Raw genomic sequence first — 57,671 nt, 5'->3', positions numbered from 1 at the left:
TTACGTATCAATAGCGCATCTGATGATGCTGCGGGGTTGCAAATTGCAAACCGCATGAGCGCTAACGTAAAAGGTATGGAAACAGCATCACGCAATATTTCTGATGCGACCTCTATGCTGCAAACCGCTGATGGTGCGTTAGAAGAATTAACGACCATTGCCAATCGCCAGAAAGAATTGGCTACTCAAGCATCAAACGGTGTTAACTCAACTGATGATTTGAAAGCATTGAATGATGAGTTTAAAGAGCTAAATGATGAGATCGAGCGTATTGCTACCAAAACGACTTATGCAGGTAATGACCTTTTTACCAAGCTTACAGATGTAACTTTCCAGATCGGTGCAGGTAAAGATGAAATTCTGAACGTTAAACTTACAGCGCTTACGGCAGACATTACGGCTCTTAAAGCTGGCGATTTAGAAGGCACCCCGAATGATGCAATTAAGTTAGTGGATGATTTTATTTCTGCAGTTGGCACTAAACGTTCAACCTTAGGCGCCAACATTAACCGTCTTGGCCATACTGCGGCTAACCTTGCCAGCGTAACTGAAAATACCAAAGCCGCTGCCGGCCGTATTATGGATGCCGATTTCGCGGTTGAATCTGCCAATATGACGCGCAACCAATTATTAGTTCAGGCGGGTACAACAGTACTTTCTTCAGCTAACCAAAATACTGGCTTAGTGATGGGTCTATTGCGTTAATGTTATTGGGTAAGTGATGTCATTGGTCACAGCTAAAATGCCAGTTAGTTGCGCTGACTGGCATTTTTATTTTAGCCACGGTTTATGTATTGGTCGGTAGTCGCTAAACCCGAGATTGAAACCTATAAGGTTCATATTTTAGTGGGGAATTTTCGATAACACAAAGTGGAAGATAGTTTTCCTGTTTAAGTGTTTATGCGGAAGTTTTTAGCTGTGTTCGGGCCAGTTAATTATTTAAATATCTTTAAAAACAGCAGCTTGTTTTTGGCATGCGTTTTGCTCTAGAACGAGTGGAGGTAGTCATGATTTCAGGTATGAATGCAGCACAATTTGCTCAGCAACTGATTGGCGCAGACCGCGCAGGTAAAGATACACTTTACAAAGGCAAGCTAACTGCCAGTAAAACACAGTTAGATGCCTATACGTTGCTTGAAAATAATATGAAGAAAATGGCCACTAAGCTCAGTGAAATCGGTGGTGATGCGGCGAAAGGGAAAATTGCTACAGTTACGGGCGAGAATGCGACCGCGACAGTTAAATCTGATGCGCCAAAGGGCAATTATGATTTGAGTGTGCATAAACTTGCGCAAGCGCATCAGCTTACTAAGACCTATACATCTGAAAACGAACTGTTACCCGCGTCAGGCGTAATAAGCATTCAAGTCGGTAGCGATCCGACTAAGCGCATGGAAATTGATTTGGCAACGGTTAATGGCGGTGCGCCTATTTCTGTGTCTCAGTTACGCGATGTGATCAATAAACAAGTGGGCAATCCAGGGGTACAGGCGTCATTAGTACGCACAGGTAACCAAATCGAATTTATGCTGTCTTCAAAGGAATCGGGTGTCGCGAATCAAGTGAAGGTGGAGTTTAATGGCGCTGATTGGGGCATGACAGAACGTCGTGCAGCACAAGATGCGGAACTCACATTAAACGGTATCGATATTACCAGCAGTAGTAACTATCTAGAGAATGTTGTTGATGGTGTCAGCCTTGAATTAGTCAAGGTGCATGCGGCTGGTGAAAGCAGCATGATTAAAGTAACAGACGATTTTGAAGCGAACAAGAAAGCGGTTAAGGATTTTGTCGATTCATTTAATTCTATAATGACGCAAATTAATCAATTAACCCGTTCAATGGGCGTTAAAACCTCTGACTCAAGCTCTTCGGATAAAGATAAAGAAGACAAAACTACCGCTGTGAGTGAAGCACAAATTGGTGTGTTGAAGGGGGATACTTCTATTCGCCTACTCCAGTCTAAATTACGTGATTCTGTATTTGTAACCGCCGCCAATGGTATGCGTTTGTCTGATATTGGGATTGAGATTGGTCGAGACGGAAAGCTAAAAATTGATGATGCTAAGCTGACCGATAGCTTTAAAAGTGATCCAGAAAAAGTACAAGCCATGTTTACTGGCCCTGATAGCTATGTCAAAAGCATCGAAAATACCCTAAAACCATTTACACAGTTTAATGGTTATATCGATCAAAAGCAGGAAGCGATTAATAAACAGATCAAAAGCGTGAATGACAGCATGGCACGTCATGATTATCAAATGAATCAAAAGTATCAGATTTATTTAACGCAATTTACTGCAATGGAAGCGACGATTAATCAATTTAGCGCTGCAAGTGGGCTATTTAGCTAGGAAATTATAACCAATGTTAAACGAGTACGATCCATTTAATGCCTACAAGCAAACCGCGTTAGACGCACAAGTAGCGGCAGCCACAACCCATGATATGGTGCGTATGCTACTTGATGGTTTATTGGAAGAACTAGAGCGGACCGCTGGCCATATGGAATACCAAAGGTATGAGGCGAAAGGCATGAGTATCCACAAGTGCCTTAATATAGTGCACGGCTTGGACTCTATGCTTGACCTTGAAAATGGTGGTGAAGTTGCCGTGAGTTTACATCGTCTCTATGACTTCTGTAGCCGTCAGCTTGTCAGTGCCAGTGTCGAAAACAGTGCAGAAGCTCTGGTTCCAATTACTCAGGTGATTACCAATGTCAGAGAAGGATGGGCAAATCTCAATTAAGCAATGGGCGCGTTTTGCGAGTGCTCTACGCCAATATGCAGATGCCCGGGATTGGGAAAATGTCCGAAAAGTGAATATCGCTTTGATTAAGGCGCTGCAACAGGCAGGTAAGGCTCATGATATTGAACAGAAAACTGCCCGTGCGGAATTAAAGCGGGTTCATTCTCAAGTGCTCCAAGAATTAATCTTGGCTCGTGATGAATTAGCCGTTGAAATGGGCCGATTTAAGTTGCAACAACCAGGTTTAGCCGCCTATCAATTAACTCAAGTGAGTGGAGCTGTGGATGATCTCTGATCTTCTTTCAATTCGTCCAGTGGGCACAAGTACCAGCTTGACGACTAAGGTGGTCAGTGCAGTTGATCAAGATAAATCTGAGCCATTTACCTTGTTGGCGTTACCTATAGGATTGCCTGTGGAATCTCTTCCTCTAGGTGAGGTGCGGTTGACTGCGAGTACTGAACAAGCTCAAGACAGTGATGCTGATACCTTTTTAAATCAATATATTAATAGTGATTTTTCTGGCTCAGTGCCTTTTGTACCCGTTGCTGCTCCTGTTGCATCAGTTGCTGCTCCTGCTGCTCCTGCTGTACCTGGAGTGCCTCCGTCACTGTTAAATACTGAGGTTAACTCAGCGCCTATTAGTCAAGACGGTTTAGCCGCTACGCCTCAGAACAGTCTCGTTTCACCGACTGCTGTTGCGCCGTTTGTTCCTGTTATTTTGCCTGCTGAAACTGTTAAAGCGGATCCGGTAGGTCGAACTCCTGCATCTTTAATTGGGCTCTCAGCCACAGATCAAAGAGGAAGCCTATTTAGCTCAGGGATGACCTCATCTATGGCTCTTGCAGGAAGTAGCACTCAGCCTACGAGTATGAGTGGTGAACCCTTGAAAATGAGCGGCGCATTTATGCAGGATTCAACGCTGGCACCTTTCTCTGGGAATTTTGACCATTTGAAATCTGACTCGTCAGTGTTTCAGCGTGTGTTAGCTGAGCTCAGGGGGCATGAAGCTAAAGATATTAATGCGATTGGAGCTCAGCAAGTTGCGGGCTCGCAGGCTGCCAGTGCCACTCAATGGGGACCCGTATCACTCACTCCAATGGCTTCTTTAGCGCAGCAATCTCAAGAGATCCTCACTCCCTTAAGAGAGCACCTTCGTTTCCAAGTCGATCAACATATTAAGAAAGCCGAATTGAGGTTAGATCCGCCGGAGCTGGGCAAGATCGAGCTTAATATTCGTTTAGAGGGCGATCGTTTACAGGTGCAAATGCATGCAGTGAATCCGGCAATTCGAGATGCATTGCTCAATGGTTTAGATCGTTTGAGAGTGGATTTGGCAATGGATCATGGCGGTCAAATTGATGTCGATATTGGTCAAGGTGGATCGTCACAGCACCAGCAGGAAACGGCATTATTTTCCTCGACAATAACGGCTGACGCTGCGACGGATAATGCTGTCGATGTTATGGCGAGAGAAAAATCTCAATTAGATTTATTGGCTTAAGTGCCGGAGTCGTTTAATGGCAATTTTAAAATCTCGTTTAGTAAAGATTATTTTAGCGTTACTTGTGCTCATTAGTTCGACCGCAGGTGCATTTTGGATTGGAACAAGTAGTGGAGATTGGAAGCTAGCAGAGCTTTTTGCATCGGAACCCGAAGTCAAACCTGTACCTGTGGCAAAGTTCTATCCATTAGAAAAGTTTGTTATATCGATTCCAGGGGATAAATACCCCCATTACATGCTGCTTGAAATGTCATTAAAAAGCCGTAATCCCAATATGAAAACGGTTTTGCTAGAGTCTGACCCACTCATACGTAACGCTATGATGAAGATGTTTTCACGTAAAACATTTGAGCAGTTGAATCATTTAGACCAGCTCGACAGCTTACAGTCAGAGGCGCTGATATTGATGGTAAAAGTGCTGTCTGATAATCAATTACCGTCGGATATTGATGAAGTGCTCTTTACTCGCATGGTGATCCAGTAAGAGGCCCTATCATGACAACAGCGGGCCAACTCGCATATCAACAAACCTGTGACTATCCGGTCGAAGAGCGCCAATCTGAACAGCAGATTATTCGGCAATATCTGCCATTAATTAAACGTATCGTGTCGCAGATGCGCAGTCACTGCGGCGTGATGTTATCCCTCGAGGATATGGAGCAAATTGGCATGATGGCCTTGCTTGAGTCATCACGTCGGTATCCTGGTGAGTTGGATAATGGATTTATTTCCTTCGCGGGGCAACGCATTCGCGGTGCCATACTCGACGAGCTGAGGCGTCAAGATTGGCGCCCTAGACCTGTTCGGCAGCAGGCCCATGAGCTTAATGACGTGGTTAGGCGCTTGAGTCGAGAGATGGGGCGTGAACCAAGCGATCTCGAAGTGGCCAGTGCGCTTGGGCTGAGCGCAGAAGATTATCGGGAACGCTTATATTCAACACAAGCGGAGTCGATGAAGAGCTTAGACGAATTGCTATTAGGAGGGGAGCAACCAGTAGACAGAAGCAATGATGTCGAGCGATTGATGCTGAAGCAAACCTTGATCAAAGTTATTTCAAAATTAAATGAAAGAGAACAGCTAATTCTGTCGCTTTACTATCATCATGAGCTGAATTTAAAAGAGATAGCTTTGGCATTGGGATTGACTGAAACGCGTATTTGCCAGCTGCATAAATCAGCTATTTCACAGTTAAAAACAATATTGCAGCGCTAAAGTTTAAAAGTGAGAAGATCGTAATGAGTAAACTAGTTGGGCTGTTAATCATTTTAGCCTCTGTATTTGGCGGTTATGTTTGGGCGGGTGGCGCTTTGTCTGCATTGTGGCAACCTGCTGAAATTTTGATCATTATGGGGGCGGGAATAGGGGCGCTTATTATTGCTAACCCGCAATCAGTATTAAAAGAGATGTTTGAACAGTTAAAAGAGTTATTTAATAAGGGAAAAGAAGATCCTGAATTATATCCTCAGTTATTTCCCTTAATGGGCACTTTAATGGCTCAGATCCAATCACAAGGCTTAAAAGTACTCGATGAGCATTTAGAAAATCCTCAGCAAAGTTCTATTTTTCTAATGTATCCAGCCGTACTTAATCATCCAAATGTTTTACAGTTCTTAATCGATAATTTACGCGTTCAGTCTATTGGGAAGATATCTCCCCATGACTTAGAACACATTTTAGAAGAAGAGATTCATCGAATAGAGGAGGATAGATTACGGCCATCGGAAGCCTTTAGTAAGGTAGGCGAGGCTATGCCAGGCTTTGGTATTTTAGCTGCGGTTCTCGGTATTATTATTACTATGTCAAATATTGACGGGCCAATTACTATGATTGGTGTCAAAGTTGCTGCAGCATTAGTGGGTACATTTATCGGTATTTTTGCGTGTTATTGTTTCTTCGATCCTATGTCTAAAGCATTAGAGCATCTGGTTGATCGTAAATCGGCACAGCTTCGGTGCATCGCCGCTATTTTAGTGACCTTTTCAAAAGGTAAGCCACCAATGATGGCTATTGATGCGGGACGGAAACAAATTCAAAGTGAAAATCGCCCTTCATTTATAGAATTAGAACGTTGGATGGAAGGGCAGAGAAGCTAATGCTCCATAAAAATGAGCCGATTATTATCAAGCGGCGAAAGCGAGGAAAGCGTAATCATGGGCACGGAGGGGCTTGGAAAGTCGCTTTTGCCGATTTCACGCTTGCTATGATGGCGCTCTTTATGGTGCTGTGGATCATGCAAATCGCAGATCAAAAAGAGCGAACCATGATAGTGCAGTACTTACGTGGAGATATGAATCCAACCGGCCCAATTAATCCATTTGAGTTAAGTCAGTCATCTTCGATTATTGATTTAGAAGGCAATATGTCTATTGCACCTCCAATCATACCGTCTAGTTCAATGCCCAGAGGCGGGGAGTCGGAAGGTTTGGAGGAAGGCACATTGATCCCTGGGCAATTTGATACACAAGCACAGTTAACGGTATTGGCTAGGGAATTGAATCGAGTCGTGCAAAACTCGAGCATGGCTGAAAATATTGCCGTGACTATTGTGCCTCAAGGCATACGCATCTTAATTCACGATAATGTGAATCAATTTATGTTCACGCGAGGCAGTGCGCAGATGCAACCCTATTTTGAAGAGTTGCTCTTATCTTTAGGGCCGATTTTAAAAAATGTCACCAACAGCATGGTCATTTCGGGTCATACAGATTCAACACCTTACGCTGGCAATTTATTTACCAATTGGGAATTATCTAGCGAGAGGGCACTTTTGGCGCGTAGAGTTTTAGAGCGTGGCGGCGTTAAACGTGACCAAGTTATCCAAGTTACTGGGATGGCAGATCAGATCCCTTATATCGCGACTGACACTGCTGCAGCGGCTAATCGTCGTATAGAGGCCTTAATATTAACGTCCTCTGCTGAGCAGTTATTAAGAGGCATGATTGGTGCTCCTAGCGATACTGTACCAAACGGCATGACTATCAACGAAATTAAGCACCAAGCAATCACTCACTAGTGTTAATACCTGCTCTCATTTGTTAGGGATGACTATGAATCTGTATGAAGAGTTTGTACATTCTGAGGATGACGTTGAAGCGACCCCTGATTATCAGATTATTGAATTTGATAATCGTCGAACTCATCAAAGATTTAGCCTGAGACGAAATAAAAGAGCGCCACTCGCATTTGCGTGCGACGGTCTGACAGTAAATTTATCGACAACTCGTTGGTTTGTTATTACGCCAATGGGTACAGCCAACATAAAAGACATTAGCATTAGTGGCGTTGGAATTCTGTGTAATGAACCACTGTCGATAGGGATGAGATTCTATATTGAACTTGAGCAAACACGTGTCTTATGTGAAGTCACTCGAGAACACACGATTAAAGGTCGATTGAAGTTCTTAGGAGCGCGCTGGATTTATCGTGACAAGGATGAAGTTCAGAATTTGATCGACGCAATTAGATTGCGGGCGAAAATATAGGATATGCAATGGCTGCATCTTTTAATCGTAACGGCTCAGATAAACTGCAGAAGGTCTTTCTTTATCTCATCCTGCTGAATTGGCTATTGCTTATTATTGTTGCGTTTAATATGAATACATTACGCTTTAGTCATGGCGTTATGATTTCAGTTATGATTTTTATCTATAATTATTTTCTTGCTCATTTATGCTTTATTCGTGCAGCCAGAGCGCAAGATGCTTACCTCATTTATCCTGTTGTGATTGGTGCTCTCAGCTCCTTTTTCCTCGTGGTTTATTTCTTCTTTTTACTCTAAATTTCCTGCTTATAAAAAATGAGTTGCGACTTATTATAGGCTTTTGTTAAGCATCTTTGTATTTAGCTCACATGCTTTTTGGCTCGCTCGCTTGGGATCGATAACTTCGCCTTGTTTAGCGTATTCGTACAACTGGGCAGGCTTTGCCCGCGGTAATTGCGACAGGCCCAAAAGGGGCCGAATTGACCATCCTTCAACAGCATATCGCCGCCGCAGAGGTTACAAAGCGGTGATATATGTCCACAAGCCTCATTTAGACACGCCTTAAAGCCTGCAAAACGGTTACGCGTCATTGGGCTAGCGCAGAGTTCGCAGCCTTGCTCCTTGTGATCGCACAAGGGAAAGTGTGAGCAAGAATAAAAGGATTTAAAATTCCCCGTTCTAGGCTTAAGCGTTCCCGTGCTACAACGCACGCATTTTACTTCTTTAAATAACCTTTGTACTAAAGAGGTGCTGAACTCATCTTGTTCAATTGGGTAGTTTTTTGTAAGCAGTTCAGTGACGAAAGGGCTCACATCTGTCATATCGGCAATCACATAGACACGGTGTTTTGCCCGCGTTAATGCGACATAAAATAGTCGGCGTTCTTCTGCAAATTCAAACGCTTCAGTTTTAGGTAAAAAAGCATCCAGTATCGGCGGCGTAATTTTCATCGACGGAAAGCCATGCATTCCCGTCTTCATCCCCATGATCACCACATAATCGGCTTCTTTCCCTTTCGAAGCGTGAAAAGATTGGCACTCAATCTTCACGTTGGGATATTTAGCTTTAAGTTGGTTAACTTGGGTTTTATCGGGTAACTGAAACCAAAAACGTGCCAGCAAATTGACGCTTGGTAAGCTGCTAAGTTTGTCACTTCCGGCGTTTATCCTTGCACTTATCGCCGTTAATGCTTGTTCCAATGCATTTGGGCTTGGCTCATCTTTACTGGGCGGTTCGTTTTCTCCGCGGCGTAATATTGAAACCGCGGGGGAGGCGACCTGCGTGAGGGAGCGAATATCCTTGCTCATTTGTGTGGTATTTTGGGTGACAAACTGGGTGGCGACTTCCCCAATACTGCTGTTAAACCTAAAAGTCAGATCTAAGTCGCTTTGGGCGGTTGGGCCAAAATAGTGAGTAAAATGCGTAGTTAAACTCACATCTGCGCCGCTAAAGCGATAAATCGCCTGCCAGTCATCCCCGACACAAAATAAAGACGCCTGTGTTTTAGAATGGGGCGCACAGGAATCCCTCAAGGCACGCACTAAGCGGGCTCGTGGTTCTGAAATATCTTGGAACTCATCCACCATAATGAAACGCCACGGGCTAATAAATTGCCCGCGTTGTAGATACGTCAGCGCTTTGCCAATCATGTCCTCAAAATCAATGTCGCCATTTATTGCTAAATGTTGCTCATAGCGCGTGATTATGGGCTCAAGCAGTTCGAATGCCTTACGGGTCTGCTGAGCATCGGCGGCGCGGGCAAATACCCCCTCAAGGCCATGTTCATCAAGGCAAGCTGCTTTATATAGCCCAATCAGCTGACTAAACATTTTTGCCAATTCAGTCACGCGGCCTAGTTCATGCAGGGTTGCGAGTATGGCTTCATCGGGTAAAGGGGCGTATTGCACTTTAAAGACCTGTAAAGCTTGCTTAAGCTTACCGATTAACGACCCGTTTTTATGTTGGTAATAAAATAGTTCAACACACTTAGTACCATGTTGTTTATGTAGCTGACGTTTCCATGCCATCGATTCCAAGTACTTATGGTTATCGATATAAGGGGCGGTATGCTGGTGTTCATCAATACCATAGTATTCAAGATAAACTTGGTATTCAGGCAGATAGAAATCGGGTTGATACTGACGAAAATCAATACTGCGCACATCATGCTCATACTTAGCTTCATAAACATATTCAATGCCATTGCTAAATAGCCAGTTGGCAATGTAGAGCTCACCAAAGCTTTTGACTCGCTCACCTTTAAGGGTGCGAATATCGTTATCATTCAAGTATTGAAAATACTCACCTTCCACCTCGAACTCGAATGGGCTTTTTTCAACATAATAGAAGCGGCTGAAGTACTCGAAAAGCTGCTTACGGTAAGCCTCATTTTCAATCAAAGTCTCAAGGGTATTGTGCACCCACAGCTCTTTGGCTTTGTCATCCTCTGCCCAAGGGGACAAACTGGGTTTAGCGCGCTCAACGTCGGCGATAATTTTTAAGCCTAAACTGTGGAAAGTGCTCGCCTTGATATCCTCCGTGCCAAGCTTGTTTTTAATCCGTTCATCCATCTCGTCAGCTGCTTTACGGCCATAGGCTAATAGCAAGATGTCATCGGCTTTTGCTTGACCACTCTTCAGCAAATATCCGGCTCGCCCGACCATCACACTGGTTTTGCCCGTGCCAGCACCTGCCAATAACAAGTTATTGTTATCATCGATAATACAAGCTCGACGCTGTTTTTCGGTTAAGGGATTAGATTCTACATGCTCAAAATAGTCAGCAAATTTAACGAGCTGAGACTGAATGTAATCTTCACGCAACTGCTTTATATCGGCGCGGGTCCAGCGGTGGATTTGCTTAAGCCTCGCTAACACAGTGTGTAGATTTGCCGCCAAGGGCAGGTTTTCACACCAAGGGAACCAACGCGGATATTCGCGCGCGACTCTGGCTTGTATCATTTCTAAACGTGATTCACGTAAATAAGTGTGTGCCAGTATTTTATCCACTTTCGCCACTAACTCAGCAATGCGCGTCCCATTGGCATTCGCCCAAAGCAGTGCGATTTCGTTGCCAAATTGATGCTGCGCAAAATAGCTTAGAAACGGCAGTTGATAGGCTTTGCCAGATACAGTGAAACCGAGCAAGTATCCGAGCGGACTTAAGGTAAAAACCGGCGGGGAGTCGAGCTGCTGCCAAGTAAAATGTTCGTCAGCTGCTACTTTATTAGCGCTGCGAGAGTGAGCAAAAAAGCCGCCTTTAGTGCGATTAATGCTAATACCACTGGCGCTGAGTTTTACCGCATCAGCTTTGCCAATAAAGAAATGGCCAAACCAACTGTGCTTGATATCTTGTTCAGAGTGAGTCAATGACAATGTAAAACCTACGGCTAAAAAGTTTTAGAATTAACAGGCTGATTTTTAAATGCATTATAACTTAAAACCCGATAGCTCGTGTCAAGGTTATGCTATAGCTCTGTATGGATTGTCTATTGATTTTGTTCATCAAACGCAGCCAAGCTTATAGTGTTGGTGAATGATGTCTTAGTTGGCGTGAACCAAGCATTATGTTGGCTGTGTAACTATATGCATAAGAAGGGCGCGCATTAGAAAGGTGTACATTAGAAAATTGTGTATCAGAAAGCAAAAAAGCCTGAATCTCTTCAGGCCTTTTCTTTTTTCAATACAACAGCTTAATCCTTGCGGATTAGTTCATGCCGTATTTTTTCAATTTTTTACGCAGAGTACCACGGTTGATACCTAGCATGTTTGCTGCGCGGGTTTGGTTGCCACGAGTGTGTTGCATGATGATGTCAAGCAGAGGCGCTTCAACTTCGCTTAGCACCATTTCATAAACTTCTTGTGCTTCCTGACCGTCCAACTGTGCGAAGAAGTTAGTTACGGCACGCTTTACTGCGTCACGTAATAACTGGGGCTTGATAGTGCCGTTTGCGGTTTCGATTTTGCCAACGGTAAGCTGGTGAACTTCTGTGTTAGTTGTCTGATCAAACATTCTATTCTGCTCTTTATTAATTCTGTACTAATTCATCAAAATAACATTCCACGAGGGAATACTGTTCTGCAGCGGTTTCCAGCCGATTAAAGTCAGCCCTAAATTGGCGCTGAGCTTCTTGGTCTAGGTACCATCCCATATGTTTTCTGGCGAAGCGGATACCCTTGTATTCACCATACAAATCATAAAGTTTGGTGAGGTGTTCCAGCATCACTTGACGCTGTTCGGCAACCTCAATGGGCGCTAGCTTATTACCCGTTTCCAAGTAGTGCTGGATTTCTCTGAAAATCCAAGGCCGTCCTTGAGCACCCCGTCCTATCATCAAGGCATCGGCACCGGTGTATTCCAGCACAAAGCGGGCTTTCTCCGGACTGTCGATATCCCCATTAGCGACGACAGGAATCGAGACATTCTGTTTGATTGCTTTAATCGTGTCGTACTCAGCGTCGCCTCTGTACATACATTGTCTCGTGCGACCGTGAACGGCGAGCGAGGCGATGCCACAATCTTGGGCAATCTGGGCGATTTGAACACCATTCTTGTGTTCTGGCTCCCAGCCGGTGCGAATCTTTAACGTGACGGGCACATTCACTGCGGCGACCACGGCTTGTAAAATTTCTTTTACCAGCGGCGGGTTTTGCATCAGCGCTGAGCCAGCCAGCTTTTTATTCACTTTTTTCGCGGGGCAACCCATATTGATATCAATGATGTGAGCGCCTTGTTCAACATTGAACAACGCGGCTTGCGCCATTAAATCAGGATCGGCTCCTGCAATTTGCACTGAGCGGATGCCTTCCTCGCCAGAATGCGTCATGCGCTGGCGGCTTTTATCTGTATCCCAAACTTCAGGATTGGATGAAAGCATCTCGGAAACCGCTAGGGCTGCGCCATAACGAAGACAAAGATTACGGAAAGCTTGATCGGTGACACCTGCCATTGGTGCCACGATCAGCTGATTGTTCAGTTGATAGGGTCCAATCTGCATTTTATGTTTCACCTTAGCTCTTCAAAGGGGCGCTATAGTAGCCCTTTTTGTTGGCCGTGAAAAGGTCAATAAATGACCTAGATGTAATTTTTTTTCTTGACTTTTAATCGGCGAGAAGTCAGAGGATGAATAGTTAGAAGCCAGCGGTGGCGCATGTTGCGCCACCCTTTAGCGCTATTTACGCTTGCCTGTCAAGCGGCTCCAATCTTCTTTGTGAGCCGCTGCGTCCATATCGAACCATTGGCTATAAAAGTCAGAGATTTCTTGGGCTTGTTCTTTGAGGAGACCGGAAAGGGCAAGTTTGCCACCGGTTTTTACGCGTTCTGCGATCAAAGGCGCTAATTCACGCAGTGGGCCGGCAAGAATATTGGCGACCAGAACGTCGGCTTTGAGATCGGCGGGTTGGTCTTCTGGCAAGTACAAGGCTAGCTTGTCGGCGACATCATTGCGCTCGGCGTTGGCACGTGAGGCGTCGATGGCTTGATAGTCGATATCGATACCTGTGACGTTTTTCGCGCCCAGTTTCAGTGCGGCTACGGCTAAGATGCCAGAGCCACAGCCAAAGTCGATCACTTCTTCATTGCTTAAATCTAAGCTGTCTAACCACTCTAAACACAGAGCCGTCGTAGGGTGAGTGCCAGTACCGAAGGCAAGACCTGGATCTAAGATCACATTGACCGCAGTTGGATCGGGGATCTCGCGCCAGCTTGGGCAGATCCACAGACGTGTGCCGAATTGAATGGGGTGGAAGTTATCCATCCACTCACGCACCCAGTCTTTATCTTCAATTTGTTCGACCTTATGGCTGAAGTTTTCGCCGAGGAAAGGCAAGGTTTTCAACATGGCGATGGTCGGTGTCAGATCGGTTTCTGCATCGAATAAGGCAACGACAACGGTATCGCGCCACAGTGGGGTTTCGCCCAGTTTAGGTTCAAAAATAGGGGTGTCTTTACCGTCTTCGAAGGTGATAGAGACTGAGCCTTCTTCCATGAGCAAGTCGCTGATGGTTTCAGCGTCATCGCTATTGGTGTTTATACGGAGTTGGATCCAAGGCATGGGGGCATCCTGTGGCTGAGTGTGCAAAAGCTAAGGGTTCAAAATATCGCGCTATTGTAAACCATGGCTTAAGGTTCTGCGACTGACTATCGTGGCATAGCGTTTTTGTCTGCGTAGACAAGGTGTTAGCTAACGCGCATTGATTGGTGCTGGAAAGCGAATTGTCAGTTTTAATTTTTTGCATAACACCATGAAATATATTGGTTAATTGGTTTTACCTTTGTTTGGTTTGGTGCGTTTTTTGTGATCTTCTTCTAAGAGTTGCACTCAATCAGGTGAGTTGGCTCACGCTTTAAATCTGTGATGCTGAAGCCGGATCTGCGTTGCTGCTATGGTGTAGTTTGCCAAGAGGTGCCAACGACAAACGACATAGGTGAATCTAAGATGACAAGCATAACTCGAGTTCACAATAGGGTGAGTACATCGCAAGGTCATCCTTGGTCAGCAAAGGCTGATAGGCTACAGAGTGCGACTGGGATTATGCTCGGCGGCTTTTTATTGCTGCATATGCATTTTGAGTCGAGCATTCTGCTGGGAAAAGAGGCTTTTTATCGTGTAGTGCAGTTGCTTGAAGGTGGCATGTTCAGCAGCACAGGACATGGTTTCCCTATAGTTACTAAAGTGTTTTCGGTGTTTATGCTATTGGTGGTGATAGTGCATGCGGCGGTGGCACTGCGGCGTTTTCCGGCGCAGCTCGGGCAATGGCGCGCCCTGCGCTTGCACATGGGTAGCATCAACCACAAGGATACCCATGCGTGGTTTTGGCAACTGATCACCGGCTTTATCTTATTTTTCCTCGTTCCTGTTCACCTCTTCACTATGATTTTGAATCCCGAAATTGGCCCGCATTTATCGGCTGAGCGGGTGTATCACGATAATGCTTGGTTGCTGTATGTGCTGTTGCTGCCTGCTGTGGTTGTGCACGCCATGATTGGCCTGTATCGCGTCGCGGTAAAGTGGGGCATAACCACCAAACGCTCAGGCCTACGAAAAGTCGCTAAGGTGCTGATTATCTATCTGCTATGTCTGGGGACTGCGAGCCTAGTGTCCTATCTGTTTATCGGTAGTGAGCTGGGTATTCCTGTGCAGCCCTTTGTGCCTGAGTAGGTTTTGAGCCGGCAACAGGATTTTGTTTCACTGCTATTATTTAAGCGTTAGGTTAATTATTCAACACTCAATTGATCTGGCTCACGTTTTCATGTGGATATGTGAGCGATATTAATTTGCAGTAAGACTTAATGAGATTGGCTCGATAAGGTCAACGGCGTGAGGCGAGAGGATGGCGATCAAACTAACTATTAAAAAATGGAGTGCTTGGCTGGATTTAAGTCAGAGCGTGTCTGGCGTCATCCTCGCGGTCTTTCTGTGGACCCACTTAGTCTTAGTGTCATCGATTTTACTGGGTAGCGATGCCATGAATTGGGTGGCGCGCACTATGGAGCTGAGTTTCCTTTCCGACGATGGCCACGGTTATCCCTGGGTGGTGACGGCTATTGCAATGGGCATTGCCGCTCTTGCGTTAGTACATGTACTAGTTGCGCTGCAAAAGTTACCCATGAGCCTGCGTCAGCAAAGGGCACTGCGGCAACAAATGCAAGTGATCAACCACAGTGATACGCGTCTGTGGCGCTGGCAAGCCATTACCGGTGTGGTGATTTTACTCTTGCTGCCTGTGCATTTGTGGCTCATTGGCTCAGCCCCCGAAACCATTGGTCCCCTAGGGAGCGCCGACCGTATTTGGAACCAAGGTGTGTGGATGGTTTACCTGCCGTTGCTGCTCACGGTGGAGTTACATGCGGCGATTGGTATTTACCGAGTGGCCTTGAAATGGGGCGCGGCGCGGGATCTCAATAGTCGCAACCGATTACGTAAGATCAAAACTATAGTGAGCGTGCTATTTGTCACCGTCGGCATAGCTTCGCTGCTGGCATTTTTACCCCATGCGAGTTAACTCCGCCAGAAATTAATGAATAAGTAAATCAATGAATAAGCTTATTAATAAATAGAATGTCGAACACAGCAAACTGCACAAGAATAATAGACCCGATTAAGGAGCAGGCGTGAAACTGATTTATACCGATTCATTAGTGATAGGCGCCGGACTCGCTGGCTTAAGAGTGGCGATTGCCTCCAAAGAGCGGGGGCTCGATACCTTAGTCCTGTCACTCATTCCTGCGAAACGCTCCCACTCTGCTGCTGCCCAAGGCGGTATGCAGGCGAGCTTAGGCAATGCCGTAAAAGGTATGGGCGATGATGAAGACGTGCATTTTCAAGATACGGTAAAAGGTTCCGACTGGGGCTGCGATCAAGATGTGGCGCGGATGTTTGCTCACTGTGCGCCCAAGGCGGTGCGTGAATTGGCGACGTGGGGCGTGCCTTGGTCAAGGGTGAGTGCAGGCCCAAGAGACGTGATTGTGAACGCGCAAAAAGTGACATTGCATGAGGCGCAGGAAGCCCATGGACTGATTAACGCCCGTGACTTTGGCGGCACAAAAAAATGGCGCACTTGCTACACGGCCGATGGTACGGGTCATTCGCTATTATACGCTATGGATAACAAAGCGATTTCTATGGATATTCCCGTCCATGAACGTATCGAAGCGCTGGCGCTTATTCACGATGGTAAGCGTTGCCATGGGGTGATCGCCCGCTGTTTGATAACCGGTGAACTCAGGGCCTATGTGGCTAAGTCCACCACTATTGCCACTGGCGGATATGGCCGCATTTATGAAGTGTCGACCAATGCGATTATCTGCGAAGGCATTGGTCAAGCACTCGCGTTGGAAACGGGCGTGGCAAGGCTTGGCAATATGGAAGCGGTACAATTCCATCCGACTGCTATCGTGCCCGTGGGCATTTTAACCACGGAAGGCTGCCGTGGTGATGGTGGCTTATTGCGCGATAAAGACGGTTATCGCTTTATGCCAGACTATGAGCCCGATAAAAAAGAGTTGGCATCGCGGGATGTGGTATCGCGCCGCATGACAGAACACATACGTAAAGGGAAGGGCGTTGATAGCCCCTATGGACCGCATTTGTGGCTGGATATTACCCTTCTGGGTCGCAAGCACATTGAAACTAACCTAAGGGAAGTGCAGGAAATTTGTGAGAACTTCCTCGGTATCGATCCCGCTAAGGATTGGATCCCAGTACGGCCAACGCAGCATTATTCCATGGGCGGCATTCGAACCAATGCCACGGGTGAAAGTCCGCAGCTTAAAGGCTTGTTCAGCGTCGGCGAAGCGGCGTGTTGGGATATGCACGGTTTTAACCGTTTAGGCGGTAATTCGTTGGCCGAAACCGTGGTTGGCGGCATGATTATTGGTAAATATGTCGCCGATTTTTGTGAGAACAATAACCTTGAGATCGACACTCAGCTTGCAGAACGGTTTATGCAGCAGGTGCAGAGTGAAATCGATGTGCTAGTCGAGGGTGATGGTCACGAGAGCGCCTTTGAACTCAAGCGCGAAATGCAGCGCATCATGATGGATTATGTGGGGATTTTCCGTAATGGCCCCGAGCTTGAAAAAGCGGTTGCCGAGCTAAAAGTGTTGCTCGAGCGTTCGCGTAAACTCGGGCTTAAGTGTAAAAAGCGTCACGCCAATCCTGAGTTAGTTGAAGCCCTGCGGGTCAAGCGTATGCTAAAAGTGGCGCTAACCGTAGCCTGCGGCGCTGCAGCGCGAACAGAGAGTCGTGGTGCCCATGCTCGCGAGGATTATCCGCAGCGAAATGATCGAGACTGGCTGAATCGCACCTTGGCCAGCTGGCCGGATCCCGATGCACTCGAACCTGTGCTTAACTACGAAGCACTCGATGTGATGAAGATGGAACTCCCGCCGGGTTATCGTGGTTATGGCATCAACAACGCCATAGTGCATCCCGATACCGAAAAGCGTGAACAGCAAATTGCCGAGATTTTAGCTGAGCTAGGTGATGATGCTGACCGTTATCAAAGGCAGCGAGCTCTTATGCCCTTTGAATTACCCGAGAGCTTACAACCCAATAACGAACGTTTAAGTGATACTTTAAAAAGCCCATCTGCCAATGCGTTAGGAGAAAAATCATAATGAGCCAAGGTCGCCAGTTAACCTTTAATATCTTTCGTTATGATCCGCAGGAGCCAAACGATAAGCCGAAAATGGTGCGTTATCAGCTTACCGAAACGCCGGGGATGACGGTATTTATCGCCCTTAATAAACTCAGGGAAGAACAAGACACTTCATTGCAGTTCGACTTTGTCTGTCGTGCTGGTATCTGTGGTAGCTGCGCTATGGTGATCAACGGTTTCCCGACGCTAGCTTGCCGCACCTTAACAGCCAAATACCCTAAGGGCGAAATCACCTTAATGCCGCTGCCAGGTTTTGAGTTGATTGGCGATCTCTCGGTCAATACCGGTAAATTTATGCGTGAACTCGCCGAACGCTTAAAGCTGTGGTTACACCCTAAGGCCAATGATATAAGCGTGCATCGGCTTGAAGATCCTATGGATCCAGATGAAGCTGCGCGTTTGTATGAGCTAGAGCGCTGCGTTGAATGTGGCGTGTGTGTTTCTGCCTGTGCGACTAAACAAATGCGTGAAACTTTTGTCGGCGCTGTGGGCATGATGAAAATAGCTCGTTTTGAGATGGACAGCCGTGACGCTCGTACTGCCGAAGATTTTTACCATGTGATTGGCAATCAGGATGGCGTATTTGGTTGTATGACTTTACTCGGCTGCCAAGACAACTGTCCTAAGGATTTGCCACACATGCAGCAAATTGCGTATTTACGCCGTAAGATGGCCATGACTTTGATTTGATGAGTGATAAATGATGAAAAGCGCCAACGTGTTTGGCGCTTTTTTGTTGATTAGCAGGCGTAGCTTTTGTGAATGTCAGCTCGATTGATTATGTCTGCGGTTTGAGCGACGAATGCTTGAAAGTGCGTACTCGCCATATGTTCATCCAGTGCGGCTTGGGATTGCCAAATTTCGTACATCCAGAAGATATTTTCATCATCTAATGAGTGATGCAGTTTGTATTCGATACAGCCAGCCTCGGTATGAGTGTCTGTCACGAGTTGCTTGAGTATCTTAAATAGCGTATCGCTTTGGCCTTGATTCGCTATGATTTGAGCAAATACTGTTATTTTCATTGGTTAAAACCTTCTAAAACAATTTTACCGATCGCTTTGCCAGACTCTATCTGAGCGTGAGCTTTGATTAAGTTTTGGGCATTAATGGTGCCGTAGTGCTCACCGAACGTACTCTGTAACTCGCCTGTATCGATAAGGGCGCTTAAGCGGTTGAGTAAGTGATGTTGCGCAATCATATCCTCGGTCTGATATAGGCTGCGGGTAAACATCAGTTCCCAGTGTAAGGATAAGCTTTTACGCTTAAGTTTCATCACATCTAATGGCCCCTTAGGATCATCGATTAATGCTAGTTTTCCTTGTGGCTTAAGCACTTGTACTATTTCATCAAAATGCTGATCGGTTTGGGTTAAGCTAATCACATGGGTCACATTAGTAATGCCAATATTGGCAAGTTCCTGTGAAAGTGGCTTGGTGTGGTCGATAACAGCATCGGCACCAAGCTTATGCACCCAAGCGGCGGATTCTGGACGAGATGCAGTGCCTATCACTTCTGCACCTGTGAGTTTTACTGCAAGTTGAGTGATGATTGAACCCACACCGCCGGCCGCACCGATAATTAAAATACGGGCGTCAGTTGCCGAACCATCTTGGGGTAAAGCTAAACGGTCGAATAAAATCTCCCATGCCGTAATCCCCGTTAAAGGTAATGCCGCGGCTTGGGTATAGGTTAAACTTTTAGGTTTATGGCCGACAATTCGCTCATCAACCAATTGATATTCTGCATAACTTCCGCTGCGACTGATATCGCCCGCATACCACACTTCATCGCCAACGTTGAAAAGACTGACTTTCTCACCAACGGCTTTGACGACACCGACCGCATCCCAGCCGATAATTTTGTATTCGCCTGCAGGTGCAGAGCTAGATGCACGGATTTTTGTATCAACCGGATTGACAGAAATGGCTTTGATTTCCACTAAAAGGTCAAAACCTATCGCAGTTGGCTCGGCTAGCGTGATGTTTTCTAATGCATTGGGCGCTGTGATTGCACCTGCTGTCTGGTAACCAATGGCTTTCATGTTTATTCCTCTGGGTGTACTTGCTGGAGTCTACTTGTTTGAGTGTACTTGTATCGTGTAGCCATTGTGTGGAATATTAGCTAAGAGATAAACAGGATAAAGTTTGTAATTTTTTCAAAGGATTTTTGATAATCATGCTAATTAATGATTTAGCTTTGTTCGTGCGAGTCGCTGATTGCGGCAATATATCTGCCGCAGCAGCCGAGATGGATATCTCGGCTGCTTCTGCCAGCGCTGCAATAAAACGGCTTGAGAAACAGCTCGATACTAGTTTATTTATCCGCACGACACGCAGCTTACGTTTGACTGTGCAAGGTGAACGTTATCTTATTCATTGCCGACGAGCGCTAAGCGATTTAGCGCTTGGCGAACAGGCTATCGCCAGTGATAAAGGTAAAATATCCGGCACCTTAAGCCTGTCGGTTTCTTCAGACTTTGGCCGTAATTTGTTTGTGCCTTGGCTCGACGAGTTTTTGCTCGATTTTCCTCAACTGCAAGTGCGCTTGCACCTTGGCGACAATATCAGCAGTTTTTACCACGATAAAATTGACGTCGCCGTGCGCTATGGAAAACCGCAGGATTCAAACCAAGTGGCATTTCCGCTCTGCAGTGTTGATCGTGTCTTGTGCGCCTCACCTGAATATCTGGCCGAGTTTGGTGTACCAGATTCATTAGAACAGCTGATAGAGCATAATTGTTTGTTTTATAAGTTAGATGAGCGAACTCACGACCAATGGCAATTTAGGCGCGACGGCCAAGAATATAAAGTGCGTGTCACGGGCAACCGCAGTGCTAACGATGCGGAAATAGCTCGTCGCTGGGCTGTGGCGGGTAAAGGATTGGTATTTAAGTCGAGTCTAGATCTGGCCGATGACTTAATTTCAGGGCGGTTAGTACGATTGTTGCCTGAGTATCAAGGTGAGCCAGTCGATTTGTACTTAGTGTGCCCAGGACGCGAGCATGTGACGCCTGTCGTCTTATTGCTGCGGGAAATGCTGCGGCAGCGCACACAGGCTTTGAGTAAAAGCTTAGGTAAAATACTGGCTGTGCAAAAATCTTAGGATTCAAAAAATAAAAAAGCCGCATCATGCGGCTTTTTTTAGCGATTCGCGAAGATTAAGACTTAGCGCGTTTCATCGCAGTAAAGAATTCTTCGTTAGTCTTGGTCATAGCCAATTTGTCGATTAAGAATTCCATTGCGCTGACTTCATCCATAGGATTTAAAATCTTACGCAGGATCCACATTTTTTGCAGTTCTTCTTGAGTCGTGAGTTTTTCTTCACGACGCGTACCACTGCGGTTGAAGTCAATGGCTGGGAACACACGCTTTTCTGCCGCTTTACGTGACAGATGTAGCTCTTGGTTACCTGTACCTTTAAATTCTTCGTAGATCACTTCGTCCATCTTAGAACCGGTATCAACCAAGGCTGTGGCGATAATGGTTAAGCTGCCGCCGTGTTCGATGTTACGTGCTGCACCGAAGAAGCGTTTTGGACGGTGCAGGGCGTTCGCATCCACACCACCGGTTAACACTTTGCCCGATGACGGGATAACAGTGTTATAGGCACGGGCTAGACGAGTAATAGAATCGAGTAGGATAACCACGTCTTTCTTGTGCTCAACCAAGCGTTTGGCTTTTTCAATCACCATTTCGGCAACTTGAACGTGACGGCTGGCTGGCTCATCGAAGGTTGATGCGATTACTTCGCCTTTAACGAGGCGTTGCATCTCGGTCACTTCTTCTGGGCGTTCGTCGATCAACAATACCATCAACACCACTTCTGGGTTGTTGTAGCTGATACTCTGAGCAATACCTTGAAGTAATAGCGTTTTACCGGCTTTGGGTGGTGCAACGATCAAACCACGTTGACCTTTACCAATCGGTGAGCATAAATCCAGAATACGTGCGGTAATATCTTCAGTTGAGCCGTTGCCACGCTCCATACGCATACGTTCTTCTGCGTGGAGTGGGGTTAAGTTTTCAAAGAGGATTTTATTACGGGAGTTTTCTGGTTTATCGAAGTTAACTTCGTTGACTTTCAATAGGGCAAAATAACGCTCGCCTTCTTTCGGTGGGCGAATTTTACCAAAAATGGTATCACCCGTTCGCATGTTGAAGCGGCGAATTTGGCTTGGTGAGACATAGATGTCATCTGGACCAGCTAAATAAGAACCGTCTGAGCTGCGTAAGAAGCCGAAACCGTCTTGGAGTATTTCTAATACCCCACCACCGAAAATGTCTTCTCCACTTTTTGCGTGGGCTTTAAGGATTGAGAAAATAATGTCCTGCTTGCGAGCGCGGGCCATATTTTCGAGCTTCATATTTTCAGCTAGCGAGACTAGGTCAGAAATCGGCGTGTCTTTTAATTCAGTTAAGTTCATTTTGGGGGTCTTGTGTTACGCGACAAAGCTTACCGCGATCAATCAGTAAGGATGTAATTCAGGATAGTGATTGACGAGCGAGAAGAGGTTATTAGAAAGAATCTGGTTATTAAAGTAGCACTAACAAAGCGGGGCGTCCAGAAATTTAGGGAAATTCCGGCACAATTAATTTATAGCTTGTGCCGGAGGTCACTCATTACGACATCAAATTAGATTTGCGCGTCGATAAACTCTTTTAATTGCGTTTTTGATAGTGCGCCAACTTTAGTTGCGGCTAATTCGCCGTTCTTGAATAACAGTAAAGTTGGGATGCCACGAACGCCATATTTCGCTGGAGAAACATTGTTTTGGTCAACGTTTAATTTAGCGATAGTTACGCGGCCTGCATATTCTTCAGACACATCGTCTAAAATTGGAGCGATCATTTTACAAGGGCCACACCACTCGGCCCAGAAGTCTACCAATACTGGCAAATCAGACTTTAATACGTCGTTTTCGAAGCTGTCGTCGCTCAGGTATATAATTTTATCGCTCATGATGTTCTCCAGTTTGGGTGCCATTGCTGGTTTGTTAATGGCTTACCATGTATATTGGGGCTGAAAAATAGCTTTTCAAGTTACCTTTTTACAATGTGGCTATTTCAAACGATCGAGTATCTTATTGCAACCTCAACAGGTAAGCTTGCGCTATGAGCGAAACACATCTATCTACCCAAAGGTTTGCCGACCTACCTCTACATCCTGAGGTTAAACAGGCCCTTGCCGAAAATGGCTTCGAATTTTGTACGCCGATCCAGGCGTTATCACTGCCTGTATTACTTCAATCAAAAGATATCGCTGGTCAAGCACAAACGGGCACTGGCAAGACAATGGCCTTTTTGGTCGCCACTTTTAATCACTTATTATCGACTCCCGTACCTGAAGGTCGACTGATTAATCAGCCCCGCGCCATCATTATGGCTCCGACTCGCGAACTGGCGATTCAGATTGCTAAAGATGCGATTTTACTCGCTAAACACACTCACTTAAAGGTGGGTATTGTTTATGGCGGCGAAAGTTACGATGTACAGCGTAAAGTATTAGATCAAGGTGTTGATATCTTGATTGGTACTACGGGTCGAATTATCGACTACGTTCGCCAAGGCATTATCGGTCTGAATTCGATTCAGGCTGTGGTGTTAGATGAAGCCGATCGTATGTTCGATCTAGGTTTTATCAAAGATATCCGCTTCTTGTTTAGACGTATGCCTGAGGCAAATCAACGTCTTAATATGTTATTTTCGGCAACCTTGTCGATGAAAGTGCAAGAGCTGGCTTACGATCATATGAACGAGCCGATTAAAGTCGAAATCGCCCCTGAAGAAAAAACCTCCAAAAACATCAAAGAAGAAATCTTCTATCCTTCGCAAGAAGAGAAGATGCGTTTGTTGTTGACCTTGATTGAAGAAGATTGGCCAGAAAAGGCCATCGTTTTCTCTAACACTAAGCACAGCTGTGAAACGCTTTGGTCTTGGCTTGAAGGTGACGGACATCGCGTGGGTTTGTTAACGGGTGATGTGCCACAGAAAAAACGTATTCGTATCCTTGAGCAGTTTACCAGTGGCCAATTAGATATTTTGGTTGCTACCGATGTCGCGGCTCGTGGTTTACATATTTCTGACGTATCACACGTGTATAACTATGATTTACCTGATGATTGTGAAGACTATGTTCACCGAATTGGTCGTACGGGTCGCGCGGGTAATAAGGGCATGTCAATAAGCTTTGCCTGTGAAGAATATGCGTTGAACTTGCCTGCAATCGAAAGCTATATTAATCATTCGATTCCAGTGAGTAATTACGACAGTGAAGCTTTATTGGCCGATATTCCAACGCCAGCGAAGATCCACCGTAAACACCCGAGCGGCACTCGAAACCTGCGTGATCGTTCTGGGACAAGTCGCCCTGGTGCGCAACGCAGTGGTGCTCGCCCTCCTCGTCATGATAGGACACGTAGACATTCGTAAATGCCAACACCCGCTTATGCCGCTATAACATTAGGCTCAAATAGTTTTAATATGCTGATCGCCAAAACGCGTGGGGGTCAGCCGCATATTATTGCGAAATATAAACGTAAGGTGAGGCTTGCCGAAGGCATAGGCGACGATGGCAACTTAAGCCATGACGTGATGCAGCGCGGCCTCGACTGTTTGAGTATGTTTGCCCAAATGTTGGTGCAACATAAGATTGAAGCACATCATGTGGCTGTGATTGCTACCGCAACCCTTCGCAGCATCAGCAATGCCGATGAGTTTAATCGGCGTGCATTGCCACTCCTTGGTCATCCAATTGAAATCATCTCAGGCATGCGTGAAGCTGAGCTTATCTATCAAGGCATGGTGGCGACCACCTGTGGTCAAGGCCGTCGTTTAGTGATAGATATCGGCGGGGCGAGTACTGAGTTTATTATCGGTGATGGACATCAAGTGTTGTTTAAAACCAGTTTGCCCTTCGGTAGCGTGACTTATAATCGCCAATTTTTTAGTAGCTTACCGCTACAGCAGTTAGATTTCGATGATGCTAAACAGCAAGTGCTAACCGCATTAGCTGAGCATAGACAAACCCTACGCGATCTCGGTTGGCATTGTGTTGTTGGCGCCTCTGGCGCGGTGCAATCTGTGGTTGAAGTACTGCTTCACCGTGGCTTATCTGAGACGATAACGCTCGATATACTCACTCAGTTGAAGGCTGAAATTCTCGCTCAAGAAGACATTAGCTTAACGGGGATCGCTGGACTTTGTAGCGAGCGGGCACCGACTTTTGCAGCGGGTGTCGCTATTTTGTTGGCTTTGTTTGAGTTGCTGGGGATCGAGCATTTAGCCTTATCTGGCGGCGCGTTACGTGAAGGCGTTTTAGTGATGTTAGCTCAGCGAATTATTGACGAAGCGAGCTAATTTTTCTCTGAACGGATAAAAACCAAAGGCCGCTATGCGGCCTTTGTTGTTTGTACTGCGTCGCTTATTTCAATAAATCGGCGAGATCTTTTTCTAAGGAAACGGTTGGGCGCTCTACGATACGGCCAACTTCTTTACCTTGCTGTAGCACAATAAAGGTTGGAATCCGGGTAAAGTCGTATTTGGCAGCTAAGCCTTCGGGATCTGTCTTCGTCCGGTCGACACCTATATAGGTCACTTTAATATTGGGATTGGCGACTTCTTCCATAATACGGATAAAGCGCGGTGTTTCACGGTGACAATCTGGACACCAAGTACCAATGATCACTACAATTTCTGTAGGTTCAGTGACGCTTTTAAGCGGAGTGATTGCCGCAGTGTCGACCTGGTAGCTTTTATACCCTTCGGCAAACTCATTGAGATCTGTGACTAAATGTTGTGCTTCTACTATGCCAGTTAAAATCACTTCTTGTTTCTCCTCGCTGCAGGTCGCAATTAAGCCCTGTTGTTGTTCTTCAAATCCACAGCCACCATTGGCTAGTACCTGACAACTAAAAAATAAGGCGGTAGTGGCTAGGAATGCCTTAACGTTATTGTGCATGATGCGCCCTTAAAATCGAAGAGAAAGAATGAAGCTTGATTCAAACATTATTCTTGATGCGATTAAAGCGGATCATTGATTTGCTGCAAGCTAGATCACGCATTGCTAATATCTATAAGCTTAACGATCACAGGATTGCATGGTTTACGGAGTTAAGACATTGAAAAAGCACATCCCCGAATTGCGATTCGGGGACTGAGCGTATTGAAATAATAAGCTAAATGGCTCGATTACTGGGCGAGAATTTTTTCTAGAATAGGCTTATTAGCGTCGGGGAAGTCGTAATTAACTAAGTCGGCTTTAGTGACCCAAGCGATAAGCTGACCTTCGAGGCCTTGGGCTGTGCCGTTAAACTCTGTGACTGAATTGATATCAAGTAGCACTTGTTTATCGGGATAATCGAAACTCAGCGCCATAAATGGCTGACTATCAGTGACATCGAGCGCGACTTCCTCTTTGAGTTCACGGATCAGCGCTTGAGTGACCGTTTCGCCCGCCTCAACTTTGCCGCCAGGAAATTCCCATTTCCCACCTTGATGTAAATGGTCTGGGCGTTTTGCCAACAGAATTTCACCGGCCGAGTTAGTAATAATGCCGACGGCAACATGGATGCGTTTAGTCATAATATTTATCTATTGAGTAGAGAGTTGGGCAAATTAATCGCTGTGATGGCGTAAGCTGAGCTGTTAGCGCTTCGCATTATTCTTTAAAAAAATCGCCTTCATCGAGATCAAATTCATCAAAAGCTTCGGGATCAAATTCGGCTTTAACCGGAATGACATGCTTTTCTGATGCCCAATCGCCGAGGTCGATGAGCTTACAGCGCTCGCTGCAAAAAGGTTTAAATGCAGATTGTGGAACCCACTCGACAGGGGCTTTGCAGATAGGGCAGTTAACGGTCAATGGCATAATTGTTCTCTTGGTTAACGGCGATACAGCTGCCGCCAATACTAATGTCTTTCAGGCCATTAGTGTAAAGGCTTCATGCACAGGTAGCCAGTAAGAAATCAATCGAACGGTCGGAGTGGCGTTGTTGTTCAAACTGCACAAAATGGATTGCAAAACGGTTTTTATGGCCACTAATCGTAGGATAACACCCGTGGGAGGCATCGACTTTGACTCGCACCAAAGCAAGTGCTTGAGCACTGTCACCCTGATAAAAACCTGCATGGGCAACGGCATTGTCGTAATGGGCCGTGCTGCGGGTGAGTTGGAGCAATAGGGTGATGGGGGTGAGCAAAGGTTCGAAGTGTGCTATCCAAGCGCGGTAGTCTTGTTGTTTTTCTTCCCAAGGTTTAGCTAGCCAATAGTGCAGCTGTGGCAGATCGAAGTTACAGCAGGCGCCCGGCATGCCAAAGCGTTGTCGTAGCGCGGAAATAAATCTGTCTTGCTTTAGTTGGCTGCCGAAGCGGTCGGGCTTTTGCAACGGTTCGCGGGCTCGGGTGAGGGCGTTGATATAAAGGTCGATTTGCTGGTGGTCGACGTGATCTAATTCTTGCCATTTGCTGAGTTGCAGCAAGTGCCGCTCAATGTCTTTTAATACTTCATTACGATAATCACAGCGTTCGGACAATTCACAGAGGGAAAACAACGGATAAAAACATCTATGTTGGTGGTCATTGCTTAGATTACTTTGCAGCTGTTTATCGAGGTATTCGAGCCGCAAGTAGCTGCGAATTTTCTCGTTTAAGGGCTGTTCGTAAACTAATTCAGTCATGGGCGTTATCAGTACCAGAAAGTTGTAAATAGCGCTGATGCAATGCTTGCACCTCTCGTTTTAAGCTTGATATCTCTCCTTGATTATCAATAATGTCGTCTGCTCTGGCGAGTTTCTCGCTGCGACTACATTGGCTACTAATGATGTTATTAACTTGAGATGCATCAACATTGTCACGTTTTACGGTGCGATTTATTTGCAACTCAGGTGAAATATCCACCACTAAAGTCCGATTGACTAACCTATCTAACCCGTTCTCAAATAGCAAGGGCACGACCATAATTACATAGGCAGAGGTCGCTTTTTCTACCTGCGCGAGCATTTCTTGGCGGATCATGGGGTGTAATAGTTGGTTTAGCCATTCGCGCTCTTCAGGATGGCTAAATATCCGCTGCCGCAGCTTGGCGCGATCGAGTTCACCCTCAGGTGTTAATATCTCAGACCCAAAATGGTTAACGATGGCCTCAAGTCCTTTTGAACCTTGAGCGACAACCTCGCGGGCAACGATATCAGCGTCGACTAAGCTAATCCCTTCTGCAGCGAATAAATTGGCAACAGTGGTTTTACCGCTGCCGATGCCACCTGTAAGGCCAACAACAAACTTTGACATAACATACTCCGGATCGCTTTCTGCTTAGTTTGCATGCTCTTACAGTGTCGATAGGTACCAATCGACAATCTGTTGCCCAAATAGCAAGGCTATCCAGCCTGCGGCGGCAATATAGGGGCCAAATGGGATGGGATTACCTTGTTTGAGGCGTTTACTGATAATCATAGTGATGCCAACAACCGCGCCAACGAGGGACGAAAGTAAAATCACCAGCGGCAGCATTTGCCAGCCAAGCCAAGCACCGAAAACGGCTAGCAGTTTAAAGTCACCATAACCCATGCCTTCTTTGCCAGTGAGGATTTTAAATAGCCAAAAAATGAACCACAGGCTCAAATAGCCTGCTGCGGCGCCGATAATGGCATCGGTTGGGCTCGCAAAGGTATGATTTAGATTGATGATCAAGCCTAGCCAAAGTAACGGTAACGTCATTTGGTCGGGGAGCAGCATCTCATCAAGATCGATACCTGTCAGTGCTACAAGCACAAAGGTGAGTATGCTCGCAAAAACAAACTGCCAGCTTGGACCAAAATGCCAAGCTAAAGTCGCGATAAGTAGCCCTGTGACGAATTCAATAATGGGGTAGCGGGCAGAAATAGGTGCGTGACAGGCTGCGCATTTTCCCTTGAGCATTAACCAGCCTAATAGGGGTAAATTATGCCAAGGTTTAATCGCCGTTTTACATTTAGGGCAGGCTGAGCCTGGCACGACAAGATTGTACTTTTCAGGAAAGGCATCAATAGGTTTATTGAGTTTATCAATACCGATTTGTGTGACTATCTCTGAGTGGTATTCCTGCAAATACTGATTACATTCTTGCTGCCATTCCCGTTTCATCATCACAGGAAATCTGTGGATCACTACGTTTAAAAAACTGCCTATGGTAGCGGCAAAAATAAAGCTTAGCGTAATAAAGAGCCAAGGACTCTGGTTTAGAGACTGGCCCAAAAGAGAGATAAATTCATTCATTAGCTGTTCTTGTTATTAACTTTTCTATTATTGAAGTGAAGCTTAGCCTACGACATTTCCCATTTGGAAGATAGGTAGGTACATGCCTACAATTAAACCACCTACAAGTGTCCCGATAACCACCATCATAATAGGCTCGATGAGGCTTGATAAACCATCGACGGCATCATCGACTTGCATTTCATAAATATTGGCGACTTTATTGAGCATATTATCCAGTGATCCAGACTCTTCACCTATCATCACCATTTGGATCAACATATCGGGAAATAGTCCAGTGGTGCGCATAGCCACGTTCATCTGCATACCCGCCATCACTTCTTGGCGTACTTTGAGCAAGGCTTTACGATAAACTGCATTACCCGATGCACCAGCGGCAGATTCCATACCATCGATTAAGGGGACGCCAGCGGCAAATGTTGTGGCTAAGGTGCGTGAAAAGCGTGCCATGGCAGCTTTATGCAAAATATTACCGATAACGGGAATTTTGAGCACCAACTCATCGACTCTATCCCGAACGACTTGTGAATTACGGTGGGCACGTATAAACAACCAAATACTGATGACAATGGCAAAAAAGAAGATATACCAAGAACTTTGTAAAAAACGTGATATGCCAATAATGAACTGGGTAAATGCAGGGAGTTCAGCACCAAAGCTATTAAAAATCTCTTCGAATTGTGGTACCACAAAGAGGAGTAGTAATGTGGTCACTAAAATCGCCACCACCACTACAGCAGCGGGATAAAACATGGCTTTTTTAATTTTAGATTTTAGCTGCTCGGCTTTTTCCCTATAAGTGGCAATACGATCGAATACCGCATCGAGCGAGCCTGAATGCTCTCCTGCCGCGACAAGGTCGACATATAAGTCATCGAAGTAACGTCTATGAGGACGTAGCGAGTCTGAAAGTGGAATGCCCGATTGAATTTCTGATAGCACAGTGCCGAGTAGTTCGCGCATTTTTTGCTTTTCGTGACCCCGACCAAGCATTTCTATGGTGGTCACTAAAGGAACGCCTGCGGCTAACATAGTGGCGATTTGCCGAGTCACCATGGCGATGTCCATGGCCTTAATATCAGGATTGCGTGAGAATAATGGTGAGGCTTTTTTGCGGACAACCTTTGGGTTGACACCTTGCTGTTTAAGCTGACTTTTTATTTCGGCTACGGTAGTCCCCTTTAACTCTCCGCCAGTTTTTTTGCCATCACGATTGAGCCCCTTCCATTCGAAGGTATAGATTTTTGGTTGGCTCTTTTTGTCGTTCTTATTGGCGCGAGGCTTTCTTGCTGTGGTTGCCGTAGCCATAATGTTTCCTAGATAATTCTTATTAAATTAAGGGTATAAGACTATTGATATGATTGTTAAGTATTAAGCATAAATCTTGAAAGTGGTAATTATATTGCTCATTCTTTCTTGTGAGCATGCTGTTCTGTTTAGTCGAAACTCGTGACTCGGTTGACTTCAGCAATACTCGTTACACCGTGGATAACTTTTAATAATCCTGATTGACGCAAATCTCGCATACCTTGCGCTTTAGCTTGGGAGGCGATTTGTAATGAGTTACCGCCTTCCATAATAGTGCGCGCGATTTCATCGGACATCTTCATTACTTCGTAAATACCGACCCGACCTTTGTAGCCGCCGGAGCAATGCTCGCAGCCAACGGGTTTAAAGGTGGTAAAGCCTTGAGTAATTTGTGTTTGGTCAAAACCTAGGCGCAGTAATTCATGCTCGGGGATCACTTCTGCTTGTTTACATTCAGAGCAGAGGCGACGGGCTAAGCGCTGGGCAATAATCAGATTCACAGAGCTAGCTATGTTGTAGCCAGGCACACCCATGTTGATTAAACGGGTTAAGGTTTCGGCGGCCGAGTTTGTGTGTAAGGTCGATAAGACTAAGTGACCCGTTTGTGCCGCTTTAATGGCTATCTCGGCAGTTTCAAGATCGCGAATTTCGCCCACCATCACCACATCGGGATCTTGGCGTAAGAACGAACGCAGTGCGGAGGCGAAGGTGAGACCTGCCTTTAAATTAATGTGAACTTGGTTCACGCCTTCGAGGTTAATCTCCACCGGATCTTCGGCGGTAGATATATTACGCTCTTCGGTATTGAGAATATTTAACCCAGTGTAGAGGGAGACGGTTTTACCAGAACCTGTGGGCCCCGTTACTAAAATCATGCCTTGGGGTTTTGCTAGCATCTCAAGGTAGAGCTTTTCTTGGTCAGGCTCGTAGCCGAGCTTTTCAATGCCTAATTGTGCAGAGGATGAGTCTAAAATCCGCATTACAATCTTTTCACCCCACAGGGTCGGCAGAGTACTAACCCGAAAGTCGATGGACTTAGTGCGGGAAAGTTTCATCTTAATGTGGCCATCTTGTGGCACACGCCGTTCGGCAATATCGAGTTTCGACATCACTTTTAACCGCGCAGATAAACGGCTGGCAAGGCTAACTGGCGGTTCCGATACTTCGTGGAGAATACCGTCAATGCGAAAACGAATACGGTAGCGTTTTTCATAGGGTTCAAAATGTAAATCCGACGCGCCTTTGCGGATGGCATCGGTTAGAATTTTATTGATATAAATAACGATAGGTGCATCGTCGCTGCTATCGCCTGTGGGTTCTTCGTTGCGCCTATCTGTATCGGTAATTTCAATCCCCGCCAGCGCCGCCTCATCCATGCTACTGATATCGAGCCCGGTGATATCTTCTTCGAGGATTTTTTCCAGCGCCTTAGCGAGTTTATCTTCTTCTACCAAAATGGCTTCGGCGTGTAGGCCAGCACTAAATTGGAAATCTTCGAGGGCGGCAATATTGGTTGGGTCGGATGTGCCTATATAGAGGCGATTACCGCGTTTAAACAAGGGTAAACAGCGATGTTTTTCAATCAGCTTTTTATTGAGGAAATCTTCTGGAATGGAGGCAAGATCAAACTCGTTGAGATCTAGTAGTGGTGTACCGTATTCTTCGTAGCATAGTTCGGCGATGGCATGGGCTGAGATCAACTTTTCTTGTACTAAGGTACTCACTAATCCATGTTTATTCTGGCGCGATTTTGTGATGGCATTCGCCATCTGCTCTTCATTTAGCAGACCTTTACGGATAAAGAGGGTAGATAAACCTAAATGAAGGCCTGTTGTAGGCATAATTGGACAAATCCTCAAACTATATAATAAGAGGCCATATTAGCCTCTTATTATAATAGTTATTTACATAAGTATATCTAGCAAAGCCCTAGGGTTAAACAAGTTCCACCCTGAGTCCATTGGATCGGTGCTGTAATTCCATTTGGTGTCAGTGTATATGTAGCACTATCAACTGCCGCAGTTCCTGTTGCGGTAATTACACCATCAGCAATTGTAACACTTGTTACAACTCCAGTCGCACCAACTGCTGCTGGTAATCCCAAAGTGCCCGCATCTGCATCAGCTAGGGCTGCAAATTTACCCGATTGTGCTGATACTTCAAATGCAGTTTTAAAAGCACTCGTAGCTAAAAGGACTTCAGAGAATTTTGCTTTTTTAGTGTAGGTTTGATACGCAGGCAGTGCAATTGCAGCCAAAATGCCGATAATGGCAACGACGATCATCAGTTCGATCAGAGTAAAACCCTGCGCTTTTTTACTTAATACTTTGTTTAAATTCATGGCCTTCATTTTTCTCTCCAGCTAACTATTTAGTAACTTACTATGGTTGCAGTAAGGGGTGAATAGAGTGTTAAACTTAAACACTGTTTTACACTATAAATTGTTTTAACTCGTCAAACCTTATTACTCATTTATGTTAATAAAATCAATTATGTGATCTTATTAACAATAACAGTACACCGATGATCTTGAATGACCCATGTGTAATGACTCATGCTGATTTATTCCAACTTTGCTAAGTTAATATCAAGTTAGCACTTGCTTGAATAAATCATTTCGGTAACCGCACCTTAGGCTAATGTCCCTCAAAATGTGCTTCTCAAAAACGCAGATTAGAGTGCTTTGACAAACATTCCAGTGCTGACCTTAGGTGAGGTTGACCAAACGGCCATCTCGCCTGTGTAAAAGTTAGTACAAAGTTAAGATAAAAGAAACAACTTTTAAGTATAAAGTACTAATAAAGTGTCATTTTTGTATAAAAAAACTGGCTTGTTGGTATGTTGGGTTATAACAAACTTTTGACATTATCAGTTTGACTGGCACTTAAGCTGGCCGAGTCAAATTGCTGGCATGTTAGCGTGATGAGTCAGGGGTTGATGGTGCGGATGTATAGTGACAGGCATAACTTTGGGGCTAGCCTAGTGGAACTCAGAAGAAATGTATCGCTTTATAATAGGTTGAAAGTGAAACGTTCTGTGCTTTCAGCGAACGTTTCACCCTCTAATGAGCGAGTGATTTAAGCTTTCAATCTAAGCGACAAGTCTAGGGCGCGAACATGCTTAGTGAGCGCACCAACTGAGATATAGTCGACACCGGTTTTGGCAAATTCGGCTAAAGTGTCCAAGGTGACATTGCCAGAGACTTCAAGCTTAGCGCCGGCGCCTTTCGCTTTATATTGATTGTTCATTTCAACCGCTTCGACCATTTTAGTGATGTCGAAGTTATCTAACATTATGATATCTGTGCCAGAGTCGAGTGCTAAGGCGAGCTCTTCGAGTGATTCCACTTCGACTTCAACGGGTTTGTTCGGGTACAAGCTGCGGGCGGTATCTACGGCTTGGCGAATGCCACCACAGGCCATAATGTGGTTTTCTTTGATCAAGAAAGCATCATATAAGCCAATACGATGGTTTTTGCCGCCGCCGCAGGTGACAGCATATTTCTGGGCGGTGCGCAGGCCTGGAATGGTTTTGCGAGTATCTAATAGGCGAGTGTGAGTGCCCACCAGTTTATCGACATAATGCTTAGTTAAGGTCGCAACGCCAGACAGGGTTTGGATGAAATTCATTGCCGTGCGTTCGCCAGTGAGAATAGCGCGCGCTGGTCCCGAGAGTTCACACAGTAACTGGTTGGGTAATACCAAATCGCCATCATCCACATGCCAATGCAGTGCGACTTCCCCACCGAGTTGATTAAAAACCTGCTCTGCCCATGCTTTTCCACAAAAAACGCCTTCTTCACGGGTAATAAGGGTGGCTTCAGCGTACTTATCGGCGGGGATCAACATTGCTGTGATATCGCCATAGGCTATGGCTTTAGTGTGTTCGTTGATTTCGATGCCGCCTAAGTCTTCACTAAGGGCGGATTTTACTGATTGACGAATATCGTTTTCTAACATGAGCGGGGTCCTTGCATTCTTTAATTACTGACGACCTACTTGCATCTTAGGTTAAGATTACCACGGCCTTAGGTCTCACGGAACAACGTGGAGGAATGTGCGGCAGGACTCAACCTCTGGCTTATTTAAGTTGGGAGTGAATGGCTTGCTTCATGAGATCAATATTAAAAGATGATGAAGTCAGTCAGTTCCGTGTGCTGGGTTTCTTCTTTGCTTGGCTGAATACTGTTAGAGTAACTCAGTTTATGTGGCATAGAGGATAAGCTCATAATGCGGTTTGAATTGGGTTGGTGTGAGGGTGCAAGGCGTTGTGAGTCACCACATTTTAATCAACGTCCCTTGGGTGAAGTGAGTTTGTTGGTGATCCACAATATTAGCCTGCCAGCAGGTTGCTTTGGATTGCCTTATATTGATCAATTATTTCAAGGGTGCTTAGATACCAATGCCGATGCCAGTTTTGCACAGTTGCAGGGCTTGGAAGTATCGGCGCACTTTTTGATCCGCCGTAATGGCGAGCGTGTGCAGTACGTGAGTTGTAACGACAGGGCTTGGCATGCTGGGGTGTCTCGTTATGGCGAGAGAGAGAATTGTAATGATTTCTCCATTGGTATTGAGCTGGAAGGCACAGATACTGAGCCTTATACGCCTGATCAATATCAGTCACTGACAGCGTTGACGCAAGCACTGTTGGCTGAGTATCCATCGCTGAGTACCGAACGAATTGTGGGTCATTGTGATATTGCGCCAATGCGCAAAACAGACCCTGGGCAAAGTTTTGATTGGGAAAGATATTTAGAGAAGCTAAAGGAATATACTCAGGAGTTGCGCTCTTAGGTTTTTGGATTTTAGACGTATTTCACACAAACCTAGACTATTTATGGACAAATTATAGAGGTACAGCCCATGGCATTATTTTCACTCTTGGTCGCCATTTTAGTGGAGCGACTTAAATTTCTTCCTTCATCATGGCAATTTGATCGTTTATTGCAATCCTACCAAACGACGTTTTTTGGTGATAAAGCCTCACTGACGAGCGTTATGATGGCGCTGGCGTTAGTGCTGCCAGCCTTGTTGGTGTATGTATTGTCTTGGTTAGTGGCGGGGATGTTTTGGGGCTTATTAAGTTTAGCGCTATGGATTGTCGTGGCGGTGGTTTGCTTTAACCATCAGAAACAGCGTGATATTTTCAAGAAGTATATGCAAGCGGCTTGTCGCTCCGATGTGCAAGCTTGTTATCATTATGCCGCTGAGCTTGATTGTAGCGAGTGTTTGGATGCGGTTTCCGAGAAAGACCTTGGCGCCAAAGTGGGTCAAAGTGTTGCTTGGATTAATTATCGTTATTACGGCGCCGTTGCCTTGTTCTTCATTTTTCTGGGGCCAGTCGGTGCTGTGTTGTATTGCACTGTGCGTTTCTATGCCGAAGAAAATGCCCGTAAATCTCTAGAGCTACCCTTAGTCAATGAAGTGATTAGTGTATTGGATTGGTTGCCTAGCCGCATCTTTGCCTTTGGATATGCCTTAAGTGGCCAATTTAGCGAAGGGTTAGCTGCGTGGCGCCATCATGGTTTGACTCTAAATGCCAGTGCTCGCACTGTGGTTGCTGAGACGGCTTTGGCAGCGCAACCTTTACCTGAGGTTGCAAGTGCACCTATATGTGTACAGTCAACCTTGGCATTATTAGTACTGAGTAAACGCAACTTTACACTTATCGTCGCGGTACTGTCACTGCTGACCATTTTTGGGTTGGTGAGTTAAGCAATATCAGCGTCACAACAATAGCTGAATTTGACAGTCTGAGCTAGCATGGCTCAGCTCTGTCAAATGGTCTGACCCCATAGACATTTTTTTCCGCTATGCTCTCTCTTCGTGAGTGCTTTCGATCGAGATCGCTTTTTAGGAATGATCTTCAATCTGGACATCAAAACGCTGATTTGATAAAGTGCGCTCACTCAAAAAAATTGGTAAGACCAATTTACAACGGAGCTGAGCGCCTGATGGCCTATAGTAAAATTAATCAGCCAAAAATTTCTGATGTGATCATGGCGCAATTAGAGCAGATGATCTTAGAGGGCAGTTTGCAGCCCGGTCAGAAGTTACCGCCTGAACGCGAACTGGCGATCCAGTTTGAAGTGTCTCGACCTTCTTTGCGTGAAGCTATCCAAAAGCTTGAGGCAAAAGGACTGTTAATGCGCCGCCAAGGCGGTGGTACTTATGTCAAAGAGCAACTCTGGCAGAGCCTTGCCGATCCTATTGTTGAACTTATGAATTCCGATCCAGAGAGTCAATATGACTTGCTGGAGTTCCGTCATGCTACCGAAGGCATGATGGCTTATTTTGCGGCGCTGCGTGGTACGGACGCCGATATGCAAAATATCAAACGTATGATCCTTGAGGTGGAAGCCGCCACCGATATTGAACAACAAGCCGCCGCCATTGTGCGCTTTTATCGTGCCGTTGCCGAAGCGTCACATAACGTGGCTATGTTACATCTTGTTCTCAGTTTAACCCCTGTGCTGCATAAAAATGTGGCGCAAAACTTGGAGCTTTTAAGCCGCCGCGAAGAAGCTTCTACTATGGCTAACGATCACAGACGGGCCTTGCTCGCTGCCATCGTTCGTCGTGATCCCGAAGCCGCCAGAGAAGCCTCGAATGAACACTTAAGTTACATCGAAGAGGTGATGTTATCTGTGCGGGAAGAAGATAGCCGGTTGCAGCGAAGCTTGCGCCGTTTAAAGAGTGGCGCTTAAGTTCTGTAGTTTAGCTGCCTGCTAAATCGGAATATGCCGCAAACACCATTCATTATCATGTATATAGAGAAGGACAGTGTCATGTCTGAAGATATGCTACAAGACGTAGATCCATTAGAGACTCAGGAATGGGTTGATGCCCTGCAAGCCGTGTTGGAACAGGAAGGCCCAGAGCGCGCGCATTTTTTACTAGAGAAGCTGATCGATAAAGCGCGTCGTAATGGCACTCACTTGCCTTACAATGCCACAACGGCTTACTTGAACACTATCCCAGCGGGTCAAGAGCCTCACATGCCTGGCAACCAAGAGATGGAACGTCGCATTCGCGCCATCATCCGTTGGAACGCTTTGGCTATGGTTCTGCGTGGTTCTAAGAAAGATTTAGAGTTGGGTGGCCATATCTCAAGTTTCGCTTCAAGCGCGACTATCTATGACGTATGTTTTAACCACTTCTTCCGTGCACCGAATGAAAAAGACGGTGGCGATCTCGTGTATTTCCAAGGCCATATCGCCCCTGGTATTTATGCGCGTTCATTCCTAGAAGGTCGTTTAAGCGAAGAGCAACTGGCTAACTTCCGTCAAGAAGTGGATGGCAAGGGTCTGTCTTCATACCCACATCCAAAATTGATGCCGGATTACTGGCAATTCCCAACGGTTTCTATGGGCTTAGGTCCAATCCAAGCCATCTATCAGGCGCGTTTCTTAAAATATCTGACTGACCGCGGTCTGAAAGATTGTTCAGCACAAACTGTTTACTGTTTCTTAGGTGACGGTGAGTGTGACGAGCCAGAAGCCTTAGGTGCGATCGGTTTAGCAGCCCGTGAAGAATTAGATAACTTAGTCTTCATTGTTAACTGTAACTTACAGCGACTTGACGGCCCTGTACGTGGTAACGGTAAGATCATCCAAGAACTTGAAGGCGAATTCCGCGGCGCAGGCTGGGAAGTCGTGAAAGTGATTTGGGGTCGTTACTGGGATCCATTATTGGCCCGTGACACCAGTGGTAAACTGCTGCAGTTAATGGAAGAAACCGTTGACGGAGAATACCAAAACTGTAAAGCCAAAGGTGGCGCTTATACACGCGAACACTTCTTTGGTAAGTATCCTGAAACGGCCGAAATGGTTGCGAACATGTCAGATGATGACATTTGGCGCTTAAACCGCGGCGGTCATGATCCAGTTAAAGTTTACGCTGCACTGGAACATGCACAAAAAACCAAAGGCCGTCCAACGGTTATCCTAGCGAAAACCGTTAAAGGTTACGGCTTAGGTGATGCGGGTGAAGGTAAAAACATCGCGCACAACGTGAAGAAGATGGGCGTTGAGTCTATCCGTTACTTCCGCGATCGTTTCAATATCCCAATTCCTGATGACCAGTTAGAAGATCTGCCTTTCTATCACCCAGGTCCAGATTCTGAAGAAGTGAAGTACATGATGAGCCGTCGTGAAGCGCTGCATGGTAGCGTGCCACAACGTCGTCAAAAGTTCACTGAAGAGATGGAAGTGCCGTCACTGAAGATTTTCGATTCGATTTTACAGGGCTCAAACGGCCGTGAAATTTCATCGACTATGGCGTTCGTTCGCGTGCTGACAGCATTGCTGAAAGACAAGAAAATTGGCAAAAACATTGTGCCAATTATTCCTGACGAAGCCCGTACTTTCGGTATGGAAGGTCTGTTCCGTCAAGTGGGTATTTATGCTCACGAAGGCCAAAAATACGTACCGCAAGACTCTGACCAAGTGGCTTATTATCGTGAAGATAAAACCGGTCAAGTATTGCAAGAAGGGATTAACGAACTCGGTGCTATGTCTTCATGGGTATCGGCAGCGACAAGCTACTCTGTCAACGATACACCTATGATCCCGTTCTACATCTACTACTCAATGTTCGGTTTCCAACGTATTGGCGACATGGCTTGGGCAGCGGGTGATATGCGTGCTCGTGGTTTCTTAGTCGGTGGTACTTCAGGTCGTACAACGCTTAACGGCGAAGGTTTACAGCATCAAGATGGTCACAGCCACGTATTGGCGAACACTATCCCTAACTGTATTTCTTACGATCCAACCTACGGCTACGAAATTGCCGTTGTGGTACAAGATGGTATCCGTCGTATGTACGGCGAGAATCAAGAAGATATCTTCTACTACTTGACCACAATGAACGAAAACTATGAGCAACCAGCCATGCCAGAAGGCGCGGAAGTGGGCATAGTGAAAGGTATCTATAAGTTAGAAACGGTTGCGGGCTCAGGTAAAGGCAAAGTTCAGTTAATGAGCTGTGGCACTATCCTTGAACAAACCCGTAAAGCGGCGCAAGCACTGGCGAAAGACTTCGGTATTACTGCCGACGTATTTAGCGTAACTAGCTTCAACGAATTGACTCGCGATGGTCAAGCCGCTGAACGTTGGAACATGCTGCACCCAACCGAAACGCCAAAACAAGCCTATATCAGCCAAGTGATTTCAAGTGATGCACCTGCAATCGTAGCGACTGACTATATGAAGATTTACGGCGAACAGTTACGTGCTTATATTCCTACCGATTACAAAGTGTTAGGTACTGACGGTTTCGGTCGTTCAGACAGCCGCGAGAATCTGCGTCACCACTTCGAAGTGGACGCTAAGTTCATCGTTATTGCGGCACTGAAATCACTGGTTGATCGCAAAGAGCTGCCTGTCGATGTGTTAGCAAAAGCCATTAAAGAATATGGTATCGACGCTGACAAGATCAATCCACAGTACGCGTAAGAGGCAATGAAAATGGCTGAATTAAAAGAAGTTTTTGTTCCTGATATCGGCGGCGATGAAGTGCAAGTGATCGAAATTTGTGTGGCTGTGGGTGATACCCTAGCGGCAGAAGAATCGATTCTTACCGTCGAAAGCGACAAGGCGACTATGGATATTCCAGCGCCTTTCGCCGGTGTGTTAGCCGAATTGAAAGTGGCTGTGGGCGATAAAGTCTCTGAAGGTACTTTGATTGCTATGATGCAAGCGGCGGGCGCGGCAGCTGCCGCTCCGGCTCCAGTTGCAGCACCCGCTCAGGCGGCACCAGCATCTGCACCAGTTCAAGCGGCTCCAGCCCCAGTGGCTGCTGCTCCTGCGACGGGCGCAACCAAAGTGGTTGAAGTGACTGTACCTGATATCGGTGGCGACACTGATGTATCGGTTATCGAAGTCCTGGTTGCTGTCGGTGACAGGATTGAAGTTGATAGCGGTTTAATTACCCTAGAAACAGACAAAGCGACCATGGACGTGCCATCACCTTTCGCGGGTGTGGTTAAAGACGTTAAAGTCGCAGTTGGCGATAAAGTGTCGCAAGGCTCTTTAGTCATCATGCTTGAAGTGGGCGGCGCTGCACCTGCAGCCGCGCCAACTGTTGCTGCCCAAGCGGCTCCTGCCACTACGGTAGCGCCAGTGGCTCCGGCTTCTGCAACACCAGCGGCAAGCGTGGTTGCGGTAAAAGAAATTCAAGTGCCGGATATTGGCGATGCTAGCAATGTCGATGTGATCGAAGTGCTAGTGTCAGTCGGTGATGAAATCACGGCTGACCAAGGTTTGATCACCCTTGAAACTGACAAAGCCACCATGGAAGTGCCTGCGCCATTCGCCGGTAAACTGCTGTCTTTGACTGTTAAAGTGGGTGACAAGGTTTCTCAAGGTAGCGTTATTGCGACGATTGAAACTGTGACTGCAGGTGCAGCTCCTGCACCTGTTGCTCAAGCGGCAGCTCCTGCTCCAGTGAGCGCGGCGCCCGTTGCAGCCCCAACACCTGCAAGCCGTCCTCCAGTACCACACCACCCAAGTGCAGGTACACCTGTGTCTACCGGTGCGGTACATGCGTCTCCTGCGGTACGTCGTTTAGCCCGTGAATTTGGTGTCGATTTGACCCAAGTGACAGGTTCTGGCCGTAAAGGTCGCATTATGAAAGAAGACGTTCAGGCGTATGTGAAATACGAACTGTCTCGTCCGAAAGCGACTGCGGCAACCTCTGTGGGTTCAGGTAACGGCGGCGGTCTGCAAGTGATTGCAGCACCTAAAGTTGATTTCAGTAAGTTTGGTGAAGTGGAAGAAATTCCATTAAGCCGTATCCAGAAGATTTCTGGCCCTAACTTACACCGCAACTGGGTAACTATCCCTCACGTGACTCAGTTCGATGAAGCTGATATCACTGAAATGGAAGAGTTCCGTAAGCAGCAAAACGATGTAGCGGCGAAGAAAAAAGCCGATTACAAGATCACGCCTTTAGTGTTTATGCTAAAAGCTGTGGCTAAAACGTTGCAACAGTTCCCAGTGTTCAACTCAAGCTTAAGTAGCGATGGCGAATCACTGATCCAGAAGAAGTATTTCCATATCGGTGTGGCGGTTGATACGCCAAACGGTTTGGTTGTGCCAGTCGTGCGTGACGTGGATAAGAAAGGCATTATCGAGTTATCTCGTGAACTGGCTGATATCTCTATCCGTGCCCGTGATGGCAAGCTGAAATCTGCTGACATGCAAGGTAGCTGTTTTACTATTTCAAGTTTAGGTGGCATTGGCGGTACAGCGTTTACGCCTATCGTTAACTACCCAGACGTGGCGATTTTAGGTGTGTCTAAATCTGAAATTAAGCCTAAGTGGAATGGTAAAGAGTTCGAACCTAAATTGATGTTGCCACTGTCGCTGTCATACGATCACCGTGTGATCGATGGTGCTATGGCTGCACGCTTTAGTGTGACGCTGTCAGGAATTCTGTCCGATATTCGTACTTTGGTTCTGTAAGCATATAAGGCTGCTCATCTTGAGCGGCCTTTTGTTTATTGTGATCAGTATCAAACACAGGTTAAAATGCGCCCACCTTACGCGCTGGCGCATTTTCGGTTGGCAGGATAGCTCCTCCAACGGATTGAATGAGAATTAGAGGAAAACATGAGTAACGAAATCAAAACTCAGGTAGTGGTATTAGGTGCAGGTCCTGCAGGTTATTCTGCGGCTTTCCGTGCAGCGGACTTAGGTCTAGAAACCATTATCGTTGAACGTTTTAGCACTTTAGGCGGCGTGTGTCTTAACGTGGGTTGTATCCCATCTAAAGCCCTATTACATGTTGCTAAAGTTATCGAAGAAGCCAAAGCCGTTGCTGCTCACGGTGTGGTTTTCGGCGAGCCAACTATCGATTTAGATAAGTTACGTGGCTTTAAAGAAAAAGTTATTGGCCAATTAACTGGCGGATTGGGCGGTATGTCCAAAATGCGTAAAGTTAACGTGGTTAACGGTTTTGGTAAATTCACTGGCCCTAACACGCTAGAAGTGACTGCTGAAGATGGCACTGTCAAAGTGGTTCAATTCGAGCAAGCGATCATTGCTGCGGGTTCTCGCCCAATCAAACTGCCATTCATTCCGCATGAAGATCCCCGTATTTGGGATTCGACTGACGCATTAGAACTGAAAGAAGTTCCAGGCAAGTTGTTAGTAATGGGCGGCGGTATTATCGGCCTAGAAATGGGTACTGTGTACGCTTCTTTAGGCAGCGAGATCGACGTGGTTGAAATGTTCGACCAAGTGATCCCAGCGGCTGATAAAGACGTTGTTCGCGTATTCACTAAGCAAATCAAGAAGAAATTCAACCTGATCCTTGAAACTAAAGTCACAGCGGTAGAAGCCCGTGAAGACGGTATTTATGTTTCTATGGAAGGTAAGAGCGCACCAACTGAAGCAGTCCGTTACGATGCCGTATTGGTAGCAATTGGCCGTGCACCTAATGGTAAGTCGTTAGATGCTGAAAAAGCAGGTGTTAACGTTGATGAGCGTGGCTTTATCAAGGTTGATAAGCAACTGCGTACTAACGTACCGCACATCTATGCAATTGGTGACATCGTTGGTCAACCTATGTTGGCTCACAAAGGCGTGCACGAAGGCCACGTAGCGGCTGAAGTTATCGCTGGCATGAAGCACTACTTCGATCCAAAAGTGATCCCATCAATTGCTTACACTGACCCAGAAGTAGCTTGGGTTGGTTTAACTGAGAAAGAAGCGAAAGAGCAAGGTATTGCTTACGAAACCGCAACTTTCCCATGGGCAGCAAGTGGCCGCGCTATCGCATCTGATGCGAGCGAAGGCATGACTAAGCTGATTTTCGACAAAGACACTCATCGCGTAATCGGTGGTGCGATTGTTGGCGTTAACGGTGGCGAGCTGTTAGGCGAAATCGGTTTAGCGATTGAAATGGGTTGTGATGCTGAAGATTTAGCATTAACCATTCACGCTCACCCAACACTGCACGAATCAGTGGGCTTAGCGGCTGAAATGTACGAAGGTTCTATTACTGATTTGCCAAACCCAAAGGCAAAGAAAAAGTAATTTAGCTGTCGATTAAAAAAGCGCTCATTTGAGCGCTTTTTTATTGCCTGTATTTTTTTGTAACTTTTATGTAAACAAGCGGATGAATTGATAGGATTGAGCTGCTACAGTACAACTATGGTATGAAGTAAGCCGTCACATGCAAACAAAAATAATTAGAACAATTCTGACATGTTTCATCCTTTCATTGACTTGCGTCCACTCGGCTTGGGCGGGCGGTTTTGTGCAGCGAGTTTTTACTGATAGGGACGGTTTAGCGGTCACCAGTATCCGAGGCTTGGCCTTAGATGATTACGGTTTTGTATGGGCCGCGACTGAGCAGGGCTTGTATCGAGTTAGTAATTCTAAGGTGCGGCGTATCGATAAAATCGGCACCGAATCGCGACTGTCAGATGACTTTTTAACCTCAGTAGTAAACATAGAACGTGACAAGTTATTGGTTAGCACCAACGCCGCAATTTACCTCTACGATATTGTCCAAAATCAATTTACCGCCTTTGGTTCTCCCTATTTATTCCCGCAGTTTCCCGGCGGTGCGCTGGTCTCGGCAGCCCGAAAGAATAGTAAAACATGGCGATTGTTAATTGATAATGGCCAGATATATGAATTCTCCCCTTCAAAGTCCGAACTGCGCCTTATTACTCAGTTGCCGGTTAACCGCGATCTCCCTTGGCGTAAATTGCTGGTCATGCCGAATAGTCAAATGCTGGTCGCGGGAACCTTGCAATTAGAGTTGCTAGAGCAAAATGGCGAGCGGGTATTCCAATACTCTTGGACCGAATCTATGGGCAGTATTCTCGATATGTTAGAGGATTCTCAGCATAGGATCTGGATTGCGACTGGCCGCGGCGTTTATCAATTAGATCAAATTTCTAGGCAGATTATCCCCGTGCCAGAATTGCCCGATTGGAGCACAGCGATCGTTGAAGATGCGAAAGGATATTTATGGTTTTCCAGTCGTATCGGTTTATTGAAATGGTCGCCCGAAACACGCCAGATTGAAAACTATCAAAAGGAGTTGAAGGTTGAGGCCGACATGGAAACGCTAAAAGCCATGTTGTTTGATGATGCGGGTTTGATGTGGGTCGGAGGTTCAGGCGATGGATTGGCGTTATTGGCGTCGCAGCCTGATTTTATCCTCGACACTTATACTGGCGATGAACCCTATCAATTGAGTGATGCCATGACTTGGTCAGTGCATGCCAGTGATGAAGGCGTTTGGCTAGGTTCTTCCAATTTGGATTTTATTGCTAAAGGCAGTAGTAAGGCATTTAACGTGCCGATTGAGGGATTTAATCCCCATGAAAGTATCTATGATATCAGTGAGTTTGAGGGGCATTATTTACTATTATCGACAACTAGCGGTCTCTTTGTTGTCGATAAAGACACTTTGCAAGGCAGCAGCTTTTCTAAGTGGACCCATGGTAATGATGGCTTTAAAAATAAGCTCATTTATAAAACCTACCTCGACCCTAAACTGAAAGGACGCATTTGGATTGCGACCACATCAGGGCTGTATTTTTGGGAAATGGGACTGTACGAACCTCAGCCCTTTGATATTGATAAATCATCGGACAAATTTGATGGCCCCAAGCGACCCGTTATCCGCACGATTTATCGCACCTCCGACGGTCGTTTATGGGTGGGCGGTAAAAAAGTCTTTGGGTACATCGACGGCCAAAATGAGTTTCATGATCAGCGGCAGTTGTTTAATGCTTTTGCAGCACAACCCACGGTCAGTCACATTGAAGAAATGTCACCTGGGGTGATCTGGTTTGGCTCCTATGAAAAAGGTTTATTTGAATACCATCAGCAAACGGGATCGTTAATTTCATTGACCTCCGAGTGGCAATTAAATTGTAGTTCAGTGTTTTTTATTCAAAAAACGCCCAAGTCTAATCTTGTGGGCTGCTCGGATTCTTTGGTGCGACAGGATATCCAAACGGGCGAGATTGCTATGTTCAATCAACTCGATGGTTTAATTTCCGATGAGATGAACGAAGGCGCCTATTTTTACTCACCTAAAACAGGCTTTTACTTAGGCACGCCCGAGGGCGTGATGCGACTGGATGTCGATAGGCTGGCTAACCGCATTACCGATGACCATGTGATGCTTGAATCTGTCTCTGTTTACTATAACAACACGACAGAAGTGTCCTTGTTGCCGCGTAACCTGATGACCATCAAACCCGAAGCCAATATGGTTAGTTTTCAAATCACTAACTTAGATTATCTCGATGATTCGCCCATCCAATTTAAATATCGCTTACGTCATCAAGATGAAGAGAGTCGTTATGTGCTGCTTCAGGGGGAGGCGCAGATTAACCTCGCAGGTTTAGCTGCGGGTGGTTATGTATTAGATATTTTGAGTCAGGTGAATGGCATATGGTCCGATAAACCTTTTACCTATCCCTTTTATGTTGAGCAGCATTGGTGGTTATCCCAAGGTTTTAAAGGCATTTTACTGCTGTTATTTGCTATTATTGCCTTAAGTCTTGCTTGGTATCGGCAACGTCAGATCAATACCTTTAAGCAGATGAATCTGGCATTAACAGAGAGTGATGACAGGCTGAGGCAATCTTTGCGTGGTAGTGACTCAGATCTGTGGGAATGGCATAAAAATACTCAGGCATTTCATCTTGATAATCGTGGTGCAGTTCTCGGTACCCATGCCAATGAGATTGTTGTGAGCTTAGCAGAGTTGCCTGTGCATCCACAGGATAGGGAAAAAGCGCTCGCTCAGTGGGATAGTATGATATCGGGGGAGATAGATAGATTCGAAGCCGAATATCGCTATCAGCGCAAGGACGGTAATTGGGGCTGGTTAAGGGTAAGAGGGCGGCCCGTTGCCCGTAATAAGCACTCCAATGAGATTGAGCGGGTCGCAGGGATTTATAGTGATATTACCGTGCAACGTCAGTTAGAAGATGAAGTGAATTTACTGGCAAAAGCGTTTGGTAACACATCTGAAGGTGTACTGATTTTAGATGTCGAAGGCAGTATTCGCGTGGCGAATTACGCGGCACAGCAAATTATCGGCATCGATTCTGCTGACTTAGTTGGCCAATCTTTTACCCAATTTGTACAGATGAATGACGGTTTGGCATCGGAAATCAAGCAACTCCTCAGTGATAGCCAGTCTTGGACGGGCGAGCGTGAGTTAATCAACGCCAGTCAGCAACCTTGCCCTGTATGGCTAAACGTATCTGTGATGCAAAGTGCCAATGGGAAAGTGACCCATTATGTGGTGGTATTCTCGGATATTACCGAACGTAAACGAACCGAAGCCGATTTACGCCGCCTAGCCAATTACGATGTACTTACGGGATTGCCAAACCGCTCCTTATTTTCTAGTCGCCTATTACAGTCTATTCAGGCCGCGCAGCAAACGGGCGAGAAATTGGCGCTATTGTTCTTGGATCTCGATAGATTTAAGCATGTTAATGACTCCTATGGTCATAGCATGGGCGATGCCTTACTGGTCGAAGCCTCAAGCCGACTACAGTCCTGTGTTGCTAGCGAGCATATGCTCTGCCGTTTTGGCGGCGATGAATTTGTGATTTTACTCAGAAATGCCAACAGCATTGATGATATCAACCACATTGCCGAGCGGCTGCTGGAACAAATCGTGGCGCCTTTTAAGTTATATGGCCGTGAGTTTTATATTTCGACCAGCATTGGCATCAGTATTTGGCCCGATGATGCGGTGCAGCCCGAGGCCTTTATCAAGAATGCCGATCTTGCTATGTATCACGCCAAAGAAGAAGGGCGGGGGAATTTCCAATATTATACCTCTGAGCGTAATGCCCAAGCCCTCTATCATTTACGGCTTGAGGCCGATTTACGTAAAGCCATAGAGCGGCAAGAGTTCGAGCTTTATTACCAGCCGCAAATTGATATTTTGCGTAACGATAAGCTCATAGGAATGGAAGCATTAATTCGCTGGAAACATCCGCAGGATGGTTTTATTCGTCCCGATATTTTCATCAAAGTCGCCGAGGCCTGCGGTTTAATTGTCGATATTGACCGCTGGGTGTTAAGGCAAGCCTGTGTGCAGGGAGCATATTGGGTAAAGCGTTATGGCGCTACCTTTAAGTTGTCGGTTAATATTTCGGCGGTGCATTTCAGACAGCCAGATTTTATTGAAGACATACAAAGCATTCTGCATGAAACCCAAATGCCGACAGCGTCTTTAGGCTTAGAAATCACTGAAGGCGTATTGATGAAAGAGCTGCACGTCGCTAAAGATCATCTCTCGCGATTGAAATCCTTGGGGATTGAAGTTGCTATTGATGACTTTGGGACGGGTTATTCTTCTCTGGCTTATTTACGCCATTTTGAGGTGAATACCTTAAAAATCGATCGCTCCTTCTTGATTGATATCGCCACCAATAAGGCCGATCAGGCGATTGTGAGCAGTATTATTGAATTAGCCCGTAACCTTAAATTAAATGTGGTTGCCGAAGGGATTGAGACGGTTGAGCAGTTAGAGCAAGTATTTAGCCGCGGCTGTTATATTATTCAAGGGTATTATTTTGCTAAGCCTATGTGCGTGGCTGATTTTGAACGCTATTTAGAAACAGATAACAGAATCGTTGCTATTGAGCATTAAGTAAGATCATATAGCCTATTATCGGCTCGTTTATGTTTGATCATGCGTCCTTGATATTTGTATTGGCGATAGGCCATACGAGCAAGATATAAACCAGCGTCCTTAAAATTTAAATGACAAAATATTCAGCTATGATTGATATTTTGTTTCGTCATTTATTCAATTAAACTGCATCTGTTTGTGTAAATAGTACACAGTCTTATCACTAGTCGGTCCAGATAAAATATGACTGACGGTTAAATCGATAAGTTTGGTAATATAACTCGGATTTTTATCCCATAAAAAAGTAACCTCACCATGATGCGTCAACTACTCGCTTCTATTATTTTGTGTTTGTGCATGACTCCGTCGATGGCGGCAGAGCGCCTTAAAATTGGTGTCGTACTCAGTGGCGGCGGTGCTAAAGGCGCTGCCCATGTGGGGGTGCTCAAAATATTAGAAGAACATAACATCCCAGTCGATTACATCGCGGGCACCAGTATCGGTGCCTATGTCGCAGGCATGTACTCCTTGGGTTACAGCGCCAGCGAAGTCGAAGCGATCATGATGGGCGTTGATTGGGACAGTGGCTACTCGGATACTATCCCGCGCAATATTTTGAGTTATAGGGATAAACAGTTACGCGATCGATACAACATTCCGCTGAACATTGGTTATAACGAAGGCCAAGTAAGGGCGCCAAGTGGGTTGCTGCGTGGTCAGACTATGTCGCAGCTTCTACGTCAGTCTACCGATCTAGTACAGCAATTTGGTAATTTCGATGATTTAGCCATTCCCTACCGTGCAGTGGCGACCGATTTAGAAACTAGCTTACCTGTGGTGATCAGTCACGGCAGCATGGTCAAAGCCATGCAAGCCTCTGCGACGGTTCCCGGTGCGCTGCAGCCCGCTCAAATTGAAGGTAAGTTATTGGTCGATGGCGGTATTGCCAACAATATGCCCGTCGATGTCGTTAAGGCCATGGGCGCCGATATTATTATTGCCGTCGATATTGGTTCACCTCTGGTCAAAAAAGATAAATTAGACAGCACTATTGCCGTGCTCGATCAGCTCTCCAACTTTTTAACCAATGCCAGCACCGAAAAACAAAAACTGCTGCTGACTGATAAAGACGTGTTGATCCGTCCCGCGATCGACGCCTTGAGCACTACAGATTTCACTATCATGCCCTTGGCATTAACCCTCGGCAAAGAAGCCGCTAATGGACAGCTTGATAAGCTGAGCAGCATGAGCGTGAGCCCTGAGGAATATGCCGCCTACGTCGAGGCCAAAAAAGCCAAAGGTAAGTTGTTAATGGCGGATGTGCGTCATTCTGTTAATGAAATTGTCTTCGATAACCAATCTAAGGTGAGTCTGAATCTCTTAACGGAAACCTTGAACATTAAACCTGGGCAAGCTGTGTCTAAGGACGAGCTGAATGAGGCGTTAAAGCGTATTTACTCCCTCAATAAGTTTGAGCGTGTCGATGCTGAGTTTGTCGAGGGTGAAGACGGCCGAGTACTGACTGTGACCACTAAAGCTAAGTCTTGGGGGCCAAATTATTTCCAATTGGGTTTTAACTGGGAGGATGATTTTAACTCTGAATCAGCCATCAGTTTTGACATGGCCTATACCATGACGGATTTGACCTTCAATGGCGGCGAGTGGCGCAATGAAATCAAACTCGGTATGGAAAAGTTGTTTGCGACTGAGTTCTATCAGCCATTAGACAGAGACCAACAATTCTTTAGCCGCGCCCGTTATCAATACGATACCCGTAATTGGGACTTATACGATAATAACAATCGTCTGCTAACCTTTGACAAGAAAACCCACACCATAGAACTGGGTATCGGCTACAACTACACATCACAGGGCACGATTGAACTGGGTTTAGTGGCGGAGAAGGGCGCGATAATTAATGATGCCTGGCTGTTACGGGACTTAGATTTTAGCTCCTATGGAGCTTACTTTAGATTCGGCTACGACAGCTTAGACAGTATTAGTTTCCCGACATCGGGTAATCGCGTGACCTTAAACGTCTATGTGCGCAATGAAGATTTCGATGACATTATCGACGATAACCAAAACCAATACAGTGTGCAGATAGAGGCCGACTGGAAGGGCGCCTTGAGTGTCGGCAATCATGCTTTTGTGGGTAAGGCATCGATTTCAACCAACGATAATGATGGGATGAATACGCTGCATCTATCTGAGCTGGGTGGATTTTTAAATCTATCTGGCTACCATAAAGACTCACTGACAGGCGCGCATAAAGTCTTTGGCGCCTTTGTTTATCAATATGATCTCGGGCGTGATGCGCTCGGAATGACAGATTATCCTTTGTATCTAGGTTGGAGTTTGGAAGCGGGGAATGTCTGGGATGAGCGCTCTGAAGTCACTCTCACTGATCTGATTTATGCATCGAGTCTCTACATTGGTACTGATACTTCCATGGGACCTGCGGCAATCGGCTTTGGGATCACAGATCTTGGCGATAAGTCCTTCTATTTATTTGTGGGTAAAAACTTCTAGTTTGAGTTCTAGTTTGAGATTGATGTTAAGAGCTTAAGGGCATGACTGAGGTCGTGCCCTTATTTTTTGTGCGATAAAAATCCTAAACGGTCTTGATGGCATAGTGCCTGAATCGGTTCGCGCGTCGCTAAAGTGTCATATCCTTTTACAAAATCTTGCTACTGTGGGGCGTGCCAAGATGCTAAGGTTTTGCGGGAAAAATAATAACTCTTAAGGAAGCTGGGGAAAACAATGAAGAAGATAAGCACACTGGCACTGGGTATCGCCCTGAGTTTAGGTTTAGCCGCTTGTAGTACTGAGCCTAAAACTGAAGTCGCTGCGGTTTCTGGCATTGAATTGCAAAACTTTGATGCCTCAGTTCGCCATCAAGACGATTTCTATTACAGCGTTAACGGTAAATGGTTGGCGAATACGCCTATTCCTGCCGACAAGTCTAACTACGGCGCATTTTCTGTGCTGTACGATCAAAGCCAAGATGCATTGAAAAAGATCATCGACGAAGCGGCCGCTAAAAAGAATCCAGCGGCAGGCTCGAATGAGCAAAAAATTGGTGATTTCAACGCCAGTTTTATGAATACCGATTTGCTTGAAACCTTAGGTGTTACACCATTAAACCCTTTGCTGGCTGATATTGCTGCCGCCAAAACACACGCTGATTTACCAGCCGTTATGGGTAAATTGCTGACGACTGGCTCTGGTATTCCCTTTGGTTTTTACGTCAATAATGACGCCAAAAACTCAACTCAGTACGCCGTGTATCTAAGCCAGTCGGGCCTTACGCTGCCGGACCGCGATTATTATCTTAAAGATGACCCTAAGTTTGCCGCTAATCGCCAAGCCATGGCCAAATATGTGACAGACATACTGACCGAAGCGGGTTACAAGGATGCTAAACGCGCGGCTAAAAACGTTGCCGACATCGAAATGATGATCGCCAAGAGTCAGTGGAGTCGAGTCGAATCCCGCGATGCCAACAAGGCATACAACAAGTTAGATCGTGCTGAACTGCAAAAGTTAACCAGTCAATTCGATTTTAATGCCTTTGCTGCGAGTGCGGGCTTAGGCGATAAAGTGACTGACATCATAGTGCGCCAACCCTCTTACTTCGAAAAACTCGGTGCAGGTTTCGAGACCTTCCCTGTATCGGCTTGGCAGGATTATCTCGCGTTCCACTTAGTAGATAGCTACGCCGAGTTACTGAGCAAAAACTTTGTTGATTTGAACTTCGCCTTTAAGAGCAAAACCTTAATGGGTATCGAAGAGCAACAACCACGCTGGAAAAAAGCCGTTGATGGTGCCGACCAAGTGATTGGTGAGTTAGTGGGCGAAGAGTATGTTAAGCAATACTTCAAGCCAGAAGCTAAAGCGCGTATGGAAACTATGATCAAAAACTTGATCAAAGGTTTTGAGGTTAGCATCAATGAACTTGAGTGGATGACGCCAGAAACCAAAGTCGCCGCCCAAGAAAAACTGGCTAAGTTTACCTATAAAATCGGTTATCCAGATAAGTGGAAAGATTACTCAGGTTTAGATATCAAGGCTGACGAGTTAGTCGGTAACTACATGCGTTACGCTCAGTTTGAATATCAAGATATGATCAACAAGCTTGGCAAGCCAATCGATCGTACCGAATGGGGCATGACGCCACAAACGGTGAACGCTTATTACAGCCCAGTGAAAAATGAAATCGTATTCCCAGCTGCGATTCTGCAGCCGCCATTCTTCAATATGGATGCCGATGATGCGGTGAACTACGGTGGTATCGGAGCTGTGATCGGCCATGAAATCAGCCATGGTTTCGATGACCAAGGCGCTAAGTACGATGGCGACGGTAACCTGCGTGATTGGTGGTCAGATAAAGACCGCGAAGAATTCCAAAAACGCGGTAAGCAACTGTCAGCGCAATACTCAGGTTATGAAGCACTGCCCGGCAAGTTTGTTAACGGTGATTTGACCTTAGGGGAAAACATCGGCGACTTAGGCGGTTTAACCGTAGCGGCACGTTCGTATTTGATGAGCCTTAACGGCAAACCTGCACCTGTGCTTGATGGTTTAACGGGCGAGCAACGCTTCTTTGTGGGTTGGTCGCAAGTATGGCGCCGTAATTACCGTGATGAAGAGCTGAGCCGTCGTTTGCTGACAGATCCGCATTCACCGAGCCATTATCGTGCCATGGGTACACCACGTAACGTGGAAGCCTTTTATAAGGCCTTCGAGATGAAAGAAGGCGATAAAATGTATTTAACACCAGATGAGCGTGTGAAAATTTGGTAATACATTCAGTAGATTGAAATAAGAAAAGCCAGACAATGTCTGGCTTTTTTATTGATGACCATAATCTAGGATGCTGCCGATTAATGTCCATAACCTAAGGATTCAATTTTTGTGACTTTATTATCAGTGGCATACAGGCGACGCATTAAGCGTGTTGGTCCAAAGTCATAGGTCCATTCTTGATACTCAGTTGGCAACTTGCTGGGATCGATCACCCTGTCTCCGTTAGCGTTGAGATAAGTCGCGGGCAGACTGTATTCTCGAATATCACTGGGCGAGCCGCATTTATCCTGCACAGTCGTTAAAGTATCGCCCGTATTGATCACTTGTTGTTTACAGTGCATGGTCTCACCTGCGCTAGCGGGTAAACAGGTGGACATGAGTATTAAGCCCATGGGCAGTATTAAGGACAGGTACTTCACATTGAATTCCTTCTGGTGCATACACCATTGTGCTATTTATCCGTAGGGCAAAGACTAAGCTTATTCGCCCTGCAGAAACTCGGTGTGTTGTGACGTTATTTTGCCAAAATTGTTGTTAATGCCAACAAACTCTCGGCCTGATGATGGGCGATAATCCACTTAGCATCGCCTCTTTGTTCTGGCGCAGGGATCGCGACCGTTTGCATGTTGGCTGCTCTGGCGGCAATTAAGCCGTTAAAGGAATCTTCGATGGCAAGACAACAACGGGGATCAACATCTAACGCCTTAGCGCAATTCAAATAAACTTCTGGATGGGGTTTGCCATAGGTGAGTCCCTCGGCCGATTGTACTGCCATAAATTTATCACTGAGTCCTAGTTTAGAAAGAACTGCCTCAATAATAGTGTAGAACGACGAGGTCGCTAAGCCGATTTTAAGGCCAAGCGCTTGGCAGTGATCAATCGCTTCGTGGACGCCCGGCATAGCTTCGCCGCTAACCAGAATTTCATTTGCAACTTTATCAACAATCGCTTGGCTGACCTTGGCATTATCGTAGTGAGGCCAAGGAGCTTTGTGGTACCAATAATCGACGCACTGATCGATACGTAAACCTGTGGTTTGTTGAATCGTCTCTATCGTTACTGGCACGCCAAGTGCGGATAACACTTCATACTCGACCCTTTGCCATAGGGGTTCTGAATCGATTAAAACGCCATCCATATCAAAAATAACGGCTTGAATGCTAAGGGATGTCATTGGTACTCCGATGAACTAAGGAAATAACTGAGATATGCAGTAAATTAAGCCTGAGTGTAAGTTTTCGCACTGCATCTTAAAAGCCAAAATGCAGCAAGATGAGAAAAATTTATACCTATTTGCTCTGGGGCGCGGAAAATTGCTTGTTCGATTTAAAATTAATGAAAAATTGTTAACTATTTGTAGTGTATGGTTTTTTGTCTGTTTTCAAACTATTGTCTAATTTCACTTGTTTTAATCTTCCCGTAAGTTGGCATTCGCCGCCGGATTTAGTCCTTATTTCGCTTTTTGCCGAGTGTGACCTGATTCATACTTTTGCAAAGCTGTAGTATACTGCAGGCCGGAAATACGGGTCGATCATGTCGGACTGTCAGCTTCAATTAAGAAGACGTGCAGTTTCGTTGTTAGAGCGCCAAACAAAGAGGAATGTTGCCGTGCTAGAAGCATATCGTAAACACGTCGCAGAACGTGCTGCAGAGGGCGTAGTCCCTAAGCCATTAGATGCACATCAAGTGGCTGAACTGGTTAAGTTAGTTCAAAATCCACCCGCAGGTGAAGAGGCTTTCGTTCTCGACCTGCTTGAAAATCGAATTCCCCCAGGTGTTGATGAAGCCGCTTATGTTAAAGCTGCTTTCTTAGATGCTGTTGCCAAAGGCACTGAAAAATCACCGATTCTATCTGCTGAGCGTGCTACTGAGTTGTTAGGCACAATGCAAGGCGGCTACAACATCGAACCTCTGATCGCGCAGCTGGATAACCCAGCGTTAGCACCTTTAGCTGTTAAAGCCTTATCTCACACTTTGCTGATGTTTGATTCTTTCCACGATGTGGTTGAGAAGATGGAAGCGGGCAATGAGTTTGCTAAGCAAGTAGTTGAAGCATGGGCAAATGCAGATTGGTATTTAAGCCGTCCCAAACTGGCCGACAAAGTCACTCTGACAGTATTTAAAGTCTCTGGTGAAACCAACACCGATGACTTGTCACCTGCACCAGATGCATGGTCACGTCCTGATATCCCATTGCACGCGTTAGCTATGCTGAAAAACGCCCGTGATGGTATCGAGCCTGATGTTGCTGGTGCCGTTGGCCCAGTGAAAAAAATTGAAGCATTAAAAGCACAAGGTCATCCATTAGTATATGTGGGTGACGTTGTGGGTACGGGTTCATCACGTAAATCTGCGACTAACTCAGTACTGTGGTTTATGGGCGATGATATTCCATTCGTACCTAACAAGCGCGCTGGCGGTTTCTGCCTTGGCGGTAAAATTGCACCGATTTTCTTCAACACTATGGAAGATGCGGGCGCACTGCCAATCGAGCTTGATGTAAACAAGATGGAAATGGGCGATGTGATTGACATCTACCCATACGCCGGTGTGGTTAAGCGTCACGATAGCGACGAAGTAATTTCAGAATTCAGCTTAAAAACTGACGTGCTGTTAGACGAAGTGCGTGCTGGTGGTCGTATTCCACTGATCATCGGTCGTGGTTTAACTGACAAAGCCCGTGAAGTACTAGGCTTAGGTGTATCTGACGTATTCGTACGTTCACAAGACGTAGCTGATACGGGTAAAGGTTACACGCTAGCGCAGAAGATGGTCGGTAAAGCATGCGGCGTAGCTGGCGTGCGTCCTGGCCAATACTGCGAACCTAAGATGACGTCTGTCGGTTCACAAGACACCACAGGTCCTATGACCCGTGACGAGCTGAAAGATTTAGCCTGTTTAGGTTTCAGTGCCGATTTGACTATGCAGTCATTCTGTCACACTGCGGCTTATCCAAAGCCAGTGGATGTGAACACACATCATACTCTGCCAGATTTCATTATGAATCGCGGCGGTGTATCACTGCGTCCAGGTGACGGTGTTATCCATTCATGGTTAAACCGTATGCTGCTGCCTGATACTGTTGGTACCGGTGGTGACTCACATACGCGTTTCCCAATTGGTATTTCATTCCCAGCAGGTTCTGGCTTAGTGGCGTTTGCTGCGGCGACGGGCGTTATGCCACTCGATATGCCTGAATCAGTATTAGTGCGCTTTAAAGGCAAAATGCAACCCGGCATCACACTGCGTGATCTGGTCCATGCTATTCCATTAAAAGCTATCGAGCTGGGTTTGTTGACTGTTGAGAAGAAAGGTAAAGTTAACATCTTCTCTGGTCGCGTACTGGAAATCGAAGGTCTTGAAACCTTGAAAGTTGAACAAGCTTTCGAACTGTCTGATGCATCAGCTGAGCGCTCAGCGGCCGGTTGTACTATCAAGTTAGACAAAGAACCTATCATCGAATACCTGAACTCAAACATCATCATGCTGAAGTGGATGATCGCTGAAGGTTACGGCGATCGTCGTACCATTGAACGTCGTATCAAAGGTATGGAAGAATGGTTAGCGAATCCTGAACTGATGAGCGCCGATAAAGATGCTGAGTACGCTGCGGTAATCGAAATCGATTTGAACGACATCAAAGAGCCAATCCTGTGTGCGCCGAATGATCCTGATGATGCAGTACTGTTGTCATCTGTTGCACAAACTAAGATTGACGAAGTGTTCGTTGGTTCTTGTATGACCAACATAGGTCACTTCCGTGCAACCGGTAAAATGCTGGACAAGTTCGCTAAAACTCTGCCTACCCGTCTGTGGATTGCACCACCGACTAAGATGGATAGAGATCAGTTGACTGAAGAAGGCTACTACGCGATTTTCGGTCGTGTAGGTGCCCGCATCGAGATCCCAGGTTGCTCACTTTGTATGGGTAACCAAGCACGTGTTGCTGAAGGTTCGACTGTAGTATCGACTTCTACTCGTAACTTCCCTAACCGTTTAGGTACAGGCGCTAACGTTTACTTAGCCTCTGCTGAACTGGCTGCGGTTGCTGCACTGTTGGGTCGTCTACCGTCTCCAGAAGAGTATCAAGAATACGCTAAAGAGTTAGACGCTACTGCGGCTGACACTTACCGTTACTTGAACTTCGATCAAATCGAGTCTTACACTAAGAAAGCATCTGAAGTGATCTTCCAGTCAGCCGTATAATCGATTACCGTTAAGCTAACTTGATGTCAAAAGCCAGCGTAAGCTGGCTTTTTTGTGGGTAAATTTCTCTCTGCGCATACGCATATATGTACAAATAGCTCATCTAAATAGTGATGCTTCGTCTCTTCCATATAACAGGCTAGGATTCCATAAATAACGAAGCATTAATAAATAAGCATAAATAGCCAAGTGCATCTGTCTTTAGGTTGTTCACTAAAGGCGCTATCCCAATCAGTGTCCGGCTTCACCTCACTGAATCTAGTTTTTGAAAGACTGAACCTTCTATTTTCATATTTACCAACAGATCATTCCATGGGCTTTTGCTATGAAAAATGCAGAGTAAAGGCATTGTTTTGACTAAAATGTGGATAACTTTGGGGGTAAGTGGTGGGTATGGTGTGGTTAGATTAGATATTTAGAATTAACTGCAAATTTCCTTAAAATAGGGGTTGCACAAAATCTCCTGCTCCCTATAATGCGCATCCACTGACACGGCAGACAGCGTTAAGCAGCCTGATGTGGCAGTTCATCGATGAGTTTACTGATTGATGAACGTTGAGAAAGTTTGCAAA

48 protein-coding genes (1 of these 48 running past the window's edge) are annotated in these 57,671 nt (G+C 45.9%); 28 read left to right on the top strand and 20 right to left on the bottom strand.

The window, feature by feature from the left end; translation table 11 throughout:
• From NE536_RS11970 to NE536_RS11920, 11 genes are all read left to right on the top strand, one after another.
• Positions 1-705, top strand: partial view of a flagellin N-terminal helical domain-containing protein gene (locus tag NE536_RS11970; protein WP_261272820.1) — the 3' portion only. It extends 102 nt beyond the left edge of the window; the window shows 705 of its 807 coding nt (coding positions 103-807); its start codon lies off the left edge, out of view; it ends in the stop codon at positions 703-705.
• 302 nt (positions 706-1,007) lie between these two features.
• Entirely contained in the window at positions 1,008-2,354 is a 1,347-nt protein-coding gene (fliD, locus tag NE536_RS11965) for a flagellar filament capping protein FliD (RefSeq protein WP_261272819.1), read from the top strand.
• Between the two features lie 13 nt (positions 2,355-2,367).
• Positions 2,368-2,748, top strand: coding sequence for a flagellar export chaperone FliS (gene fliS / locus NE536_RS11960; protein ID WP_006083381.1), 381 nt, complete (start codon positions 2,368-2,370; stop codon positions 2,746-2,748).
• Positions 2,717-3,043: a hypothetical protein gene (locus NE536_RS11955; RefSeq protein ID WP_261272818.1), complete on the top strand. Its 327-nt coding sequence runs from the start codon at positions 2,717-2,719 to the stop codon at positions 3,041-3,043. The genes fliS and NE536_RS11955 overlap by 32 nt, the downstream gene beginning before the upstream one ends.
• Positions 3,033-4,250, top strand: coding sequence for a flagellar hook-length control protein FliK (locus tag NE536_RS11950; protein ID WP_261272817.1), 1,218 nt, complete (start codon positions 3,033-3,035; stop codon positions 4,248-4,250). Before NE536_RS11955 ends, NE536_RS11950 begins: the two co-directional genes overlap by 11 nt.
• Positions 4,251-4,266: 16 nt before the next feature.
• Complete coding sequence (locus NE536_RS11945; protein WP_261272816.1) at positions 4,267-4,734, top strand: flagellar basal body-associated FliL family protein; 468 nt, start codon at positions 4,267-4,269, stop codon at positions 4,732-4,734.
• A gap of 11 nt (positions 4,735-4,745) precedes the next feature.
• Positions 4,746-5,462 carry an RNA polymerase sigma factor FliA gene (locus tag NE536_RS11940; protein ID WP_261272815.1) on the top strand — a complete coding sequence of 239 codons (717 nt, stop codon included), beginning with the start codon at positions 4,746-4,748 and terminating at the stop codon, positions 5,460-5,462.
• A gap of 23 nt (positions 5,463-5,485) precedes the next feature.
• Positions 5,486-6,343, top strand: coding sequence for a flagellar motor stator protein MotA (gene motA / locus NE536_RS11935; RefSeq protein ID WP_261272814.1), 858 nt, complete (start codon positions 5,486-5,488; stop codon positions 6,341-6,343).
• Entirely contained in the window at positions 6,343-7,263 is a 921-nt protein-coding gene (locus tag NE536_RS11930) for a flagellar motor protein MotB (RefSeq protein WP_261272813.1), read from the top strand. Before motA ends, NE536_RS11930 begins: the two co-directional genes overlap by 1 nt.
• Positions 7,264-7,297: 34 nt before the next feature.
• Positions 7,298-7,732, top strand: a complete 435-nt coding sequence (locus tag NE536_RS11925; protein WP_261272812.1) for a pilus assembly protein PilZ — start codon at positions 7,298-7,300, stop codon at positions 7,730-7,732.
• An 8-nt stretch (positions 7,733-7,740) separates the two neighbouring features.
• A complete protein-coding gene (locus NE536_RS11920; protein WP_011848019.1) occupies positions 7,741-8,028 on the top strand; it encodes a hypothetical protein in 288 nt (95 codons plus the stop codon).
• 62 nt (positions 8,029-8,090) lie between these two features.
• Here the strand turns inward: NE536_RS11920 and NE536_RS11915 are convergent, their stop codons facing one another.
• From NE536_RS11915 to prmA, 4 genes are all read right to left on the bottom strand, one after another.
• A complete protein-coding gene (locus NE536_RS11915) occupies positions 8,091-11,105 on the bottom strand; it encodes a UvrD-helicase domain-containing protein (protein ID WP_261272811.1) in 3,015 nt (1,004 codons plus the stop codon).
• 331 nt (positions 11,106-11,436) lie between these two features.
• Positions 11,437-11,742, bottom strand: coding sequence for a DNA-binding transcriptional regulator Fis (fis, locus tag NE536_RS11910; RefSeq protein ID WP_006083371.1), 306 nt, complete (start codon positions 11,740-11,742; stop codon positions 11,437-11,439).
• Between the two features lie 16 nt (positions 11,743-11,758).
• Positions 11,759-12,727 (bottom strand): tRNA dihydrouridine synthase DusB, encoded by a 969-nt coding sequence (gene dusB, locus NE536_RS11905; RefSeq protein ID WP_006083370.1) that lies wholly within the window; start codon positions 12,725-12,727, stop codon positions 11,759-11,761.
• A gap of 174 nt (positions 12,728-12,901) precedes the next feature.
• Positions 12,902-13,783, bottom strand: coding sequence for a 50S ribosomal protein L11 methyltransferase (gene prmA, locus NE536_RS11900; RefSeq protein WP_063884687.1), 882 nt, complete (start codon positions 13,781-13,783; stop codon positions 12,902-12,904).
• A 384-nt stretch (positions 13,784-14,167) separates the two neighbouring features.
• Between prmA and NE536_RS11895 the strand changes: the two genes are divergently transcribed.
• The 4 genes from NE536_RS11895 (at position 14,168) to NE536_RS11880 (ending at position 18,581) form a co-directional block, all read left to right on the top strand.
• On the top strand, positions 14,168-14,890 hold the full coding sequence (locus NE536_RS11895) for a fumarate reductase cytochrome b subunit (RefSeq protein WP_261272810.1): 723 nt from the start codon (positions 14,168-14,170) through the stop codon (positions 14,888-14,890).
• Positions 14,891-15,062: 172 nt separating this feature from the next.
• The gene (locus NE536_RS11890; RefSeq protein WP_071940684.1) at positions 15,063-15,734 is read left to right on the top strand and encodes a fumarate reductase cytochrome b subunit; all 672 of its coding nucleotides are present in this window, start codon (positions 15,063-15,065) and stop codon (positions 15,732-15,734) included.
• Between the two features lie 109 nt (positions 15,735-15,843).
• Positions 15,844-17,850 (top strand): fumarate reductase flavoprotein subunit, encoded by a 2,007-nt coding sequence (locus NE536_RS11885; RefSeq protein ID WP_261272809.1) that lies wholly within the window; start codon positions 15,844-15,846, stop codon positions 17,848-17,850.
• The gene (locus tag NE536_RS11880; RefSeq protein WP_113940800.1) at positions 17,850-18,581 is read left to right on the top strand and encodes a fumarate reductase iron-sulfur subunit; all 732 of its coding nucleotides are present in this window, start codon (positions 17,850-17,852) and stop codon (positions 18,579-18,581) included. The genes NE536_RS11885 and NE536_RS11880 overlap by 1 nt, the downstream gene beginning before the upstream one ends.
• 50 nt (positions 18,582-18,631) lie before the next feature.
• On the opposite strand, the gene NE536_RS11875 is transcribed toward NE536_RS11880, so the two are convergent.
• Positions 18,632-18,916 (bottom strand): putative quinol monooxygenase, encoded by a 285-nt coding sequence (locus NE536_RS11875; protein ID WP_168825853.1) that lies wholly within the window; start codon positions 18,914-18,916, stop codon positions 18,632-18,634.
• Positions 18,913-19,935 (bottom strand): zinc-binding alcohol dehydrogenase family protein, encoded by a 1,023-nt coding sequence (locus tag NE536_RS11870; protein WP_261272808.1) that lies wholly within the window; start codon positions 19,933-19,935, stop codon positions 18,913-18,915. Before NE536_RS11870 ends, NE536_RS11875 begins: the two co-directional genes overlap by 4 nt.
• A gap of 134 nt (positions 19,936-20,069) precedes the next feature.
• On the opposite strand from NE536_RS11870, the gene NE536_RS11865 reads away from it, so the two are divergent.
• A complete protein-coding gene (locus tag NE536_RS11865) occupies positions 20,070-20,996 on the top strand; it encodes a LysR family transcriptional regulator (protein WP_261272807.1) in 927 nt (308 codons plus the stop codon).
• A gap of 55 nt (positions 20,997-21,051) precedes the next feature.
• Here NE536_RS11865 and rho read toward each other — a convergent pair whose 3' ends face one another.
• Positions 21,052-22,317 (bottom strand): transcription termination factor Rho, encoded by a 1,266-nt coding sequence (gene rho / locus NE536_RS11860; RefSeq protein ID WP_006083361.1) that lies wholly within the window; start codon positions 22,315-22,317, stop codon positions 21,052-21,054.
• A gap of 209 nt (positions 22,318-22,526) precedes the next feature.
• Positions 22,527-22,853: a thioredoxin TrxA gene (gene trxA, locus NE536_RS11855; RefSeq protein ID WP_006083360.1), complete on the bottom strand. Its 327-nt coding sequence runs from the start codon at positions 22,851-22,853 to the stop codon at positions 22,527-22,529.
• A gap of 152 nt (positions 22,854-23,005) precedes the next feature.
• Between trxA and rhlB the strand changes: the two genes are divergently transcribed.
• Both rhlB and NE536_RS11845 read left to right on the top strand, forming a co-directional pair.
• Positions 23,006-24,322, top strand: coding sequence for an ATP-dependent RNA helicase RhlB (rhlB, locus tag NE536_RS11850; RefSeq protein WP_261272806.1), 1,317 nt, complete (start codon positions 23,006-23,008; stop codon positions 24,320-24,322).
• Complete coding sequence (locus NE536_RS11845) at positions 24,323-25,249, top strand: Ppx/GppA phosphatase family protein (RefSeq protein WP_261272805.1); 927 nt, start codon at positions 24,323-24,325, stop codon at positions 25,247-25,249.
• A gap of 64 nt (positions 25,250-25,313) precedes the next feature.
• On the opposite strand, the gene NE536_RS11840 is transcribed toward NE536_RS11845, so the two are convergent.
• The 10 genes from NE536_RS11840 to nadC form a co-directional block, all read right to left on the bottom strand.
• Positions 25,314-25,850: a thioredoxin family protein gene (locus NE536_RS11840; RefSeq protein ID WP_261272804.1), complete on the bottom strand. Its 537-nt coding sequence runs from the start codon at positions 25,848-25,850 to the stop codon at positions 25,314-25,316.
• Between the two features lie 230 nt (positions 25,851-26,080).
• Positions 26,081-26,473 carry an 8-oxo-dGTP diphosphatase MutT gene (mutT, locus tag NE536_RS11835; RefSeq protein WP_261272803.1) on the bottom strand — a complete coding sequence of 131 codons (393 nt, stop codon included), beginning with the start codon at positions 26,471-26,473 and terminating at the stop codon, positions 26,081-26,083.
• 76 nt (positions 26,474-26,549) lie between these two features.
• Complete coding sequence (gene yacG, locus NE536_RS11830; RefSeq protein ID WP_006083355.1) at positions 26,550-26,759, bottom strand: DNA gyrase inhibitor YacG; 210 nt, start codon at positions 26,757-26,759, stop codon at positions 26,550-26,552.
• A 73-nt stretch (positions 26,760-26,832) separates the two neighbouring features.
• On the bottom strand, positions 26,833-27,567 hold the full coding sequence (gene zapD, locus NE536_RS11825) for a cell division protein ZapD (protein WP_261272802.1): 735 nt from the start codon (positions 27,565-27,567) through the stop codon (positions 26,833-26,835).
• On the bottom strand, positions 27,560-28,177 hold the full coding sequence (gene coaE, locus NE536_RS11820; RefSeq protein ID WP_261272801.1) for a dephospho-CoA kinase: 618 nt from the start codon (positions 28,175-28,177) through the stop codon (positions 27,560-27,562). The genes zapD and coaE overlap by 8 nt, the downstream gene beginning before the upstream one ends.
• A gap of 39 nt (positions 28,178-28,216) precedes the next feature.
• Positions 28,217-29,143: a prepilin peptidase gene (locus tag NE536_RS11815; protein WP_261272800.1), complete on the bottom strand. Its 927-nt coding sequence runs from the start codon at positions 29,141-29,143 to the stop codon at positions 28,217-28,219.
• Positions 29,144-29,185: 42 nt separating this feature from the next.
• Positions 29,186-30,451, bottom strand: coding sequence for a type II secretion system F family protein (locus NE536_RS11810; protein ID WP_261272799.1), 1,266 nt, complete (start codon positions 30,449-30,451; stop codon positions 29,186-29,188).
• Between the two features lie 128 nt (positions 30,452-30,579).
• A complete protein-coding gene (pilB, locus tag NE536_RS11805) occupies positions 30,580-32,292 on the bottom strand; it encodes a type IV-A pilus assembly ATPase PilB (protein WP_261272798.1) in 1,713 nt (570 codons plus the stop codon).
• A 77-nt stretch (positions 32,293-32,369) separates the two neighbouring features.
• Positions 32,370-32,801, bottom strand: a complete 432-nt coding sequence (locus NE536_RS11800) for a pilin (RefSeq protein ID WP_425347534.1) — start codon at positions 32,799-32,801, stop codon at positions 32,370-32,372.
• A gap of 727 nt (positions 32,802-33,528) precedes the next feature.
• On the bottom strand, positions 33,529-34,410 hold the full coding sequence (gene nadC / locus NE536_RS11795) for a carboxylating nicotinate-nucleotide diphosphorylase (RefSeq protein ID WP_261272797.1): 882 nt from the start codon (positions 34,408-34,410) through the stop codon (positions 33,529-33,531).
• Positions 34,411-34,680: 270 nt separating this feature from the next.
• Between nadC and ampD the strand changes: the two genes are divergently transcribed.
• The 9 genes from ampD to NE536_RS11750 all read left to right on the top strand — a co-directional run bounded on the left by ampD (position 34,681) and on the right by NE536_RS11750 (position 52,890).
• Positions 34,681-35,244 (top strand): 1,6-anhydro-N-acetylmuramyl-L-alanine amidase AmpD, encoded by a 564-nt coding sequence (gene ampD / locus NE536_RS11790; protein WP_261272796.1) that lies wholly within the window; start codon positions 34,681-34,683, stop codon positions 35,242-35,244.
• Between the two features lie 69 nt (positions 35,245-35,313).
• The gene (gene ampE / locus NE536_RS11785; protein WP_115333756.1) at positions 35,314-36,165 is read left to right on the top strand and encodes a beta-lactamase regulator AmpE; all 852 of its coding nucleotides are present in this window, start codon (positions 35,314-35,316) and stop codon (positions 36,163-36,165) included.
• A gap of 239 nt (positions 36,166-36,404) precedes the next feature.
• Positions 36,405-37,157: a pyruvate dehydrogenase complex transcriptional repressor PdhR gene (gene pdhR, locus NE536_RS11780; protein WP_220591285.1), complete on the top strand. Its 753-nt coding sequence runs from the start codon at positions 36,405-36,407 to the stop codon at positions 37,155-37,157.
• A gap of 81 nt (positions 37,158-37,238) precedes the next feature.
• A complete protein-coding gene (gene aceE, locus NE536_RS11775) occupies positions 37,239-39,905 on the top strand; it encodes a pyruvate dehydrogenase (acetyl-transferring), homodimeric type (protein WP_006083344.1) in 2,667 nt (888 codons plus the stop codon).
• Positions 39,906-39,917: 12 nt separating this feature from the next.
• Entirely contained in the window at positions 39,918-41,915 is a 1,998-nt protein-coding gene (aceF, locus tag NE536_RS11770) for a dihydrolipoyllysine-residue acetyltransferase (protein WP_261272795.1), read from the top strand.
• Positions 41,916-42,062: 147 nt separating this feature from the next.
• Positions 42,063-43,490, top strand: coding sequence for a dihydrolipoyl dehydrogenase (gene lpdA / locus NE536_RS11765; protein WP_006084361.1), 1,428 nt, complete (start codon positions 42,063-42,065; stop codon positions 43,488-43,490).
• 139 nt (positions 43,491-43,629) lie between these two features.
• Positions 43,630-48,102, top strand: coding sequence for an EAL domain-containing protein (locus tag NE536_RS11760; RefSeq protein WP_261272794.1), 4,473 nt, complete (start codon positions 43,630-43,632; stop codon positions 48,100-48,102).
• A gap of 297 nt (positions 48,103-48,399) precedes the next feature.
• A complete protein-coding gene (locus tag NE536_RS11755; RefSeq protein WP_259515983.1) occupies positions 48,400-50,616 on the top strand; it encodes a patatin-like phospholipase family protein in 2,217 nt (738 codons plus the stop codon).
• 231 nt (positions 50,617-50,847) lie between these two features.
• On the top strand, positions 50,848-52,890 hold the full coding sequence (locus NE536_RS11750) for a M13 family metallopeptidase (protein ID WP_261272793.1): 2,043 nt from the start codon (positions 50,848-50,850) through the stop codon (positions 52,888-52,890).
• Between the two features lie 80 nt (positions 52,891-52,970).
• Here NE536_RS11750 and NE536_RS11745 read toward each other — a convergent pair whose 3' ends face one another.
• Both NE536_RS11745 and hxpB read right to left on the bottom strand, forming a co-directional pair.
• On the bottom strand, positions 52,971-53,312 hold the full coding sequence (locus NE536_RS11745; RefSeq protein ID WP_028759308.1) for a DUF2845 domain-containing protein: 342 nt from the start codon (positions 53,310-53,312) through the stop codon (positions 52,971-52,973).
• A 95-nt stretch (positions 53,313-53,407) separates the two neighbouring features.
• Positions 53,408-54,067 (bottom strand): hexitol phosphatase HxpB, encoded by a 660-nt coding sequence (gene hxpB / locus NE536_RS11740; RefSeq protein ID WP_261272792.1) that lies wholly within the window; start codon positions 54,065-54,067, stop codon positions 53,408-53,410.
• Between the two features lie 434 nt (positions 54,068-54,501).
• Between hxpB and acnB the strand changes: the two genes are divergently transcribed.
• Positions 54,502-57,099, top strand: coding sequence for a bifunctional aconitate hydratase 2/2-methylisocitrate dehydratase (acnB, locus tag NE536_RS11735; protein ID WP_261272791.1), 2,598 nt, complete (start codon positions 54,502-54,504; stop codon positions 57,097-57,099).
• Positions 57,100-57,671: the final 572 nt, after the last annotated feature.

The organism is Shewanella septentrionalis (genome assembly GCF_025370265.1).
GTDB classification, from domain to species: domain Bacteria; phylum Pseudomonadota; class Gammaproteobacteria; order Enterobacterales; family Shewanellaceae; genus Shewanella; species Shewanella hafniensis.
This window is presented reverse-complemented; position numbering and strand designations above follow the sequence as displayed.

Bases quoted from the DNA above. Each gene is read 5' to 3' on its own strand.
- ampD (WP_261272796.1), top strand. From the start codon at position 34,681: ATGCGGTTTGAATTGGGTTGGTGTGAGGGTGCAAGGCGTTGTGAGTCA.
- nadC (WP_261272797.1), bottom strand. From the start codon at position 34,410: ATGTTAGAAAACGATATTCGTCAATCAGTAAAATCCGCCCTTAGTGAA.
- NE536_RS11875 (WP_168825853.1), bottom strand. From the start codon at position 18,916: ATGAAAATAACAGTATTTGCTCAAATCATAGCGAATCAAGGCCAAAGC.
- ampE (WP_115333756.1), top strand. From the start codon at position 35,314: ATGGCATTATTTTCACTCTTGGTCGCCATTTTAGTGGAGCGACTTAAA.
- fliD (WP_261272819.1), top strand. From the start codon at position 1,008: ATGATTTCAGGTATGAATGCAGCACAATTTGCTCAGCAACTGATTGGC.
- rho (WP_006083361.1), bottom strand. From the start codon at position 22,317: ATGAACTTAACTGAATTAAAAGACACGCCGATTTCTGACCTAGTCTCG.
- coaE (WP_261272801.1), bottom strand. From the start codon at position 28,177: ATGTCAAAGTTTGTTGTTGGCCTTACAGGTGGCATCGGCAGCGGTAAA.
- NE536_RS11800 (WP_425347534.1), bottom strand. From the start codon at position 32,801: ATGAAGGCCATGAATTTAAACAAAGTATTAAGTAAAAAAGCGCAGGGT.
- fliS (WP_006083381.1), top strand. From the start codon at position 2,368: ATGTTAAACGAGTACGATCCATTTAATGCCTACAAGCAAACCGCGTTA.
- NE536_RS11895 (WP_261272810.1), top strand. From the start codon at position 14,168: ATGACAAGCATAACTCGAGTTCACAATAGGGTGAGTACATCGCAAGGT.
- hxpB (WP_261272792.1), bottom strand. From the start codon at position 54,067: ATGACATCCCTTAGCATTCAAGCCGTTATTTTTGATATGGATGGCGTT.
- pilB (WP_261272798.1), bottom strand. From the start codon at position 32,292: ATGCCTACAACAGGCCTTCATTTAGGTTTATCTACCCTCTTTATCCGT.
- NE536_RS11750 (WP_261272793.1), top strand. From the start codon at position 50,848: ATGAAGAAGATAAGCACACTGGCACTGGGTATCGCCCTGAGTTTAGGT.
- NE536_RS11945 (WP_261272816.1), top strand. From the start codon at position 4,267: ATGGCAATTTTAAAATCTCGTTTAGTAAAGATTATTTTAGCGTTACTT.
- yacG (WP_006083355.1), bottom strand. From the start codon at position 26,759: ATGCCATTGACCGTTAACTGCCCTATCTGCAAAGCCCCTGTCGAGTGG.
- NE536_RS11810 (WP_261272799.1), bottom strand. From the start codon at position 30,451: ATGGCTACGGCAACCACAGCAAGAAAGCCTCGCGCCAATAAGAACGAC.
- prmA (WP_063884687.1), bottom strand. From the start codon at position 13,783: ATGCCTTGGATCCAACTCCGTATAAACACCAATAGCGATGACGCTGAA.
- NE536_RS11815 (WP_261272800.1), bottom strand. From the start codon at position 29,143: ATGAATGAATTTATCTCTCTTTTGGGCCAGTCTCTAAACCAGAGTCCT.
- NE536_RS11840 (WP_261272804.1), bottom strand. From the start codon at position 25,850: ATGCACAATAACGTTAAGGCATTCCTAGCCACTACCGCCTTATTTTTT.
- NE536_RS11920 (WP_011848019.1), top strand. From the start codon at position 7,741: ATGGCTGCATCTTTTAATCGTAACGGCTCAGATAAACTGCAGAAGGTC.
- rhlB (WP_261272806.1), top strand. From the start codon at position 23,006: ATGAGCGAAACACATCTATCTACCCAAAGGTTTGCCGACCTACCTCTA.
- NE536_RS11955 (WP_261272818.1), top strand. From the start codon at position 2,717: ATGTCAGAGAAGGATGGGCAAATCTCAATTAAGCAATGGGCGCGTTTT.
- NE536_RS11880 (WP_113940800.1), top strand. From the start codon at position 17,850: ATGAGCCAAGGTCGCCAGTTAACCTTTAATATCTTTCGTTATGATCCG.
- zapD (WP_261272802.1), bottom strand. From the start codon at position 27,567: ATGACTGAATTAGTTTACGAACAGCCCTTAAACGAGAAAATTCGCAGC.
- NE536_RS11925 (WP_261272812.1), top strand. From the start codon at position 7,298: ATGAATCTGTATGAAGAGTTTGTACATTCTGAGGATGACGTTGAAGCG.
- lpdA (WP_006084361.1), top strand. From the start codon at position 42,063: ATGAGTAACGAAATCAAAACTCAGGTAGTGGTATTAGGTGCAGGTCCT.
- motA (WP_261272814.1), top strand. From the start codon at position 5,486: ATGAGTAAACTAGTTGGGCTGTTAATCATTTTAGCCTCTGTATTTGGC.
- NE536_RS11930 (WP_261272813.1), top strand. From the start codon at position 6,343: ATGCTCCATAAAAATGAGCCGATTATTATCAAGCGGCGAAAGCGAGGA.
- NE536_RS11890 (WP_071940684.1), top strand. From the start codon at position 15,063: ATGGCGATCAAACTAACTATTAAAAAATGGAGTGCTTGGCTGGATTTA.
- fis (WP_006083371.1), bottom strand. From the start codon at position 11,742: ATGTTTGATCAGACAACTAACACAGAAGTTCACCAGCTTACCGTTGGC.
- mutT (WP_261272803.1), bottom strand. From the start codon at position 26,473: ATGACTAAACGCATCCATGTTGCCGTCGGCATTATTACTAACTCGGCC.
- NE536_RS11865 (WP_261272807.1), top strand. From the start codon at position 20,070: ATGCTAATTAATGATTTAGCTTTGTTCGTGCGAGTCGCTGATTGCGGC.
- NE536_RS11845 (WP_261272805.1), top strand. From the start codon at position 24,323: ATGCCAACACCCGCTTATGCCGCTATAACATTAGGCTCAAATAGTTTT.
- aceE (WP_006083344.1), top strand. From the start codon at position 37,239: ATGTCTGAAGATATGCTACAAGACGTAGATCCATTAGAGACTCAGGAA.
- trxA (WP_006083360.1), bottom strand. From the start codon at position 22,853: ATGAGCGATAAAATTATATACCTGAGCGACGACAGCTTCGAAAACGAC.
- NE536_RS11755 (WP_259515983.1), top strand. From the start codon at position 48,400: ATGATGCGTCAACTACTCGCTTCTATTATTTTGTGTTTGTGCATGACT.
- pdhR (WP_220591285.1), top strand. From the start codon at position 36,405: ATGGCCTATAGTAAAATTAATCAGCCAAAAATTTCTGATGTGATCATG.
- dusB (WP_006083370.1), bottom strand. From the start codon at position 12,727: ATGCAGATTGGACCCTATCAACTGAACAATCAGCTGATCGTGGCACCA.
- aceF (WP_261272795.1), top strand. From the start codon at position 39,918: ATGGCTGAATTAAAAGAAGTTTTTGTTCCTGATATCGGCGGCGATGAA.
- NE536_RS11950 (WP_261272817.1), top strand. From the start codon at position 3,033: ATGATCTCTGATCTTCTTTCAATTCGTCCAGTGGGCACAAGTACCAGC.
- NE536_RS11870 (WP_261272808.1), bottom strand. From the start codon at position 19,935: ATGAAAGCCATTGGTTACCAGACAGCAGGTGCAATCACAGCGCCCAAT.
- NE536_RS11940 (WP_261272815.1), top strand. From the start codon at position 4,746: ATGACAACAGCGGGCCAACTCGCATATCAACAAACCTGTGACTATCCG.
- NE536_RS11760 (WP_261272794.1), top strand. From the start codon at position 43,630: ATGCAAACAAAAATAATTAGAACAATTCTGACATGTTTCATCCTTTCA.